General features: G+C 41.6%; 49 protein-coding genes and 1 other RNA gene (1 of these 50 cut by a window edge). 35 read left to right on the top strand and 15 right to left on the bottom strand.

Annotated elements, in window-relative coordinates; genetic code table 11:
* The 7 genes from AB0756_RS17475 to AB0756_RS17445 all read left to right on the top strand — a co-directional run.
* Nucleotides 1–209 carry the 3' end of a chemotaxis protein CheW gene (locus AB0756_RS17475; RefSeq protein ID WP_038088033.1) on the top strand. Its footprint begins 235 nt before the window's first position, so only the last 209 of its 444 coding nucleotides appear in the window; its start codon lies beyond the left edge, outside the window; its stop codon occupies nt 207–209.
* Nucleotides 210–241: 32 nt separating this feature from the next.
* Nucleotides 242–1546 (top strand): methyl-accepting chemotaxis protein, encoded by a 1305-nt coding sequence (locus tag AB0756_RS17470; protein WP_038088036.1) that lies wholly within the window; start codon nt 242–244, stop codon nt 1544–1546.
* Between the two features lie 15 nt (nt 1547–1561).
* The gene (locus AB0756_RS17465; protein ID WP_038088082.1) at nt 1562–2635 is read left to right on the top strand and encodes a protein-glutamate methylesterase/protein-glutamine glutaminase; all 1074 of its coding nucleotides are present in this window, start codon (nt 1562–1564) and stop codon (nt 2633–2635) included.
* Between the two features lie 14 nt (nt 2636–2649).
* Nucleotides 2650–3474: a CheR family methyltransferase gene (locus AB0756_RS17460; protein ID WP_038088039.1), complete on the top strand. Its 825-nt coding sequence runs from the start codon at nt 2650–2652 to the stop codon at nt 3472–3474.
* Nucleotides 3475–3612: 138 nt separating this feature from the next.
* The gene (locus AB0756_RS17455; RefSeq protein ID WP_038088043.1) at nt 3613–3978 is read left to right on the top strand and encodes a response regulator; all 366 of its coding nucleotides are present in this window, start codon (nt 3613–3615) and stop codon (nt 3976–3978) included.
* A 7-nt stretch (nt 3979–3985) separates the two neighbouring features.
* Nucleotides 3986–4591 (top strand): chemotaxis protein CheC, encoded by a 606-nt coding sequence (locus tag AB0756_RS17450; protein ID WP_038088047.1) that lies wholly within the window; start codon nt 3986–3988, stop codon nt 4589–4591.
* 56 nt (nt 4592–4647) lie between these two features.
* On the top strand, nt 4648–6273 hold the full coding sequence (locus AB0756_RS17445) for an ATP-binding response regulator (RefSeq protein ID WP_038088049.1): 1626 nt from the start codon (nt 4648–4650) through the stop codon (nt 6271–6273).
* 177 nt (nt 6274–6450) lie between these two features.
* Here the strand turns inward: AB0756_RS17445 and AB0756_RS17440 are convergent, their stop codons facing one another.
* Nucleotides 6451–8028, bottom strand: coding sequence for an NAD(P)H-quinone oxidoreductase subunit N (locus tag AB0756_RS17440; RefSeq protein ID WP_038088052.1), 1578 nt, complete (start codon nt 8026–8028; stop codon nt 6451–6453).
* A 137-nt stretch (nt 8029–8165) separates the two neighbouring features.
* A complete protein-coding gene (locus AB0756_RS17435; protein ID WP_038088055.1) occupies nt 8166–8408 on the bottom strand; it encodes a hypothetical protein in 243 nt (80 codons plus the stop codon).
* A 336-nt stretch (nt 8409–8744) separates the two neighbouring features.
* Between AB0756_RS17435 and topA the strand changes: the two genes are divergently transcribed.
* The 5 genes from topA (at nt 8745) to AB0756_RS17410 (ending at nt 16416) form a co-directional block, all read left to right on the top strand.
* On the top strand, nt 8745–11417 hold the full coding sequence (topA, locus tag AB0756_RS17430) for a type I DNA topoisomerase (RefSeq protein WP_038088059.1): 2673 nt from the start codon (nt 8745–8747) through the stop codon (nt 11415–11417).
* A gap of 586 nt (nt 11418–12003) precedes the next feature.
* The gene (locus AB0756_RS17425; protein WP_038088062.1) at nt 12004–12141 is read left to right on the top strand and encodes a hypothetical protein; all 138 of its coding nucleotides are present in this window, start codon (nt 12004–12006) and stop codon (nt 12139–12141) included.
* A gap of 12 nt (nt 12142–12153) precedes the next feature.
* A complete protein-coding gene (gene aroQ, locus AB0756_RS17420) occupies nt 12154–12615 on the top strand; it encodes a type II 3-dehydroquinate dehydratase (RefSeq protein WP_050045958.1) in 462 nt (153 codons plus the stop codon).
* A 59-nt stretch (nt 12616–12674) separates the two neighbouring features.
* On the top strand, nt 12675–13616 hold the full coding sequence (locus AB0756_RS17415; RefSeq protein ID WP_050045959.1) for an ADP-ribosylglycohydrolase family protein: 942 nt from the start codon (nt 12675–12677) through the stop codon (nt 13614–13616).
* A 289-nt stretch (nt 13617–13905) separates the two neighbouring features.
* Complete coding sequence (locus AB0756_RS17410) at nt 13906–16416, top strand: HD family phosphohydrolase (RefSeq protein ID WP_038085490.1); 2511 nt, start codon at nt 13906–13908, stop codon at nt 16414–16416.
* Nucleotides 16417–16420: 4 nt separating this feature from the next.
* Here the strand turns inward: AB0756_RS17410 and AB0756_RS17405 are convergent, their stop codons facing one another.
* Nucleotides 16421–17287 carry a tetratricopeptide repeat protein gene (locus AB0756_RS17405; protein WP_237265901.1) on the bottom strand — a complete coding sequence of 289 codons (867 nt, stop codon included), beginning with the start codon at nt 17285–17287 and terminating at the stop codon, nt 16421–16423.
* A gap of 442 nt (nt 17288–17729) precedes the next feature.
* Here AB0756_RS17405 and AB0756_RS17400 point away from each other — a divergent pair, with 442 nt between their 5' ends.
* Both AB0756_RS17400 and AB0756_RS17395 read left to right on the top strand, forming a co-directional pair.
* Nucleotides 17730–18314 (top strand): LOG family protein, encoded by a 585-nt coding sequence (locus AB0756_RS17400; RefSeq protein ID WP_038085495.1) that lies wholly within the window; start codon nt 17730–17732, stop codon nt 18312–18314.
* 73 nt (nt 18315–18387) lie between these two features.
* Nucleotides 18388–19215: an Rpn family recombination-promoting nuclease/putative transposase gene (locus tag AB0756_RS17395; RefSeq protein WP_038085497.1), complete on the top strand. Its 828-nt coding sequence runs from the start codon at nt 18388–18390 to the stop codon at nt 19213–19215.
* Nucleotides 19216–19310: 95 nt separating this feature from the next.
* On the opposite strand, the gene AB0756_RS17390 is transcribed toward AB0756_RS17395, so the two are convergent.
* Both AB0756_RS17390 and ubiE read right to left on the bottom strand, forming a co-directional pair.
* Nucleotides 19311–20549 carry a DUF445 domain-containing protein gene (locus AB0756_RS17390; RefSeq protein WP_038085499.1) on the bottom strand — a complete coding sequence of 413 codons (1239 nt, stop codon included), beginning with the start codon at nt 20547–20549 and terminating at the stop codon, nt 19311–19313.
* An 84-nt stretch (nt 20550–20633) separates the two neighbouring features.
* Entirely contained in the window at nt 20634–21329 is a 696-nt protein-coding gene (gene ubiE, locus AB0756_RS17385; RefSeq protein ID WP_038085501.1) for a bifunctional demethylmenaquinone methyltransferase/2-methoxy-6-polyprenyl-1,4-benzoquinol methylase UbiE, read from the bottom strand.
* Nucleotides 21330–21635: 306 nt separating this feature from the next.
* On the opposite strand from ubiE, the gene serA reads away from it, so the two are divergent.
* Together serA and prmA are read left to right on the top strand one after the other, a co-directional pair.
* Nucleotides 21636–23216, top strand: coding sequence for a phosphoglycerate dehydrogenase (gene serA / locus AB0756_RS17380; protein ID WP_038085503.1), 1581 nt, complete (start codon nt 21636–21638; stop codon nt 23214–23216).
* A 69-nt stretch (nt 23217–23285) separates the two neighbouring features.
* Entirely contained in the window at nt 23286–24206 is a 921-nt protein-coding gene (gene prmA, locus AB0756_RS17375) for a 50S ribosomal protein L11 methyltransferase (protein WP_038085565.1), read from the top strand.
* A gap of 515 nt (nt 24207–24721) precedes the next feature.
* Here prmA and AB0756_RS17370 read toward each other — a convergent pair.
* Nucleotides 24722–25330: a variant leucine-rich repeat-containing protein gene (locus AB0756_RS17370; protein ID WP_038085506.1), complete on the bottom strand. Its 609-nt coding sequence runs from the start codon at nt 25328–25330 to the stop codon at nt 24722–24724.
* An 18-nt stretch (nt 25331–25348) separates the two neighbouring features.
* Nucleotides 25349–27985 carry a hypothetical protein gene (locus tag AB0756_RS17365; RefSeq protein ID WP_038085508.1) on the bottom strand — a complete coding sequence of 879 codons (2637 nt, stop codon included), beginning with the start codon at nt 27983–27985 and terminating at the stop codon, nt 25349–25351.
* Between the two features lie 198 nt (nt 27986–28183).
* Between AB0756_RS17365 and AB0756_RS17360 the strand changes: the two genes are divergently transcribed.
* The 4 genes from AB0756_RS17360 (at nt 28184) to AB0756_RS17345 (ending at nt 33376) form a co-directional block, all read left to right on the top strand.
* Entirely contained in the window at nt 28184–28639 is a 456-nt protein-coding gene (locus AB0756_RS17360) for a hypothetical protein (protein WP_038085566.1), read from the top strand.
* Nucleotides 28640–29602: 963 nt separating this feature from the next.
* A complete protein-coding gene (locus tag AB0756_RS17355; RefSeq protein WP_202048631.1) occupies nt 29603–31666 on the top strand; it encodes an ATP-binding protein in 2064 nt (687 codons plus the stop codon).
* Between the two features lie 5 nt (nt 31667–31671).
* On the top strand, nt 31672–32373 hold the full coding sequence (locus AB0756_RS17350) for a hypothetical protein (RefSeq protein ID WP_038085511.1): 702 nt from the start codon (nt 31672–31674) through the stop codon (nt 32371–32373).
* Nucleotides 32357–33376: a ComEC/Rec2 family competence protein gene (locus AB0756_RS17345; protein ID WP_202048632.1), complete on the top strand. Its 1020-nt coding sequence runs from the start codon at nt 32357–32359 to the stop codon at nt 33374–33376. Before AB0756_RS17350 ends, AB0756_RS17345 begins: the two co-directional genes overlap by 17 nt.
* Before the next feature lie 272 nt (nt 33377–33648).
* Here AB0756_RS17345 and trxA read toward each other — a convergent pair whose 3' ends face one another.
* Nucleotides 33649–33966, bottom strand: coding sequence for a thioredoxin (gene trxA / locus AB0756_RS17340; protein WP_038085514.1), 318 nt, complete (start codon nt 33964–33966; stop codon nt 33649–33651).
* Nucleotides 33967–34111: 145 nt separating this feature from the next.
* Here trxA and fabG point away from each other — a divergent pair, with 145 nt between their 5' ends.
* A complete protein-coding gene (gene fabG, locus AB0756_RS17335) occupies nt 34112–34873 on the top strand; it encodes a 3-oxoacyl-[acyl-carrier-protein] reductase (RefSeq protein ID WP_038085517.1) in 762 nt (253 codons plus the stop codon).
* 127 nt (nt 34874–35000) lie between these two features.
* On the opposite strand, the gene AB0756_RS17330 is transcribed toward fabG, so the two are convergent.
* The gene (locus tag AB0756_RS17330) at nt 35001–36080 is read right to left on the bottom strand and encodes an MraY family glycosyltransferase (RefSeq protein ID WP_038085519.1); all 1080 of its coding nucleotides are present in this window, start codon (nt 36078–36080) and stop codon (nt 35001–35003) included.
* Between the two features lie 319 nt (nt 36081–36399).
* On the opposite strand from AB0756_RS17330, the gene groL reads away from it, so the two are divergent.
* Nucleotides 36400–38064: a chaperonin GroEL gene (gene groL / locus AB0756_RS17325; RefSeq protein WP_038085521.1), complete on the top strand. Its 1665-nt coding sequence runs from the start codon at nt 36400–36402 to the stop codon at nt 38062–38064.
* A 194-nt stretch (nt 38065–38258) separates the two neighbouring features.
* Here groL and AB0756_RS17320 read toward each other — a convergent pair whose 3' ends face one another.
* Complete coding sequence (locus AB0756_RS17320; protein WP_038085524.1) at nt 38259–38933, bottom strand: hypothetical protein; 675 nt, start codon at nt 38931–38933, stop codon at nt 38259–38261.
* Between the two features lie 726 nt (nt 38934–39659).
* On the opposite strand from AB0756_RS17320, the gene AB0756_RS17315 reads away from it, so the two are divergent.
* Nucleotides 39660–41513 (top strand): alpha-amylase family glycosyl hydrolase, encoded by a 1854-nt coding sequence (locus AB0756_RS17315; RefSeq protein ID WP_038085529.1) that lies wholly within the window; start codon nt 39660–39662, stop codon nt 41511–41513.
* Between the two features lie 19 nt (nt 41514–41532).
* On the opposite strand, the gene AB0756_RS17310 is transcribed toward AB0756_RS17315, so the two are convergent.
* Entirely contained in the window at nt 41533–42171 is a 639-nt protein-coding gene (locus tag AB0756_RS17310; RefSeq protein ID WP_038085532.1) for a response regulator, read from the bottom strand.
* A gap of 72 nt (nt 42172–42243) precedes the next feature.
* Complete coding sequence (locus AB0756_RS17305) at nt 42244–43434, bottom strand: sensor histidine kinase (RefSeq protein ID WP_038085536.1); 1191 nt, start codon at nt 43432–43434, stop codon at nt 42244–42246.
* Between the two features lie 397 nt (nt 43435–43831).
* Between AB0756_RS17305 and corA the strand changes: the two genes are divergently transcribed.
* From corA to AB0756_RS17280, 5 genes are all read left to right on the top strand, one after another.
* On the top strand, nt 43832–45049 hold the full coding sequence (corA, locus tag AB0756_RS17300) for a magnesium/cobalt transporter CorA (RefSeq protein ID WP_167844712.1): 1218 nt from the start codon (nt 43832–43834) through the stop codon (nt 45047–45049).
* A 36-nt stretch (nt 45050–45085) separates the two neighbouring features.
* A complete protein-coding gene (locus tag AB0756_RS17295; protein ID WP_038085538.1) occupies nt 45086–45808 on the top strand; it encodes a hypothetical protein in 723 nt (240 codons plus the stop codon).
* 119 nt (nt 45809–45927) lie between these two features.
* An RNA gene (gene rnpB / locus AB0756_RS17290) (RNase P RNA component class A) lies at nt 45928–46375 on the top strand.
* A gap of 48 nt (nt 46376–46423) precedes the next feature.
* A complete protein-coding gene (gene rnc / locus AB0756_RS17285) occupies nt 46424–47143 on the top strand; it encodes a ribonuclease III (RefSeq protein WP_038085540.1) in 720 nt (239 codons plus the stop codon).
* A gap of 170 nt (nt 47144–47313) precedes the next feature.
* Nucleotides 47314–48312, top strand: coding sequence for a Gfo/Idh/MocA family oxidoreductase (locus tag AB0756_RS17280; protein ID WP_202048633.1), 999 nt, complete (start codon nt 47314–47316; stop codon nt 48310–48312).
* Between the two features lie 61 nt (nt 48313–48373).
* On the opposite strand, the gene AB0756_RS17275 is transcribed toward AB0756_RS17280, so the two are convergent.
* Nucleotides 48374–50404, bottom strand: coding sequence for a HAMP domain-containing sensor histidine kinase (locus tag AB0756_RS17275; RefSeq protein ID WP_038085542.1), 2031 nt, complete (start codon nt 50402–50404; stop codon nt 48374–48376).
* A gap of 285 nt (nt 50405–50689) precedes the next feature.
* Here AB0756_RS17275 and AB0756_RS17270 point away from each other — a divergent pair, with 285 nt between their 5' ends.
* From AB0756_RS17270 to AB0756_RS17255, 4 genes are all read left to right on the top strand, one after another.
* The gene (locus tag AB0756_RS17270; RefSeq protein WP_072040762.1) at nt 50690–51379 is read left to right on the top strand and encodes a RibD family protein; all 690 of its coding nucleotides are present in this window, start codon (nt 50690–50692) and stop codon (nt 51377–51379) included.
* Nucleotides 51380–51493: 114 nt separating this feature from the next.
* The gene (locus AB0756_RS17265; protein WP_038085547.1) at nt 51494–52087 is read left to right on the top strand and encodes an acyl carrier protein phosphodiesterase; all 594 of its coding nucleotides are present in this window, start codon (nt 51494–51496) and stop codon (nt 52085–52087) included.
* A gap of 14 nt (nt 52088–52101) precedes the next feature.
* On the top strand, nt 52102–53286 hold the full coding sequence (locus tag AB0756_RS17260) for a GNAT family N-acetyltransferase (RefSeq protein ID WP_038085549.1): 1185 nt from the start codon (nt 52102–52104) through the stop codon (nt 53284–53286).
* Nucleotides 53287–53396: 110 nt separating this feature from the next.
* Entirely contained in the window at nt 53397–53780 is a 384-nt protein-coding gene (locus AB0756_RS17255) for a DUF4346 domain-containing protein (protein ID WP_038085551.1), read from the top strand.
* A 45-nt stretch (nt 53781–53825) separates the two neighbouring features.
* Here AB0756_RS17255 and psb32 read toward each other — a convergent pair whose 3' ends face one another.
* Both psb32 and AB0756_RS17245 read right to left on the bottom strand, forming a co-directional pair.
* Nucleotides 53826–54560: a photosystem II repair protein Psb32 gene (psb32, locus tag AB0756_RS17250; protein ID WP_038085553.1), complete on the bottom strand. Its 735-nt coding sequence runs from the start codon at nt 54558–54560 to the stop codon at nt 53826–53828.
* Nucleotides 54561–54625: 65 nt separating this feature from the next.
* A complete protein-coding gene (locus tag AB0756_RS17245) occupies nt 54626–55123 on the bottom strand; it encodes an NADAR family protein (protein ID WP_038085555.1) in 498 nt (165 codons plus the stop codon).
* A 161-nt stretch (nt 55124–55284) separates the two neighbouring features.
* Between AB0756_RS17245 and AB0756_RS17240 the strand changes: the two genes are divergently transcribed.
* The 3 genes from AB0756_RS17240 to AB0756_RS17230 all read left to right on the top strand — a co-directional run bounded on the left by AB0756_RS17240 (nt 55285) and on the right by AB0756_RS17230 (nt 57602).
* The gene (locus AB0756_RS17240; RefSeq protein WP_038085558.1) at nt 55285–55761 is read left to right on the top strand and encodes a DUF2243 domain-containing protein; all 477 of its coding nucleotides are present in this window, start codon (nt 55285–55287) and stop codon (nt 55759–55761) included.
* Nucleotides 55762–55835: 74 nt separating this feature from the next.
* Nucleotides 55836–56444, top strand: coding sequence for a DUF4129 domain-containing protein (locus AB0756_RS17235; protein ID WP_038085560.1), 609 nt, complete (start codon nt 55836–55838; stop codon nt 56442–56444).
* A gap of 69 nt (nt 56445–56513) precedes the next feature.
* The gene (locus AB0756_RS17230; protein ID WP_038085562.1) at nt 56514–57602 is read left to right on the top strand and encodes a DUF4350 domain-containing protein; all 1089 of its coding nucleotides are present in this window, start codon (nt 56514–56516) and stop codon (nt 57600–57602) included.
* Nucleotides 57603–57671: the final 69 nt, after the last annotated feature.

Raw genomic sequence — 57671 nt, 5'->3', positions numbered from 1 at the left:
TTCAGGGATTTAATATTGTTGTATGTTCGGAGGATGAAGAAGTTAGCTTGCTCGTTGATGAAGTTGGAGATGTCTTGGAATTTACAACAAAAACCTTTCAACCTCCACCCGCAACGCTAAAAGGTAAAATGCGTCAAATGCTAGCAGGAGCTTACCCACTCGAAGAGGGGTTTGTGCTAGTTCTAGACATCAAAAAAATTTTAAATTAACATTTAAAATCAGCATAAAGGAGCGCTTGGTCATGACTACAAATCGGGCTGGCAAAACAGCCAACTCTAAATCGCCTGCGATAAATAGTACGGATTCGGTAGATACCGAACGCAGTGCAACAAATGTACAACTGCAACCGTTACTAAAAGCCATGAAAGCAGCCCGAGACGGTGATTTTAGCGTGCGTTTACCAATCGAGAATAATGGTTTGGGTGAAATTGCGTCGGTTTTTAATGAATGGGTGAGTTTGAATCAAAGTTTTGTCAACCAAGTCGATCGCTTGGCATGCGATATCGGTATAGAAGGGAAGTTTGGTTCTCAGGCTGTTGTCAAAGGATCGAAAGGTTCTTGGAAAGAATCTCTTGACAACTTGAACCGGATGTCGTCACATCTAACAGCGCAGATTGAAAGTATAAATGAAGTCACGCTTGCTGTTGCTCGAGGAAATTTGTCCGAGCAGCTTGAAGAACAGAATACTGGAGAGTTTAAGCAACTTACTGATAATGCCAATCAAATGATTGGCAGCTTGAAATTTTCCATCAGTCAAATGGCAGAGGTTGCAACCGCAGTTGCTTCTTCCTCAGAAGAACTAACCGCAGTCAGTCAGGAAATGACAGAGAACGTCAAACAAACATCAGAACAGGCAACTTCCGCGTCTGCCTCAGCAGAGCAGGTAAATCAAAATACCAGTACAATCGTGACTGCGGTAGAAGAGATGAATGCCAGCATTCGAGAAATTGCTAAAACTGTCGTCCAAGGAGCAAAGGTCGCAACTGATGCCGTAAAAACCGCCACTCGCACAAACCAGACAATTGACAAACTCGGTCAAAGTAGTGTTGAAATTGGCAAAGTCATTAGGGTAATTACTTCGATCGCCCAACAAACAAAGTTACTCGCACTCAATGCTACAATTGAAGCGGCAAGAGCGGGGGATGCAGGTAGGGGTTTTGCTGTCGTCGCCAACGAGGTGAAAGAACTAGCCAAACAAACGGCAAATGCTACCGAAGATATCAGTCAGCGAATTGAAGCAATTCAGACTGATACGAAAAGTGCTGTTGATGCGATCGCGCAAATTACGGACATTATCAACCAGATTAACGACCTGCAAAGCACGATCGCGAGTGCTGTTGAGGAGCAAACAGTTACTACGAATGAAATTGCTCGCAATATTGCCGAAGTTGCCAAAGGAACATCGGATATTGCCAAAAATATTGGAATTGTGGCGCTCAACGCTCAAAGCACGACAGATGGAGCCAGCAATATGTCACAAGCAGCCATAGAGCTAGCTCGTATGGCATCAGATTTACAGAAAGTTGTCAACCAATTTAAGTATTAGTTGGTTTTTATCATTATGCCCAAGATTCGGGTGCTGGTTGTGGATGACTCAGTGGTTGTTCGCTCTCGAGTGAGTAAGATTTTGTCTGGCGATCCAGAACTAGAAGTCGTAGGGATTGCAGCCAATGGTCGTATTGCCCTAGCTAAGATTCCCCATCTCAATCCGGAAGTTGTGCTTTTGGATGTCGAGATGCCAGAGATGAATGGTTTAGAAACCCTTGCTGCAATCCGACAAACTTATCCACATTTAGCGGTGATTATGTTCAGCGCCTCCACACGTACTGGAGCAAGCGCGACACTTGAAGCTCTGTCTTTAGGTGCATCGGATTACGTAACAAAACCAAGTAATTTAGGAAGTGTGGAGGCAACAAACCAATATATCCGTGAGGACTTAATTCCTAAAATCAAAGTACTTGGTGCCAGAACGACGCCCTTACTCGCGCCAATGACAATGACCCATCGAACTGTTCCTCCTGAACGAACTCGGGTAGAGCCAGTTAATATTGTTGCAATTGGGGTTTCTACTGGAGGGCCTAATGCTCTGGCGACACTGCTTGGAGAGCTTCCATCCGATCTACCAGTTCCTATCCTGATCGTGCAACATATGCCGCCGATGTTTACAAAACTATTAGCGGAACGGTTATCCTCTAAGTGTCAAATCCGAGTGGATGAAGCGGTTCCTGGAGTCGTAGTAGAACCCGGACACGTGTGGATCGCACCGGGAAATTTTCACATGGTTGTGCAACGCGACAAAACTGTAGTGCGACTTGCCACCCCTCAGACACCCCCCGAAAATTCCTGTCGCCCTTCGGTTGATGTCCTCTTGCGTTCCGTTGCACAAGTCTATGGTGGTGGCGCGATCGCGGTTATACTAACGGGGATGGGACAAGATGGATTGCACGGCTGCCAATGTATCCGCGAAGCAGGAGGACAGGTGCTTGCACAAGACAAAGCAAGTAGCGTGGTGTGGGGAATGCCCGGTTTCGTTGTCAGTGCAGGGCTTGCCGATGGGGTTGTTCCTCTCGAGCAAATGGCGGCTGAAATCATGCGCCGAATTCGTCTCCATCAAGTTCCTATTTTAGGTACGTAGTAATAAAGTAGGCTATGGCTGTAAGTACCGCTGAATTTGACTATCTTCGTCAATTAGTATATAATCACTCGGCAGTTGTATTATATCCTGATAAAAGCTATTTAGCAGAGCTATATTTGCAGCCAATTGCAGAAGCGGCAGGATTTGCTTCAATTACCAATTTAGTCACTTACCTGCAGGCTCAGCCTTTCAGCAGCCTTCACATCCAAGCGGTAGAGGCACTCGTCACCAACGAAACCTCATTTTTTCGTGATGTTTATCCCTTTGAAGCACTGAACCATTTTGTGTTGCCAGAATTGATCGAAAACCGAGCCATTGAGCGATCGCTAAATATTTGGTGTGCTGCTTGTTCCAACGGGCAGGAACCTTATAGTATTGCCATGCTCATTCGCGAACATTTTCCCATGCTGAGCAATTGGTCTGTGCGGTTAATTGCTAGCGATTTTTCCACCAAGGTACTAGCACGAGCCCGTCAAGGATGTTACAACCAGCTTGAAATCAAGCGCGGGCTACCTCAACTCCTGCGCGAGAAATATTTTTATAAGCTTAACAGTCACTGGCAAATTAAGGAAGAAATCTCTGAGATGGTTGAGTTCCGTCAGATCAATCTCCTGCAATCGTGGTCATCCCTCCCTGAATTAGACATTATATTTTTACGCAATGTTTTAATCTATTTTGATATAGCAACTAAGAAAGCATTACTGAAAAAGATAAAGCAACAATTAAAACCAGACGGATTCCTATTTCTCGGTAGTGGTGAAACGATTATTAACTTGGATAAATCCTTCAACCGCGTTCAATTTGATAAGAGTATTTGTTACCGATTACACAATGTGTAGAGCGGCACAAGTAACGATTCTACACCAGACCTATGCCTAACGGAATAGAACCGCGAACGAGTTGGTATAAGGCTTCTAGCGAGCTAGCTAACATATAATCAATGATAATAATTGAAAAAATCAATAAGGGCAAAGCTGATGGCATTGGTTCTAATTATCGACGATGCAGCGTTTTCTCGCAGAATGATCCGCAAGTTTTTGCAAGGTGATGGCTATGAAATCATTGAAGCAACTAATGGACGTGAAGGATTAGAAATGGTTTACAACCACAAGCCCAACTGCGTATTAGCAGATCTTTTAATGCCAGATATGAATGGATTTGAATTTCTTGAGGCTTTACAAAAAGAAGGATTAAAAATCCCCACAATTATCATCTCAGCTGATATCCAAGAAGGGTCGCGCAATCAAAGTTATAATTTAGGGGCAGTTAACTTTATTAACAAACCGCCCAAAGCAAATGAATTGCGAGAGGCGGTTCAGCAAGTTATTAATGTGAAGGAATAAAGCTCCCATGAATGTGACAGCAGATCAACTAGATGCCTTACAAGAATTGATTAATATTGGCGTTGGTCGGGCAGCTAGTCTACTCAATGAGATGATAGAGGCTCACATTTGTTTGGAAATTCCGTTTGTAAAAGTTTTGACTGCTTCACAAGCCTATCAAGAATTGGCAACACGATTCGAGCATGATAGTTTGGCGGCTGTAAGACTGGGTTTTACTGGCTCGTTTTATGGTACGGCTGGCTTAATTTTTCCAACTGAAAGCGCATCAACATTGGTTGCAGTCCTGACTAATGAAGAACCAGGTTCGGCTGACTTAGATGCCGTCAAAATTGGTACGCTGAGCGAAATTGGCAATATTGTGATTAATGGGGTGATGGGTTCCATCGGCAATGTACTCAGGCAGCACCTGAATTACACGTTGCCTGTTTACTTAGAAGATACGATTGATAATTTATTGTTATCTACAAATGTAAGTAACTCACAAATTATACTTGCACAAGCACGCTTCACAATTAAACAATTAGAAATTATTGGAGATATTATTTTAGTTTTTGAGGTCAGTACATTTGAGGCGTTAATTAATGTGATTGATGGGGAAATTGGAGTAGCTTAAACACAGAAGAAATATTAAATTTTGGAGCAGTAGAATATTAAAATCGGTCTGATGAAATGAGAAAAGAAATTGAGCAAGCACAGGAAAAGTTTAGCCTTTTAGATCGAATTCCTTTGGGAAATTTTATATTGCACTCAGATCGCACAGTGTTATTTTGGAACTGCTGCTTAGAGGAATGGACAAAAATTCCAAGAAGTAAGATTTTAGGAAATTCAATTTATGAATATTTTCCTCATCTAAATCAACCTCGTTACGCCAGTCGCTTGCACCAAATTTTTGAAGGTGGACCTCCTACAATCTTTTCTTCTCAATTGCATAAATATGTCATTCCCGTGCCTGTAGCACAGGATAAATATCGCATTCAACACACAACAGTAACAGCTGTACCTGCATTGTTCGGAGATGATTTTTATGCTCTTTTCTCAATTCAAGATGTCACAGATTTAACGTTTCGAGTTCAGGAATATAGGAACTTGCGAGACCAAGCATTGGCTGTAGCGGAAGAACGCCAACGGGCAAAAGAAGTGGCAGAAACAGCAAACCGCATCAAAGATGAATTTCTCGCCATAGTTTCTCACGAACTTCGTTCTCCTCTGAATCCTATTTTGGGTTGGGCAAAGCTCCTTAAAAAACGTTCGTTGAATGAGGTTGCTAGCTTGCGTGCTATTGAAACCATCGAACGCAATGCCGAGCTACAGGTGCAATTGATTGACGATCTGTTAGATATTTCTCGCATTCTTCGGGGCAAACTCGCACTTAATTTAGAAATCGTGAATCTTACTTCTATTATTGAAGCGGCTTTAGAGACAGTGCGATTGGCAGCAGAAGCAAAATCAATTCAAATGAATTTGAATTTAGACGCAAAAATTGGACGGGTAAAGGGTGATAGCAATCGTCTTCAACAAGTTATTTGGAATCTGCTTTCTAACGCAGTCAAATTCACACCCATTGGTGGCGAGGTAGAAGTCTACTTAGAACAAATTGGTTCTGAGGTACAAATCAGCGTCAGGGATACAGGTCAGGGTATTAGTTCTGAGTTTTTGCCACACGTATTTGAGTATTTCCGTCAAGCCGATAGTAGCATCACCCGCAGGTCAGGTGGACTGGGGCTGGGTTTGGCAATTGTACGCAAGCTTGTCGAGTTACATGGTGGTAGAGTTTGGGCAGAGAGCTTTGGCGAAGGACAAGGCGCGACATTTACAGTTTGTTTACCAGCGCTGCAACAAGGTCAGGAGTTGGTACGGAAAGATAACAACAAGGTTCTTAACAATTCGTATCCCTTCTCAATGCTCTGCAATCCCTTAGAAGGGATACGAGTGTTAGTTGTGGATGATGAGGTTGATACACGCGAGTTTCTAGCCTTTCTATTGGAACAGCAGGGAGCAATTGTCACAACAGCGACATCAGCCCGTGAAGCACTTGCTGAAATAGCAAGGTCAAAACCAGATTTGCTGTTGAGCGATATAGGTATGCCAGAAGTTGATGGTTATTCTTTGATCCAGAAACTGCGATCGCTTAGCGCCAGTCAAGGAGGAAAAATTCCTGCCATCGCCCTCACTGCTTATGCTGGAGAAGCGACACAACAACAAGTTTTAACAGCCGGATTTCAATTGTATCTTGCTAAACCAGCGGATCCTTCTAAATTGGTAACTGCAATTGCAGCACTCGTTCAAAAGTTTTAGTCAATAGAAGCCACTCCGGTTGGGAATGCAGACTGCAAGGCTCCGCCTCCCATGGCAAATTGAGCATAGGAGGCGGAGCCACCGGATCGAGGTGAGGAGTCAGACCTATGATTCGCCAACAGCATCCTCGCAGAAGTTGGGAATCTAGACCGACAACTGACTCAAGCGTCAACTAAATTACGGGTTGAGGCTAATAGAATTTTCCTCTACCAAGGTAGGGACAGTTTCCGCTTTCACAATTGGATGTGTGATTGATTGCAAAATGGGAGTGTTAGCAACCGAATTGTTAGCCACCGTGAAGATGGGATTTGATAAAATTCCAATGACGGAAGTAGCAATTAACGTCGCAATTAGTCCTACCTGTATCGGTCTGTAACCTGGTAGATTCCAACGCACCTCTGGATAATTCTTAACTGCGTCAGACATCTCATGAGGTTCCTTAACTACCATCATTCTGACAACACGAATATAATAGTAGATGGAAACCACAGTAGTGATTAAGCCAAGTAAGACTAAACCGTACTGTCCGGCTTGCCAACCAGCCCAGAACAAGTAGATTTTACCGAAAAATCCGGCGAGTGGTGGGATACCACCAAGTGATAGTAAAGCAATACTCAATCCCAAAGTTAGAAGTGGGTCTTTCTGATACAAACCAGAGTATTCTACGATTTGGTCTGTTCCTGTCCGTAAAGAGAATAGAATTACGCAGATGAAACCGCACAAATTCATGAACAGGTAAACAAACAGGTAAAAAATCATACTGGCATATCCAGCTTCAGTACCCGCTACCAAGCCAATCATGACAAATCCGGCTTGAGCAATGGAAGAATAAGCCAGCATCCGTTTCATACTGGTTTGGGCAAGGGCAACCACATTACCCAAAATCATACTTAAAACGGCGAGGGCGGTAAAGACAAACTTCCATTCTTCGGTCACTAAGGGGAAGGCGCTTGTCAGCAGGCGAATAGCTAGGGCAAATCCAGCAGCTTTAGAACCAACGGATAAGAAAGCAATCACTGGAGTCGGTGCGCCTTCGTAAACGTCTGGTGTCCATTGGTGGAAGGGAGCGGCGGAAATTTTGAAACCAACTCCCGCAATGACAAACACCAAGGAAATGACCAAGCCCAGAGATTGACCAAATCCTGCTGTGGCAATTCCATTGGCGATCGCACTCAATTGTGTTTGTCCGCCGGATAAGCCATACAGTAGTGACACCCCATATAAAAACACTGCTGTGCTGGAAGCGCCAATCAACAGGTATTTGAGTGCTGCTTCATTGGAACGGGGGTCTCGCTTGGTATAACCTGTAAGCAAATAAGAGGATATACTGAGGGTCTCTAGGGAGATGAAAATCATCACTAGCTCGCTAGCCCCTGATAAAAACATTCCGCCAAGGGTAGCGGTTAGCAAAATCGCTATGAACTCGGCTATTGCAGTCCCGCTTTGTTCGACATAGCGAATCGACATCAAAATTGTCACGGCAGCAGACAAAACGATGATACCGCGAAAGACGATACTGAGGTCGTCACTATTAAAAGCACCAAGAAAGGAAATGGGTTCTGTGTTATCCCATTGGAAATACAGGGCGACGACAGAAGTTAACAACCCCGCGATCGCTAGATATCCAATCGAGCGCGAGGATGTTCGCCCTGCAATCAAGTCAACAATCAAAACCCCCAAGAGGGTCAGAATGACAATTCCCTCTGGCAATATGGTTCCAGCATTTAACTGGGAAGCAAGATTAGCAAAATCCATGAGCTATGTAGGTTTTGGTTATGAGACGTTGAGATCCTACTGTGTTCATTCTATTGAATCATTGCTATCGTTGCACCAACAGTTGTCAGCCTTTGTTAATTGGCTATGGATACCATTAAGTTAAATTATGTTTAAGTTTAAACAGATAGATAAAATGTGCTATCTTTCTCGTACAATTTGTGCTTGTTCCCTTTGAAGAAGGTAGCTGTGCTGGAGGCAGAGGAGTCACTGCGGTGGTGAGGCAACACGATCGTTTTGGGGTTTCCCCACGAGCGGATGGCTGAAAGGGTTTCACGGGCTACAGCACCTGGTGTGGCATGAAAAACTTCTACTTTGCCCTCTGGGTTGCCAACAGAAGAATTCCCCGTTCCCTTCTTCATAACTTTTATTCCTTCCAATGGGATACAAATTTGAATAATGGCAATAGGCTTAATGTAGAACCTTGAGGGGGATTTTGAAAACAGCACTCGTCAAAGACGTCGATTATAAGTTAAAGATTAAAATAACTGGAAATTCTAACCCCTGCTAAACCCGCCTCTCCCTTTGGGATCGGCTTTGCCAACAAGCAGGTCTGAAATTTCAACCCAAGCAGACGGTTTGTGTCAGGATTAGATCGCATAATCCCATAGCGTAACGTTAAGTTCTACCGATACGCTCTTCATAATTTCTTTCAATTGATTATTTAGGCGAACAGCTATTCTTTTTTTGTAATTTCCATGTCAACTCTCGTCATCGTCGAATCTCCGACCAAAGCTCGTACCATTCGCAACTACCTCCCTGCCGGTTACCGGGTAGAAGCATCAATGGGACACGTGCGTGACCTACCTCAATCAGCTAGTGATATTCCCGCTAACGTCAAAGGAGAAGCATGGGCTCAACTCGGGGTAAATGTAGACGCCGACTTTGAGCCGCTCTATATTATCCCTAAAGATAAAAAGAAAGTTGTTACTCAACTTAAAGACGCTCTCAAAGAAGTAGATGAACTGATTCTGGCTACAGACGAAGACCGGGAAGGTGAAAGCATTAGTTGGCACTTATACCAGTTGCTCAAGCCAAAGGTTCCCACAAAGCGAATGGTGTTTCACGAGATCACTCAAGACGCCATCAAAAAAGCTTTAAAAAACTGCCGCAATATTAACGAACAAGTCGTTCGCGCCCAAGAAACCCGGCGGATTTTGGACAGGCTAGTGGGTTATACCCTGTCTCCTTTGCTGTGGAAAAAAATTGCTTGGGGACTGTCAGCAGGACGCGTGCAATCTGTAGCCGTGCGGCTTTTGGTGAAAAAAGAACGCCAGCGCCGTGCTTTCCGTCAAGGTTCCTACTGGGATTTGAAAGCAACGTTGACCCCCCCCGCTTCAACTAAAGGAGCAGCATTTGCTTCTCAACTGATTGCATTGAGAGGAGTTAGGGTCGCCAATGGCAGTGACTTTGATGCGGCGACAGGAAGAATTTCTAGCGATCGCAATGTTGTCCTGCTTAACCAAGCTGAAGCCCAAGCCCTTAGAGAACGACTTTTAGAAAAAACTTGGAAAGTTACAGAGGTTGAGGAACGTCCCGTAACGCGCAAACCCTCGCCACCGTTTACCACTTCTACACTGCAGCAAGAAGCTAACCGCAAATACCGTATTTCAGCACGGGATACCATGCGGACTGCTCAAAGTTTGTACGAGCAAGGTTACATCACCTATATGCGTACCGATTCCGTCCATTTGTCAGAGCAAGCCATTGCTGCTGCTCGTCAGTGCGTCGAAACCCGGTACGGTTCGGAATACCTCAGCCCCCAACCCCGACAGTACACGACTAAATCCAAAGGAGCACAAGAAGCACACGAAGCCATTCGTCCGGCTGGTAGCACTTTCCGCACGCCCCAGGAAACAGGTCTAAGCGGTCGGGAGTTACAGTTGTACGACTTGATTTGGAAGCGAACTGTTGCTTCCCAAATGGCAGATTCCCGTCAAACGCAAATCGTGGTGCAGTTGCAAGTCGAAGATGCGGGTTTCCGTTCTTCTGGCAAACGCATTGATTTTCCCGGTTACCTCCGTGCTTACGTTGAAGGTTCTGACGATCCAGAAGCAGCTCTTGAAGATCAGGAAGTTATTCTACCGAATTTAAAAGTAGGAGATAGTCCAAACTGCCAAGAATTAGAAGCCGTTGGTCACGAAACCCAACCACCAGCAAGATATACCGAAGCCACCTTAGTCAAAACTCTGGAAAGCGAAGGGATCGGGCGTCCCAGTACTTATGCCAGCATCATTGGCACAATTATTGATAAAGGGTACGCCCAATTGGTAAGTAATGCGCTTATCCCAACTTTCACTGCTTTTGCCGTAACTGAGTTGCTGGAGAAGTACTTCCCCGATGTCGTCGATCCAAGCTTTACCTCCAAAATGGAGCAAACATTGGATGACATCGCTACGGGTGAAGCACAATGGCTACCTTACCTGCGATCGTTCTACTCCGGAGACAAAGGTTTAGAAACCCAGGTTAAGGAAAAAGAAAACCAAATCGATGCCAATTCAGCCCGGACAGTAGAACTGGAAAATTTAGATGTAAAAGTTCGGATCGGAAAGTACGGTGCTTATATAGAAAAAGAAAATGGAGATGCGGTTGTAACGGCTTCAATTCCCAAAGACCTGACTCCCGCCGACCTCGATCCGCAAAAAGTAGAAACAATCCTGCGACAAAAAATTGTCGGTCCCGACGAAATTGGAACTCATCCAGAAACAGGCGAACCCATTTACCTGAAAATTGGACCTTACGGACCTTACGTTCAGTTGGGTGACAAATCGGAAGAAAACCCCAAACCCAAACAAGCATCCCTACCTAAAGGAGTGACATCCGAAAATATCACCCTTGAAGTCGCAATTGGGTTATTGGCTCTACCTCGGAAATTAGGACCTCATCCAACCACAGGTGCTGAAATCCAAGCCAACCTGGGACGCTTTGGACCTTATGTTGTTCACAACCAAAGTGGAGAAAAGGAATATCGCTCCCTAAAAGCTGGCGATGATGTTTTGACAATAACCCTAGAACGTGCATTGGAATTATTGTCGGAACCGAAAAAAGGACGCAGTTCTTCTGGTAACAAATCGAAAGCAGCTGAAAAGGAATTGGGTCCTCACCCAGAGGATGGCGAACCAGTTAACATCTACAAAGGTCCTTACGGACCATATATCAAGCATGGTAAAACCAACGTGCGAATTCCAGAAGGTCAATCGGTAGAGGATATGTCCCTAGCTTCTGCATTAGAGCTATTGGCATCTAAAGCCTCAACTGGAAAATCTGGAAAATCTACGCGTAAAACAACGAGTAAATCAACAACCTCCAGTTCTAAATCTTCTACCAAATCCTCAACCCCTACTAGCAAAAAAACAAAAAAGGCTAGTTAGTAAATGGTTAGTTGTTAGGTGTTAGTCATGAATTAGGGTGCGGTGACCTTGCGTCTTGAGTGTTTACTGTATGGGCTGATGAAAACCGCCTGTGGGCTGTAGGCATTGGTTGTACCTACCAATCACCAACCCTCCCTTGTATCTCAGGGGCAAAGACGCTATGTGCAAGGCACACGCTCCGCGATGCCTTTGGGCTATTCCCGTAAGGGCTATACGCGATGCCGCAGGCTATGCCCGTAGGGCTGTTCGCCAGTCCCGGTGGTCGCGGGAAACCCGCCTGTGGCGCATTAGCGCCACGCTATGTGCAAGGCACACGCTACGCGTTGCGAAGCTATGCCCGTAAGGGCTATACGCTATCAGGACTCGACTCACCACTAACCACCAACCAATTTTTCTGATAAAATAGCAACACAGCCAAAATTCGGGGCGTCGCGTACACAAAATACAGGTTACATCCTAAGATGGCGCATACCTAATTAGAAGGGTATGGGAGAAACCTATCTATCAGCCAAAAGTGCAAAGATACTCCAGTTTCTCCGTGTAATAATAAACATATTGAATGAGTAGCTTAGGAGCGTTCAGTTCAATGGACTATATAGAAAACCTGCTAGAAAAACTTAGGGAATTGGCACAAAAGTTGATAGAAGCTCTTCTAGGACCGGCTGCTGAGCCAGAACCGGAGTTGATTCCAATTCCAGTAGAAGACCGCTCGCGCCGTAGATAAGAGTAACACAAGGTGCAAGGCTTGTCATCAACCTCCCTGAGTATTCTAGTATTGCACGGACCCAACCTTAATCTTCTCGGACACAGAGAGCCAGGAATTTATGGCTCGCTGACACTAGCCGAAATCAATCGGATTTTGGAAGATGAAGGCGCAAAAGTGCAAGCAAAAATTTATCCAATACAATCAAACCATGAAGGTGCTTTAGTAGACTCTATTCATGAAGCACAGGGGCAACATCATGGAATATTGATTAATGCTGGCGCGTACACCCATACAAGTGTGGCATTACGAGATGCGATCGCTGCTGTTAATTTACCGACAGTAGAAGTGCATTTAAGTAACATCTACCGCAGGGAAGAGTTTCGCCATCACTCGTATATAGCTCCAGTGGTTATTGGACAAATTAGCGGATTTGGTGCGCGAAGCTATACGTTGGGTTTACAAGCGTTAGTGTACCACCTAAGAGAATTATGAATGATGAATTATGAATGCTAAATAATTCATAATTCATCATTCACAATTCATAATTTTTTATGCGTTATTCACTTTTAAATCGCTGCCATGGAGTTTTACTAGGGGCAATAATTGGGGAAAATACAGCTTTTAGGAATAAAGATTTTGGTGAAAACGGACAAGAGGGCTCCAAAGAAGTTTTGCATTGGAGTCAAATAGCAACTTCTTACACGGAAAGTTTGATTGCGTTTTCGCGTCTTGAAATTAACGCTTGCTCGCGGACGCAAGAGCAGGGAAGACACTTAGAAGATAGTTTGTCAATGATTCCCGCCGTTTTACCAGTGGTAATGTTTTTTCATGAAAATTTAATAAAGTTGCGCCAAAACTTGATAGCGATCGCGGAATTTTGGCAGAGCGATCCGATTATAAGAGATGGAATGCTAGCGGTAAGTTACACGATCGCTCAATCTCTAACGGAGAAACTGACCCAAGCTACCCTCATCCCCCAAACAATTTCTTTTTTGGGGGAAACACCAACAAGGTTGCCACAACAATTACTAAAAGTTAAGAATTTATTAGAGAGTGGAGCGGGGTTAGACAGCGCACAAGCTGAGTTAACAAGAGAAGAAAAGCCAGGAAACGCGATCGCTATGGCACTTTACTGTTTTCTCAGTACCCCAGAAGACTTTCGTCTTTCCGTTTTACGAGCAGATAGGTTGGGTCGTTACTCAAAAACAATCGCTACACTAACGGGTGCTTTATCAGGAGCGTATAACAGCACAGCAGGTATTCCCGCAACTTGGCAAATCTCACTCGAGCGTTCAAATTTAGCGCAAAAGTGGCAAATAGCTAGCTCTTATAATATGTTAAGATTGACAAACACACTTATGGCGGTATGGTCAGGAGTGTATGATATTGCTCGTGATTCAAACGAGTTTGGGGAAGAAAAGACTTTAGTAGGGTCGAGCTTCTGGTCGTCCTCACAAGCAATAGCAGCCCCTCGCGTCATTCGGCTGCGCTAGTTCTACTTCCCGTCATTCTTATGCTGTGATGTGCATCCCAACAGAGGCAAACAAATCTTTATAAACAGTAGTATATTTTAATACTATCATAAAAAAGCTGTACCAATGTGAAAAAATGCCACAGGTAGTTAGGTGAAAGTAATCCTAGAAAGGGCTGTACTCTACCTCCAATCCAAAAACCAAAATCGTAATTCCCTGGGAGCCATTGTGACAAATCTGCTTAAAGTGTATTTCCGCTCTGGATGGTCTTGTTTTAACCTAATAGCGTAAGGAACTGCGGTCATAGGAAATGAAAACGCAGCAATTTTTTTTGTCCGTGACCCAAAAATTGATTGAATGGCGACGACAGTACAAAGAGTTACGCCATCAGTCCTACATATTAGACAACAGCGAGACAGACAAACATCAAGCCTCGATCTCGGCGAGTTCAACTCAGAAAACCCTTAAACGACAACGTGGGGTTTATACAGTTGTTCTAAGTTGTTTTAACGGAAAACGTTCCCCTGTTGTTTTTACAATTGCAGTCCTATCCCTAACAGGAGTTTTAGGACAAAAATTATACAATCAACCACAGCTGCAAATTGGGGCTATTGCGCCACAAACCATTAAAGCACCCGAAGAAGCCAGAATCGAAGACAAGCACAAAACAGAAGAACAGCGCAAAGCCGCCAGTACAAGCTCCGTGCCCGTCTTGATGGTAAATCCACAAATTAATGAAGATATTCAGCAAAACCTACAACAAATTTTGAGTGAAGGCAACAGCATTCGCTCATCTCTGGGAAATTTTCCATTTTTTGATACTTTTATTTTATCTGTATCAACCCAGCGTTACGTGCGCTCGTGTTCTCATTGGGAATGGCAAGCCCTACTCATAGCTGTGAATAACAATAAAAAGCACAAGCAAGGGCTATCAAATCAAGAAAATTTTAACCTGGGAAAAGAGGATTTAAAAGCCAACAATTTGTTCCGCAATCCTGACTTTGCCCAAGCCGTGCAGGAATTAGAAACCTACTATTTGTCAACTTCAGAGCAAAACTTATCTTCTCTCATCGCTCAAATTACCAAAGTCCGTCAGGGGTATGTCGAAGCCAATACGAAACTTTCAGACCTGATAGGGGCTAAACCCGAAACAGTTTATGATGCAAAGTCACTTCTCGATATCTCAGATGATGATTGGGCAAAGACACAAGTGGGAATCCAGAAAACAGCACAAAGAATTCTCACCCAAGGTGTACCTCCTGGGCTTCCTCCTTACATTATCAAAGATGCAGTTAGTCTACACGTACAGAGTTTAGTACCCAAGGAAGCTGAACCTTTAGCGCTCGAAGTTTTGTTAGCGGTGCTGAAACCCAACCTTCAAACTGATAAACTACGAACGCAACTGACAGCAGCAAAAGCAGTGGCGGGTGTCAAACCCGTGATGGTGACTGTACGAAAAGGTGAGTTGATTGTTAAGAGGGGAGAAAAAATTACTGCGTTTGATTTTGAAGTTTTAGAGCACTATCGCCTAATTCGTCGGGAAATTAACTGGCAAGGATTGATACAACTTGGCATAATCGTGACTGGGGCAGTTGGCTTTTTTGCTCTTTTAGAACGGCGAAGTCGGTGTAAATTACGGCAAAGCGATCGCCTGCTCATACTACTGCTAACACTCAGTACGCCATTAACGATGACTCTAGGTACGCCACATACAACTTGGAGCGCAGTTGGTTTGTTATTGGGTAGCTTTTACGGACCTAGTTTGGCAATCGCAGTCATAGGATTACTGTCAATATTGCTACCCATTGGTTTAGATGTAAGTAAAGCAACTCTTTTAGCTGGGACAGCCGCAGGGATTTTAGGCAGTTGCATGGCGCAAAAACTCCATTCCCGTGAAGAACTAGCGCTTTTAAGTGTTGCGATCGCACTCACTCAAGGCGGTGTTTATTTAGTTCTCAGACTGCTACTGGGTGCAGCATTGGGTGTTTTTCCTTATTATACAGTTATCCAAAATGCTGTATTGTTTGCCTTATCCAGTTTAGCGTGGAGTATTGTGGCATTGGGGTTAAGCCCGTATTTAGAAAAACTCTTCGATCTGGTAACTTCAATCCGGTTATCAGAATTAGCAAACCCCAACCGTCCTTTGTTAAAAAAACTAGCTACTGAAACTCCAGGGACTTTTCAACACACGCTCTTAGTTGCTACCCTTGCTGAGGCAGCCGCTAAATCTTTGAAATGTAATGTTGAACTTGTGCGAGCGGGTGCATTATATCACGATATCGGGAAAATGCACGACCCTAAGGCATTTATTGAAAATCAAATGGGAGAACCCAACAAACACGATACAGAAATTAAAGACCCTTGGAAAAGTGCAGAAATTATTAAAAAGCACGTTAGCGAAGGTCTAGTGATGGCAAGAAAACACAGTTTACCTTCCTTCATTCAAGCATTTATTCCAGAACATCAGGGAACAACACAAATTGCGTATTTCTATCACCAAGCGCAACAAATGGCACAAGCAGACCCCAGTTTAACAGTCGATGACGCTGATTTTCGTTATGAAGGTCCCATCCCTCAATCAAGGGAAACAGGTATCGTCATGTTAGCAGATTCCTGCGAAGCCGCTTTGCGATCGCTCAAAGAAGTTTCTCCAGAGCAAGCTTTAGTCATGCTTAATAATATACTCCGAGCTAAGTGGCAGGAAAAACAATTAGAAGCATCAGGATTAACACGAGAAGAAATGTCTCAAATCGCGGAAATTTTCGTACAGGTTTGGCAACAATTTCATCACAAGCGAATTGCTTATCCTAAGTCAAAATAATTAGTTATGCTTGGATTTCTGCGCTCGCGTCCATTACTTTTTGATGAAATGTCATATTTTGATGCTGCATAGAAATTTCAGCCGCTTTTTGTAGATTCTGAATAGCCTCTTCCCGATTTCCCAGGCGATGTTGAGCTAAACCTCGCCCATAAAAACCATGCTCGTCTTTTTCATAAAAAATATTATTTGCACCTGTAGCTTCAAGTTGTATTGCCTCCTGAAATTCATCAAAAGCGCCTTGCTCATCTCCTAATTCATAACAAGCATTTCCTCTAAAATAGTAAGCAGTACTCAAATTAGGATTTAAATCTAATCCTTGGGTTAAATTCTTAATAGCTTGGGAATAATTGCCCAGTAAATATTGCTGAACACCTAGATTGTAGTAAGCATAAATAGATGGTTCTAAGCGAGCGATTTGAGTAAAATCTTCAATTGCTTTTTGATAGTTACCATCATAAGAATGAGCTATGGCTCGTCCATACAAAGCTCGAGTATAGTTGGGATATAAGTGAATTGAACGATTGCAATCTTCAAGAGCACTTTCATGTTCGCCAATCATGGCACGAGCAAACCCTCTTTCAGCATAAGCTTGGAAGTATTGCGGAGATATTTGAATAGCCTGGTTAAAATCTTCTACTGCACCTTGATAATCCTCAGTCATTAACCGAGATATTCCCCGGTTGAAATAAACTGTGGCATCTTGCGAATATAATTGAATCGCTTGACTGTAACTGTCTATAGCAGTTAAATAGTCACCCAAACTATAGCATATATAGCCAGACACATAGTAACCAGAAGCAAGTACGAGGTTAAACATGGAAGTGAAGTTGTAAGGTTTTGGTAGTTTGTGACAGTAAAGAACTAGAGCCATCTTAAATAAGTTGTAGGAAAATTTATTTCCCAGCTAACGCCGTCTCCGTTACTTATTGGAGATTGTAGGGGAGCTACAACAATTTCAACTTCTCATAAATCGTTCAGGAAGGCTACACATTTATTTCTTTTATAAACTAATTGGAGAGTTCTGCAAGTTAAGTTTTCATGAATAAAAAATTATTTGTTTGCGTAAAATTACGAGTATTTTAAATTAAAAAAAATTGAAATAAAAGTTTTTCATAAAAGCTCAGCTTGGTTTGTAAGAGATACTAAGAGCTAATATGAAGTGAGTGCTATAAAGTCAAAACAAACCTTACCCCAAGCCCCTACAAAGAGAGGTGCTTTAAATTACCCTATAAAAATTGATGCTTTTAGAGCAATGAAGGGAGCAGAGTGCCTTGTGATATGATTTTTTCGATGTAGAAGAGGTAAGGCAAATAGTGAAATATATTTGTGTATTTTGTGCTTCTAGTATGGGAGCGCAACCAGCTTACAAACAAGCTGCTCAACAGTTAGGTGAATTGTTAGCAAAGCGACAGCTAAGTTTAGTTTACGGAGGTGCTAAAGTAGGACTAATGGGTGCGATCGCTGATGCCACTCTTGCAGCAGGAGGAGAAGTCATCGGTGTTATTCCAGACTTTATGGTCGCCAAAGAAATTGCTCATGATGGAATTACACAGCTCCATATTGTCAATTCCATGCACGAACGTAAAACCATGATGTCGCAGATTGCCGATGCTTTTGTGGCACTTCCTGGAGGGATGGGAACTCTCGAAGAGTTTAGTGAAATCTTAACGTGGGCGCAATTGGGATTGCACAAAAAGCCTTGTGGCGTACTCAATATAAATGGTTATTACGATTCTTTGCTAGCATTTTTTGATAAAGCAGTCACAGAAGAATTGTTAAGATCTGTCCACCGTTCTCTAGTTTTGGAAGCATCAGATCCAGAAAAATTACTGGATTTATTGGCAAATTATCAACCTCAAAATGTGGATAAGTGGATTGAAAAAAATGTCAAACCTTAATGCCAAGAAATTTACTTTGACAAAAGATTTATAAAGAAGTAGTGCTCGGCATTTAAGGTGGTAACATGTTGAAATGTTTGATAACGTTTGCAAATTTCTAGCGGAAAATTTCTCAACTGACTTTGCCTCTTGGTTAATTGGAGAACCAGTCCCTTTAACCGAGTTAAGTCCAAGCGAACTATCTCTTGAACCAATTCGTGCCGATGCACTGATTCTATTGGAGTCACCAGAGGTTGTACTTCATTTAGAGTTCCAGACTAAACCCGATATAGAGATACCATTTCGCATGATAGACTATCGAGTGCGAGTCTATCGTCGCTTTCCTCAAAAGGGAATGCATCAAGTGGTAATTTACTTAAAACAGACGGATTCAGAAGAGGTTTATAAAAATACGTTTTCTATTCCTGGTACTCGCCATGAATTTAATGTGATTCGCCTTTGGGAACAACCAAAAGAGGTATTGTCACCGTATGTAGGTTTATTGCCATTGACCGTGTTGTGTAAAGCTGACGATCGCGAACGAACGCTGAGGGAGGTAGCACAAGAAATAGATGGTATTAACGATCGACGCCAACAAAGCAACGTAGCTGCGGCAACAGCAATCTTAGCCGGTTTAGTATTAAATAAGGACTTGATTAAAAGAGTTTTGAAAAAGGACATTATGAAAGAATCGGTTATTTATCAAGATATCTGGGATGAAGCTAAAACTAAAGGTCGCGAAGAAGGTCGCGAAGAAGGTCGCGAAGAAGGTCGCGAAGAAGGTCGCGAAGAAGGTCGCGAAGAGGGGATTCGGAAAGTAGCTGTTAATTTACTGAAAAATGGCATCACACCTGAAGATGTGGTCAAGTTTACGGGGTTATCTCTCGAACAGGTACAGTCTTTAAGAGCACAATTAGATTAATCTTAAGACGGTGTTGAACCTCGGTGCATGCGTTCCCAGGCTTTCCCTGGGAACTAGAATTAACTCTAATTTCAGAAATTTAACAATTGTCAAATTTAGACAGATTGACTAAACAGTAAAAGTACTGTTTGAAATAAACCTACAACAAAGCCTAAAATACCGCCTAAATTAACAATTGCTTGCAATTCATTTTTGACAATTCCTTCAATTGCTGCTTCTAAATCAGCAGGAGAAGTCGATTTGACTCGGTCAACGATCACTTGATCGATTGACAAAATAGGGATTGTTTGAGCCACTATAGCTTCTAAATCGCGTTCCAAATACCTCTCTAAAATCAGAGCGAGTTCCTTACTGACAACTTCTAAGGAAGCGTTCACAACAGGAGAAGTGCCAAGGCGGTTAACGAGCAACATAGCTATATGCTCCCAGTCCACGGAGCCACTTAATCCTTGGAGTAAATCACTCCCCTTTGTTTGTAAATACTGGCGGACACTATCGCGTGTCGTTTTTCGCAATTGGCGTACCGTACCAACTGGTAAGTTTTGTAACGATAAGTCTTGTAAAAATTTCTTAAGGCGATCGCGCACCTGTAGTTCTCTAATCAACTCCTGCAAGCGAGCATTGGTAGCATCTTTTTCATCCAAGCAGTAAGTCCGCAAGCGGCTGAGAGTATTCCTCAAGCCAAATAGATTTGCGACTACCCAATAGGTACCGCTGGTCTTTTCCCGAAAGCTTTCATCAATGGCTTGGATAGTACGATCTGTCAAAAAATCAATTACCGCTTGTCGCAAGACATCTGGAGGAATAACCACTTGTAGCAGCCAATCAGCCAGACGAGTTGCTTGTTCGTCAGTTAATTGAAATTCCAGTAATATCAGGTCAAAAATTTGATTAATCTGGGCTTCCAAAAAATCTTCTCGCCTTGCTAGTACCTTAAGCAGGCGCGGTAAAGACTCCCCTAATAAATCCCGCAATATTCCGGACAAAATCTTAGCTGTTTTCTGCTCGCGATCGGATTTAATCTGGTCGAGTGCCAAACGCAGCAACCAAAGAATTCCTCCTTGTACGCGTTCGGGCTGCAACAATCGTCGCGCCAGATTTTGCAATTCCTCTGGAGTCAGCAGCGACCCCATGATCGTGTTGGAAATATTCTTAGCAAGCCGTTCTTGGTTGCGGGGAATTAGTCCTGGGGTAAATGGAACTCTTCGCCCACCGATATAGATTGCGCGGTAGGGACGAAACAGCATTTTGATGGCTATGTCGTTAGTAAAATAGCCAATAATTCCACCTGCTACAGGGGGAGAAACATAAAGCCAAAGATGAGACCAATCCATTAGGTTATTAATTCTCAGTTAGCAGTTAGCAGTTAGTAGTGACTAGCTAACAACCACTAACCACTAACTACTAACCACCAATCACTAACTTTTCATAAGCACTAGCACTCCCATCATACCGTTCATAAGAGAGTAGTGTGTGACAGTGGTAAAACCAACTTGACGACCAATCTCTACTTGTTCCGATCCTGTGGGAAATCGGTCAAGGCTGGGACTAATATAAGCGTATTCGTCCTTGACACCCATATAGCTCGCTATGGGAACCACGAGATTGTCCAAATACCATTGCTGAAAAGCACGCATTTGAGGATTGTTGGGACGGTGAAAGTCCAAAATTGCCGCTCTAGAACCTTTTTTCAGGACGCGATGTAATTCTTTTAAGCTCTGTGGAATATTTGTTACATTTCTTAAACCATAACCCATTGTTGCGGCGTCAAAGCAGTTATCGTCAAATGGTAAATTTAAAACATCAGCTTCTACCCAAGTGATGGGAGAGCGAGGAGACTGACTTTGAGCCCGAGATTTTGCCACTTCTAGTAACTCTGGAGAAAAGTCCACTCCAAAAACCCGCCCCGTGCTTCCCGTTCGCCTTGCTAGCACAAAAGATAAATCTCCGCTTCCACAGCACAGATCGAGACTTGTATCGCCCGGTTTAGCGCCGCTCCATTTCACCGTCATATCTTTCCAAATGCGATGCTGTCCCAAACTCAACCAGTCATTGAGGCGATCGTAAACGGGAGCAATACGGTTAAAAATATTACGAATGTCATTGTTGGTCATTTGTCAATGCTCAAAAGTTTAGCTCTAAGAAATTTTCATAAATTTATAGGTTTTGGATATAGGTTTTCGCACTATTGATGGTTTATAGTACCGAGTGAGTGGCGAAAAAGTCAGTCATGTGTCAATGCAGGAAGCCGTGCTGCATGGTTATGAGGATAATTGACCTTCTAGTACTATCATGCTTGAGGTTATGCATCGCATTAGCTCCTGCATTTTACAGCAATCATTCCTGCAAAAGTACTAGCATTTCAGTCTAAACTGAAAGTCCGTCTTCAAGGAATACCTATAGCTTTACAATAAGCAATCATGTCTAAGGTTCTTGTCTCCGATCCAATCGATCAAGTTGGGGTTGATATCTTATCCCAAGTTGCCACAGTAGATGTTAAAACAGGGTTAAAACCAGAGGAACTCATAGAAATCATTGGTGAGTATGATGCACTTATGATTCGCTCTGGAACCCGTGTCACCCAAGAAATTATTGAAGCCGGCACCCAGTTAAAAATTATTGGTCGCGCTGGCGTTGGTGTTGATAATGTTGATGTCCCTGCAGCTACGCGCAAAGGAATTGTGGTTGTCAATTCCCCTGAGGGAAATACAATTGCTGCTGCGGAACACGCACTGGCAATGATGTTGTCCTTGTCACGCCACATTCCCGATGCCAATGCATCGGTAAAAAGCGGGGAGTGGGATCGCAAAACTTTTGTTGGTGCTGAAGTTTACAAGAAAACTTTAGGTATTGTAGGCTTGGGCAAAATTGGCTCCCATGTTGCGGCTGTTGCCAAAGCAATGGGAATGAAACTGCTAGCTTATGACCCCTTCATCTCTACAGAAAGGGCAGAACAAATCGGGTGTCAATTGGTAGAGCTAGATTTGTTATTGCAGCAAGCAGATTACATCACCCTGCACATCCCGAAAACACCAGAAACTACGCATTTAATCAACACTGAAAGATTGTCAAAGATGAAACCCAGCGCCCGTATTATTAACTGCGCTCGTGGCGGCATCATTGATGAAGAGGCTTTAGCGGTTGCCATTAAAGAGGGGAAAATTTCTGGTGCTGCATTGGATGTTTTTGAGAAAGAACCCATAGGGGAATCATCCTTAAAGGCATTGGGTAAAGAAGTTGTTCTCACCCCACATTTGGGAGCTTCTACAACAGAAGCACAAGTGAATGTGGCGATAGACGTTGCCGAACAAATTCGAGATGTATTGTTAGGGTTACCCGCACGTTCGGCAGTCAATATCCCCGGACTCAATCCCGATGTCATAGAAGAACTCAAACCCTACATGCAGCTAGCAGAAACCCTGGGCAACCTGGTGGGACAGTTAGCAGGCGGACGGGTGGAATTGCTCAATATCCGACTCCAAGGAGAACTTGCAACAAACAGGAGTCAGCCCCTAGTTGTGGCATCCTTAAAAGGATTGCTTTACAAAGCACTGCGGGAACGGGTAAATTACGTAAATGCCAGTATTGAGGCAAAAGAGCGGGGAATCCGCGTGATTGAAACGCGAGATGCGGCAGTACAAGATTATGCCGGCTCTTTGCATTTAGAAGCGACTGGTTCTCTGGGTACTCATGCTGTGACTGGTGCTTTGTTAGGTGATGGAGAAATCAGACTGACCAACTTGGATGGTTTCCCAATTAACGTCCCCCCCAGTCAGCATATGTTGTTTACCCTGCACCGAGATATGCCAGGGATTATTGGCAAACTGGGTTCCCTATTGGGCAGTTTTAATGTCAATATTGCCAGTATGCAAGTAGGTCGCAAAATCGTTCGCGGTGATGCTGTCATGGTTCTCAGCCTTGATGACCCCCTACCCGATGGGATTTTGTCTGAAATTACCAAAGTCCCAGGAATTCGGGATGCGTATACGGTAACACTTTAAAAAGGATAAAGGATGAAGGATGAAGGGAATGTTTTTTATCCTTTATCCTTTACACTTGATACTTTAAATATGGCAAACACTTGGTGGGAAGTACAAATTCAATGCGAACCTGCGCTAGAAGAGTCTATCTTTTGGCGTTTGGAAAATTTTGGCTGTCGTGGAACGGCTAGTGAAAAGAAAGGGAGCAGTTTTTTAGTACGCAGTTATTTGCCGCAGTTTCAAGCGCATCTTTTGGATTTGGCAGCGCTGTCACTGTGGTTGCGACAAGATGCTCTGTGTATGGAACTTCCCATACCTGTGGTGCGGTGGGAGTTAATTGATGAGCAGGATTGGGCAAGTAGTTGGAAGCAATATTGGCAACCACAGGAAATTGGCGATCGCATTTTAATCAATCCTGCATGGTTGCCAGTACCGGAAAATTCCGAACGTTTGATTATTCTTTTAGATCCCGGTGTAGCATTTGGTACGGGAAATCATGCTACAACTCAGTTGTGTTTGGAATCTTTAGAAATGCGACTGAGCAGCGTACCTGAATCTTTTACAAGTCAAGAGCGGGCAAACGAAGATGTGGTAATTGCGGATGTGGGTTGTGGTTCTGGTATCCTTTCTATAGGAGCGCTATTACTGGGAGCAAAGAAAGCCTACGCAGTGGATACCGATCCTTTAGCAGTCAGATCGACTATAGAAAATCGTGCCATGAATGGTGTCAACCCAGAAAGTTTAATCGTAGCGGAAGGAAGTGTAGACGTTTTAACAAAACTAGTTCCGCAGCCTGTGGATGGTATCGTTTGCAATATTTTGGCAGACGTTATTATTAGTTTGGCACCAGAGTTTAGTGCGATCGTCAAACCCAGTACTTGGGGAATTTTCAGTGGAATTTTACTCGAGCAATCTAAAGCTGTTGCTGATGCTTTAGAGAAACACGGTTGGGTTGTAGCTACTCTTTGGAAGCGCAAAGAATGGTGTTGCTTAAACGTGCGACGATCTTAAGATTGTAATTAATGCTTAGAGATGATTTATAAAGTAGGTTGGGTTGAGGAACGAAACCCAACATTAAATCGAATTGTTGATAGGTTGACAAGAAAAAACACGACTGTGTGACAATTGGGGAAAATCTTTTTATTCCGTTTGTAGTAGGGCTTTAGCGCGTACATCGCAACTACAAACTAGCGGGAATATTCCAATTTTAGAAAAAACACCAAGCGATTGAAATCGCAGCTATACAAACCAAGTCCACCTACGTGGACTTAGTATGAAGTCCGCGCAGGCGGTGAGACCAGTGCTGGTTTCCCCCACCCTGGCAACTGGCGTATTGCGGGCATAGCTTCGCGATGCGAAGCGTCTCCGTAAGGAGATACCCGAAGGGACTTAAATTGTATAGCCCCAGAATTCTATTCGGAGGGCAATGTGCCAAATTGGGATGCTCCCCAAACTAGCAATGGTTATCTTTGGCAACTGACTTATCACCAAAACTTACAAGACAAGAGTTGAAAATTCTAAATTTTCTATAAATATTCTTTAATCAAACTGTTTTTAGCCGCAGCACTAACAGAAGGATTATTATCATTGGCTAAGTTCTTAAGAGTAGCAATGGGAGTAGAGGAATTATTTGCTACAGCAAAACGCACTTTTTCATTTCTATCTTTCGCTAATGTCTCTAAAGCATCAGTGGGAGTATTTTTGTTTTGAGCGGTTATCAATCGAACGTTATCCATTATATCTCGTGCTAACTTCTGTAAAGTGCTTTCAGAAGTTTGAGTATTAGCTGCAACAAAAAAACTTTTAGCTAAAGCAATTTTGATGCTTTCATCTGGTTGATGAATTGCCCATTCAAGAAAAAAGAGCGGTAGCTCATGATTTAGAAAAACTAAGTTATTTGATTGATAAAGTTCTGTTAAAAAGTTAGGATTTTCAAGCAATAACAGTGGTATGGCAGGATTATTTAAAACCTCTACTGGTAGAAAGTAGAATAATTGCAACAGTAAATCTGGCGGTGTATTGGGATTCTGGGCTACAGCCGAGCGAATAGTTGTATTGCCTTTTGCTGCTAATTCGCGCAAGCGTTCTGCTGGAGTATTTTGGTCTGATGCTTCTTCTTCAGGAGTTAATTGCATTGCAGCTAAAATGTAACTTTAAGATAATAAAAACGCTTTAGCAGCAGCGCGAACAACGCGGTTACTATCTTCAGTAAGATACTGGCGGATGCGGGGAGGCGTGTTAGGATTTTGAGCGATCGCATACCGTTCGAGCCAGCAAGAAGAGCGAAAGTTCTTTGCTAAAAACGAGCTAGGAGCGAGTGGGTTCAGGAAAACAATCAAGCGAGTAAAAGAGAAAGATTTGGAAGATTGGGCATAACCTTGTAAAAATTTCCCTACACTTTTGGAACCTCGTTGAATGAGAGTTTTAACGGCTGCTTGATGTACCTCGTTCCATTTCTTTTTACGGGCTAGTTGTTCGATAATGCTATCGGGAGTTTGGGGGTTCTGTGCAACAGCACGCAAAACTTCTTGAGTTTTGTCTTTGGCTAGCTGCTGTATCAACTCGATAGGCGTGTTCGGGTTTTGAGCAACACCAGCACGAACAATACTCGATCTATCTTTTGCTAACTGCTGTAAAAGGGGTGTAGAAGCGTTAGGGTGAAGGGCGAGGTTTTCGCGGATAAGTAACCATCGGCTTGTGGCTAGATTGGTAAGGATGTCTGATGGTGTTTCTGGGTTCTGCACGGTTTGCCACTGCTGTAAAATATTCCCTGGCTTATTACTATTTTGAGAAAAGTTTTGCTGGTAGCCCGCTATAGCTGCAAGTCTTGTATCTTTTTCCGTATCTTCTAGCAATTTTTCCAAAAGATTGACAGGAGTGTTAGGGTGTTTTGCAACTAGTGCGCGAAGTTGAGACTTAGGGTGTTTTGCCAGTTGCTTGAGAACATTTACAGGAGTGTTGGGATGTCGGGCAAGCGCTACTTTTATAGCACTATTATCAAGTGTGGCTGATTGTTCCAGAATGCTGCTGGGAAGATCGGAGTCTTGAATAATACGCTGGTAGAGATGAGCTAGGGCTTCTTTCTGAACTGCCGGATCGCGATCGTTAACGAGTTGTAGTAATATTGCAGCAGGAGTATTGGGATGCTGTGCTAACCATTGCCGATGTACGCCCTTTGCAAGATCTTCTAAAACAGGAGCAGGTGTACTTGGGTGACGGGCTATTATGAAGAGAACTCTGTCATCTTTTGTGTTTGCCAAGTTTTGTAAAATCTTACTAAGAAGCTCCGAATGCTCGGATGTTTGTTTAACTCTAAGAAGCACGGCATCTTTTACTTGTCCGCTCGTGTCTTTTGCTAAAATCTCTAAGGTAGAGAGCGGTGTATTCGGGTTGGATGCTACAGTTAGACGGACATTCCAGCACGGATCTTTTGCTAGCTTGGAAAGAGCTTTAACTGGGGTATCGGGATGACGCGCTACAGATTCTCGAACACCAGTGTTAGTATCCAACGCTAGTTTGTCCAAAACACGAGCAGACATATCTTGAGCAAGGGATAAATTCTTTAAAATTGTCTGATGGCTATTTTGCTCGTTCCAATTGGGTATGGTTAACTTGGGTAAGTCAAGACGGGTTTGCCAATCTTTCTTCAGTGCGAGTTCTTGTAATATGTTTTTTGGTGTATTGGGATGAATGGCAACCCCTTTGCGAATTTGCATCCACTGACTTGTAGCAAGTTTTTCGAGAGTATCTGCTGAAGTCAAAGGATTTTTAATTGCTGCTTGTTGCAGTTGAAACTCTTGCAGGAGTGCCAAAGGTATTTTAGGGTTACAAGCAACTGCTTCTCGAACAAGAGATTCATGATGTCCTACCAGTTCTTCCAGTACACTGATAGGAGTATTGGGATTTTCAGCTAAAGAAATCAGATCTTCGTTTCTCAAATAATTTTTATCCCCAAGGTCAGAATTTTTTGCTATCCGATGCAAAATGTCTTCGGGAGTACCAAGCTCAGAATTTTTTGCTATCTCAAGCAAAATGTGTTCGGGAGTATCGGAATCACCAACTAAAATCAGCCAAGTGTCTGGATGCAAAGCAGAAAGTAAATACTCCGGGATTGCTCCTATTTTCCATAACACTGCCTCTTCCTCGGTTCCATCGCTCAAGGAAGAAGTTTGCATTGCTGTTAAAGCTGCTTCCTCCCATCCCTCGCTCATCTCACCTGCCCAATTAACATGAAGCAAAGCCGCTTCAGCTACACTAGAAAGATAGCTTCCATTAACAGCGTTTTCTTCGTCAGCTTTATATTTTTCAATCAGTTTTTCCAAAACACTTTTGGGTGTTTTGGCATTCGCAACCACAGCCAACAATGCTTCCCAATCGGAATAATTTGAATTATCTACGAATGTAACTAAATACTCTTCTGGTATTGCCTTTGCCTTGAGCAGACTGCATAAAGTTTCTGTTGGTATCTCTTTTAGTAAGTTCGGATTTTCCAGCATGAGCAACGAAAACACTGGATTACTCAAAACTTCTTCAGGAAATTCCTCTCCTAATTTCCACAAAACTTGAGTGGGCGTGTTGGGATTGCTAGCAACGCATTGAAGGGTTTTTTTATCAGAACTTGACCCTAATTCCAACAAAAGTTGGGAGTCGGTATTTGGATTCTTTGCTACTAACCGCGCTAGTTCGGTATTCAACTTGGCTAATTCCAGCAATCGTGCAGCCGATGTGTTTTCACTGACTGCTTCTTGTTGAAGAACAGATTTTTCCAGAGAGTCGCGATCTTGATGCATAATAAAGTGATTGCAGGCAAATGATATTCCGTTTTAAGTATTAATTATCACTTTTTATGCTGATTTTCACTTGTATTTCCACTTAAAATGCAGCATTGGTTATTGGTTACCAGTCAAGAGTTACGCGATTGTTGTACGATCGCTTCTAATCTTGCGTGAATTCCTGCACCCATTAATAGAATTGATAGCAAAGACAATATGACAAAAGTGAATTGGTTAATTGAACGAAATATCTTTGATTTTGAAGAACAATTTTTAGAGGAATTGATAAGACAAGGATACACCTACAAAGAAACAAAATATCTTCAATTTCATCCTAAAGAAGCTTATAAATACTTTACCGAAAATGATTGTATTTTATTTAGAGGAACACTCAATTTAGGTCGAGATATCTTAAAGACTTCTTGGATTCCCGGAGCTTACATGGACGAAAAAAATCTTCGTTGTTCTACTTACTACACTTACTTTGGTCAATATTTACTCAACAACAAGTATTTCATGCTCTCCCTAGGAGAGTTGATCCGAAGGAGAGAAGAAATTCTTGATTACTTTAACTCTAATGGTGACTTATTTATCAGACCTGACAGTAACATGAAGCCATTTCATGCTGGAGTTTTTAACCTTCAAATCTTAAGTACTATGCTAAAAATATAGGTAATACAGTTAAGATAGCCGGACCTGTAATAGGGGCTGTTTTAGTTGGTGTTAACATTTTTGAAAAGATAGAAGAAGACAAAAAAGCTCAAGAATTATCCGATGCACGCCTCCAAATTACTAGCCAGTTTCAGGCAATAGCCAAAGACCTTGAAACTCAGGTTGAAGAACAAATTCAGCAGGTAAAAGAACATCTATATGGAGAGATTGAGAATAAAATTGTAGATATTCGTCAGAAGGAAGAAGAAGAAATTAGTTTCTCAAACAAATGGGTAGGAGAAATTGTAACATTGCGTCAAGATTTTTTTCAAATTCTTCAAGACATCAAACATTCTAACAGTGAAAGCTTTTAAATTTCTTCTGTACCTCTTTTTAACTTCTGTTTTTGTTCTTCAACATCGAATTGCCTTTCAGATGATTGTGTTGCGCGTCTAGCCAGTTGGAATTGGGCATAGCTTAAATTTACATCCTTAACACTAGGTTGGGGGATCTGCAACGCCTGGAATTCCCAAAATACCATTGAGTTGCGTAAGTTATGTTACGAAAAATCCTTATGGATAAACGAAAATAATTACACTAGCATTTATGCTTAGAAAAGTTCGCGTTTAACGTTGTCCAAGAGAATAAGGGATTGAACCAGTTCTTCTATTTGGAAATTAATCTATGATGGCATCATCACAGAGAAGGAGGAAGAAGTACTCGACTAGCGAGAGATCGCTACTTTTACCTAAAATGGGTAAAGGATATCTGAGGTGGGCGTAGCGATCGCTGAAAGATAGAGTTTTGTTTGTTAGGCTTGAGCAGAAGATTTAAAATTTTAATTAATAATCTCTATGCGTCACTCCAATATATCAACTCTTTATCCTTGTTCACAATTAGTCTGAGACAAGACAAAAGTTTATCAATAAATAACAGCGAATTAAATTCATCTAGTACAATTTATTGATATTTATAGCTAAATCAATGATGCATTTTAAGTTTTCACCAAAAATTCTACAAAGGCTGGGAGAAGAACTCGTTCCGAATCCAGACCAAGGAATCATCGAATTGGTTAAGAACTCTTATGATGCTGATGCTACTGAATGCACAGTAGAACTTATCAAAACTAGCGCTATAGGTGGCTCGATTATTATTTCAGATAACGGTTTTGGTATGGATAAAGATGCCATTAGTGAGGGATGGCTGGTGCTAGGTCGCTCGAAAAAAGCTATCCGTGAAGTTACTCAATTAGGTCGCTTACCTGTAGGTAATAAAGGATTAGGTAGGTTAGCGGCTCTACAGATGGGTTCTCAGGTACTTTTGAAAACTAGACCTAAAGATGAACCAGGAGTTGAATATTCTCTAACGATTAATTGGAATGATTTTCAGGAAGCTGATGTCGTAGAAGATGTTTCATTTGATGTCCTAAAAAGTAGTACAGATAAAAAGTATGGGACTGACATTATAGTTAGAAATCTTAAAAATATATTCACTAAGCGTGACATCCAAAGACTAGCTAGAGAGCTTTTATTGTTAGCAGAGCCGTTTGATAATCAGGCTGGTTTCCGTATTCAACTTATTGCTCCAGAATTTTCTGAGATTGAACAACAAGTTAATAATACTTACTTTAGTGATGCTGAATATCATTTGAAAGCTTATATAAATGAAGACGGGATTGCTGAAGCAAGTCTGTTAGACTGGCAGGGAAACGTAATTTTTCGTGCATTGCATAGCGAGCTTTCTCAAAAAACTTCTGAAGCTCCTTACAAAACACCTCCAACAGAGTTTGAATTGTGGGTATTCTTGCTAAATCCTCAAAGTTTTTCAGCGAGAAAAACTTCTGTCTCTGTCAAGCAAGTTAGAGAATGGCTTGCTCAAGCAGGGAATGTTCATCTATACCATCAAGGGCTGCGGGTAAAACCTTATGGCGATCCAGATGATGATTGGTTGAACTTAAATTATTCACGAGCGAGGAATCCAGAGGTACGTCCTTCAACAAAAACGGTTATTGGTAGAGTGATTGTTAATGACCCTAGCGATATGTTAATTCAGAAAACCGATCGGCTTGGTTTCATTGAAAATGAAGCTTTTTTAGAGTTAAAACGTTTCGCAATTGATGTGTTAGAGTGGATGGCTAAAGAAAGACTTAAAGTTACTGAAACGCAAAGAGAAAGAGTTAAGAAACAAATTCCTCGTGATATTACAGAAGCTAAAGCAAAAATTGAAGAAGTTATTGAAGCAAAAGTTCCTCAAGAATCTCGCCCTATAGTCCTAAAAGCTGTTGAGCAATATGAAGTTATAACAGAACGTGAAACCAAGATATTACGTGAAGACCTTCAGCTTTATCGCAGTCTTGCTACAGCAGGAACAACTGCAGCAGTTTTCGCTCATGAATCTGGCAAACCAGTGACTTTAATTGAAAAAATAGCTAAGAGAATAGAAAAAAAGGGTAAAGAAATTTTGGGAGAAAAATATCAAACTTACTTAGGAGATCCGGTTGAGATTCTTTATAAAGTAAGTCAATCATTACTACGCTTTTCTAATTTTCCACTGCATCTGTTGAAACGAGAAAAACGCCGTGCAGGTGTTGTCTATATTCACAATGTAATTGACGATATGATTGCACTTTTTGAACCTTTTTTTGATGAAGGCAAAATTGAAATTATCAAAGAGACAATTAATACAAATCCTTGTATTTATGGAAGCACTGCTTTGTTAGAAGCAATTATTACAAATCTTTTAACAAACGCTATAAATGCTTTTAACGTTACGGGTGGACGTATAGAAGGACGAAAAATAGTTATTAGAACTGAAATTGAAGGCAGTCATTTAAAAATTAAAGTTTTGGATAATGGTTCGGGAATTCATAACATAAAATTAGACGAAATTTGGCTGCCTGGTAAAACAACTAGAGAAGGTGGTACAGGTTTGGGATTGACAATTGTTAGAGATTCTGTAACCGATCTGGGAGGAATGGTACAAGCAATTCCAAAAGGTGAATTAGGTGGAGCAGAATTTATTGTAGAATTAACACTTGTTGGAGAGTAAATTTTATGATTGTAACACAAGCTTTACATGAAAAAATAATAGCTATAGTTGATGATGACACCACACAGGCTAAAGCAACAGTATGGGAAATAGAGGACGCAGGTTATAAACCATTTTTATTAGATAATGGAAATTTTCACAATGTCAATGACTTGGTATCTCTTATTAGAGAAAATGCTCAAGGTGCCGTGTGCGATCACCGATTGAGTAATTCGGGATTTGCTAATTTTTATGGAGCAGAATTAGTTGCGGCTTTATATGACATAAAATTTCCATCAATATTGATAACACAATACACAGAGATGGATACATCTTTTTCGATTAGAAAATGGAGACATAAAATCCCAGTACTACTTAGTCGAAAAGAAGCCAATGCTTCAAGGATTGCTAAGGGAATAGAAGATTGTACCTCAGAACTTTCTGGGAAAGTACCAAGTACCAGAAAACCTCGTAGAACGATAGTTAGGATTGCTAATATTGATGAAGAATCTAATGAACCTGTTGTAGATGCATTTGTTCCTAGTTGGAATCCCTATACGGCTGTTCGTTTTCCAGCTTCTCTGATTCCAGAGAATATTAGAGTTGCATTAAAACCAGATATGCGTTTATTTGCTTATGTAAACACAGGAGCAGAAAAACCTGATGATCTGTATTTTGAAAAATTTGAATTAGCACCTGAACCAGATGAAGATGATGGACTCACCTGAACTAATTATTTTAGATGTTGGACATGGAAATTGTGCGTTAATCAGAGATGCAAATGATGTAATTGTTATTGACTGTCCCCCAGGGGGTACGTTGGTAGAAACTCTTGAGCATCTATCTATTACAGAAATTTTACATATCCTCATTTCCCATTCTGATGCAGATCATATTGGAGGGATAATTGACTTACTCTCAAATAAAGATATCAAAGTTCACAACGTACATATAAACCCTGATGCAATTAAGAACAGTGCAATTTGGAAGGATGTACGTTATTCTTTACAAGATGCTCGCAAACGAGGAACTAAAGTTTCATCAGAATTAACAACAACAAAAACGGGGATTTTGAACATTGGTTCAGTCAATATAGAAGTCCTTGCACCCACACCTGAATTAAATTTAAGTGGTGCTGGAGGAACTGATTTACAAGGACGGCGATTAACTTCTAACTCAATATCAGCCGTTATCGGCATAGTTCACGATTCTCACAGAGTGGCCATACTAGCAGCGGATATTGATAGTGTAGGATTTGACAATTTGATTCAAGATCAAAAGACTTTGAGCGCTGACATCCTTGTTTTTCCTCATCATGGTGGAAGACCAGGACGTGGAAATGCTAAAAAATTTGCCGAGCAAATTTGTACTTTTATCAAACCAAAGTTCATCATATTCTCCATCGATCGCAATCGTTTTAATAATCCCCGTATAGAAATAGTAGAAGGTATTATTTCTTCAGTTCCAAATGTTCATATTTTATGCACTCAACTATCTCAACAATGTGCGGCTAGTCTTCCTAGTTCAAAGCCCACACATTTAAATAAACTTCCTGCTAGAGGGCTTAGCGGTAATAGCTGTTGTGGAGGAACTGTTACTATTAAAATAGATGGTCGCAGGACAACTTATGCTGAGATGACTTTACATAAAGAATTTATTGTTAATCAAGTAACTAGCCCAATATGTCGCAAGTTGTCATCTATAGTTAAACAGGATAATACAACTATTTAATTAAAATATCCGTATGTGAAAGCTCCGAAAATGATTATGGTTTCGAGCTTTTTTATTTAAAGCTGTTGAAATTGCTGAAAAAATTGAGACGGCTCCCTTGTCGTTAGAAGATTACCTATGGGCTTAGGGTGGGCAATGCCCACCCTACAAGAAATTTTGCAATCAACATGGAAAAACAGGAGGTGATTGAGTACAATTTGTGACACCTTTCTTCACCCCCCATTTTATTTAAACTTAACAAGTAGTACGCGTCATCCAAGTGGATGAAGTCGTTAAATTAACGTATTCAAATGTTGTATCAATTGTGGTGCTTGTACGACACCTTCAATCCGATCCACGGGCTGACCTTGTTTAAACACCATCAGTGTTGGTAAAGCTTCAATCCGATACTCTGTTGCCAGCTGGGGATATTTTTCAGTATCAATTTTGACAACTCTAATCCGCCCTTGGAGTTGGGCGTTGACTTGCTCTAGAATCGGGCTCATCATGTGACAAGGACCGCACCAGTCAGCGTAAAAATCCACTAAGACAGGAACATCAGAGCCAGATAGCATCTCTTCAAAGCTGTTGAATTGCTTTTTGGTAGTCATGTAATACCCACCAATTTTTTATAGTTTGATTTTTCAATGGTAATCTCTGCTAGCAGTTATCCGCCGAGTCTCAACGATTGTTTTTATTCTTGCACTCAGATAGCCCTATTATGTATAGCGCGACAACAATGAAAGGGAATACTCAATGGACTTATTGCCGGAGAATTTGCAAAATTTACGCGGACAAGTCGCTGTTGTGACTGGTGCTTCACGAGGAATTGGACGTGCGATCGCACTCGAATTGGCAAAACTGGGCGCGAACGTAGTCGTCAACTACGCCAGTTCCAGCAGTGCGGCTGACGAAGTTGTCAAGACAATTACCGATGCTGGAGGTCAGGCGATCGCATTACAAGCAGACGCAAGCAAAGCCGACCAAGTAGAAGCCTTAGTCAACACGGTCATGGAGAAACTCAGCCGAGTTGACATTTTAGTCAACAATGCAGGTATAACTCGCGACACGTTACTTTTACGCATGAAGCCAGAAGATTGGCAAGCCGTCATCGATCTCAACCTCACGGGAGTTTTTCTCTGTACTCGTGCTGTCAGTAAAATTATGCTCAAGCAACGTTCGGGGCGAATCATTAACATTACCTCCGTTGCAGGGCAAATGGGCAATCCCGGACAAGCCAATTACAGTGCAGCAAAAGCAGGAGTTATTGGCTTTACCAAAACAGTCGCTAAAGAATTTGCTTCTCGCGGTATCACCGTCAACGCAGTTGCTCCGGGCTTTATATCCACTGACATGACAAGCGACCTAAAATCTGAAGAAATTCTAAAATTTATTCCCTTAAGCCGTTACGGTCAACCAGAAGAAGTTGCGGGGATGGTACGCTTTTTAGCTGCCGATCCAGCAGCAGCATATATTACCGGACAAGTCTTTAACGTCGATGGCGGAATGGTAATGTAAAAAAAATTATGAATTATGAATTATGAATGCTGAATGATAAGTATACAATTCATATTTCATAAATTATGAATGCTGAATGATAAGTATAAAATTCATAATTCATAATTCATACTTCATAATTCATACTTCAAGCCGTTCGTATTCTTTGCAAAACCACGAAGCCCAAGAGAGAGACTATGCCAACGGTAGTGGCAAGCATCTGTAGTAAACTCATATTTTGCAATCTCATCGCCAACAAATTGCAAATCAAAGCAATTGTCCAAAGAGTAAGCGCTGCATGACGTTGAGATAGACCCCATGCAAGCAAGCGGTGATGTAGGTGGTCTTTACCAGGAGTGCTAAGAGGATTTTTACCTGCCATCAAGCGTCTGATAAACACTTGAGTCGTGTCTAGCACTGGTAGGAGTAGAAATAAAACTGGAGCTACTAAAGAGACAGCTGTGGGGGCTTGTAAGTTCCCTAAAATACCAGTAGCTGCTAGTACGTAACCGAAAAAGTATGCTCCAGCATCACCCATAATAATTCGTGAGGGGTGGAAATTATGACGTAAAAAACCTAGTGCTGCACCTCCGAGTGCTGCCAAAACTAATGTTGCTGCAGCACGGTTGGGAACTTGGGCGGAAACAGCGAGTAGACTCATGGCAGAGATAAAACTGACTCCTCCTGCCAAACCATCCATGCCGTCCATCAAGTTAATGGCATTGGTGATTCCTACCACCCACAGTACTGTTAGTAATATCGATAGTATATAGTCAAATGGAGTGCCAAAGGAAACATTCATGGTGATCCGATTGGCAACCAATAACAGAGCTGTCAGTATTTGAATTAATAAGCGAAAAAGAGGAGGTAAACCGAACTGGTCGTCGATAAAACCCACAAGTACTAAGATCGAACCACCTAGTAAAATAGTGAGTACCTGAGCCAGCACTCTTTCAAGTTCAATAGGTCGTAAGAGACTCGCGAGTACCACCGCAGCAATCACGCCCGCATAAATAGCCAAACCCCCTGCATTGGGTAGAGGTTCGCGGTTAAGTCGTCGTGCATTTGGTTGGTCAGCCCATCCAACTTTCAAGGCAAACTTACGAACTGAGGGAATCATGCGCCAAGTGACTGCATAAGCTAAGAGAAATGTAAAAACTACTGCCAACCAGCCGGAACCACTGGGGTCAGCAATACCTAGGTAACGAAGGGCGTTGTATATATTCATGTTTTGCCATTGAGTTTGCCTGCTTGTCTTTAAGCTTCAGTTTTACCTTGTCCTCGTTGTCAATTGCTACTTTCTTATATCATTGGGGATTGGGGCTTGAGGATGGGAAATTTTGGATGCGTGGATGCGTGGATTGGGGTTGGTTGTCTCCCTTGTCCTCCTTGTCTCCCTTGTCCCCTTGTCCCAATCCCCAATCTCCACCCAAGCACCTACATATTAATCAATTTTTTCCCAACAATCCGCAGTCTTTGCCGGAAAAATTAGCACTCTTGTCTTCTGAGTGCTAAATTGTAAAACAGGACGTGCTAGAGAACTAAACATGGCGAAAATTGTTTCATTCAATGAGGACTCTCGGCGGGCGTTAGAACGAGGAATCAACGCTCTAGCTGATGCCGTGAAAATTACTTTGGGACCAAAGGGTCGTAACGTTCTGTTAGAGAAAAAATTCGGTGCGCCTCAAATTGTTAATGATGGTATCACCGTTGCTAAAGAAATTGAACTGGAAGACCCCCTGGAAAACACGGGTGCAAGACTTGTCCAGGAAGCAGCATCAAAAACAAAAGATGTTGCTGGAGATGGGACTACCACTGCAACTGTATTGGCGCAGGCGATAGTCAAGGAAGGTTTGAAGAACGTTGCTGCGGGTAGTAATCCTATTGCCCTAAAGCGGGGAATCGACAAAACTGTCGATATTTTGGTACAAGAAATTGCCGCCGTGGCAAAACCAGTGGAAGGGGCTGCGATCGCACAAGTGGCTTCAGTTTCGGCTGGTAACGACGATGAAGTCGGTAGCATGCTAGCTGAGGCGATGGAAAAAGTCACCAAAGATGGTGTAATCACTGTAGAAGAATCTAAGTCTCTGACAACTGAACTAGAAGTTGTTGAAGGGATGCAGATAGACAGAGGTTACATATCTCCCTACTTCATCACTAACAACGAGCGGATGACAGTAGAATTTGAAAATGCCCGCATCCTCATTACTGATAAAAAAATCAGCACAATTCAGGATTTAGTTCCTGTTTTGGAAAAAGTGGCTCGTTTGGGTCAACCTTTGTTGGTGATTGCTGAAGATGTAGAAGGGGAAGCTTTAGCAACTTTGGTGGTCAACAAAGCACGAGGAGTGCTGACTGTTTGCGCTATCAAAGCTCCTGGGTTTGGCGATCGCCGTAAAGCCATGTTACAAGATATTGCCATTCTCACCAACGGACAGTTGATTTCCGAAGAAATCGGTTTAAGCTTAGACGCTGCTTCTTTGGAAATGCTGGGAACTGCTCGTAGAATCACAATTGATAAAGAAAACACAACTATCGTTGCTGCGGGTGACAACACCAAAGCAGACGTACAAAAGAGAATTGGTCAAATTCGCAAACAACTCGAAGACACCGATTCAGAATACGATAAAGAAAAATTGCAAGAGCGCATCGCCAAACTTGCTGGTGGTGTTGCGGTTATTAAAGTAGGTGCAGCAACAGAAACCGAACTCAAAGACCGCAAACTCAGAATTGAAGACGCTCTTAACGCTACCAAAGCGGCTGTAGAAGAAGGTATAGTTCCCGGTGGTGGAACAACCCTCATTCACCTGTCCAAGAAAGTAGCAGAGTTTAAAGAAAGCCTCAGTGGCGAAGAAAAGATTGCGGCTGATATTGTAGCGCGATCGCTCGAAGCACCCCTGCGCCAAATTGCAGACAACGCAGGCGTTGAAGGCTCCGTTGTTGTTGAAAGAGTGCGGGAAACCGATTTCAATATTGGCTACAACGCTGCTACTGGTGAATTTGAAGACTTAATTGCTGCGGGAATTATTGACCCTGCAAAAGTAGTACGTTCAGCGTTGCAAAATGCTGCGTCTATTGCAGGAATGGTCTTAACTACCGAAGCACTCGTTGTTGAAAAACCCGAGAAGAAACCACCAGCTGGTGCGCCTGACATGGGCGGTATGGGTGGTATGGGTGGTATGGGTGGCATGGGTGGCATGGGCATGATGTAATCCTTTTCACACCATACTACAGGGTGGGCAATGCCCACCTTTTTTTATGTGCTTTATCTCCACAACCGCTTTTACACTCGGCATTGCTGTTTGTAACTACAACCTGCATCACACTCAGTTGTCCCAAACAACTCAAGTACTTTTAGCTGCTTGTGACGTTGTACGTACTTCCATAATGCAAGGGCAAATATTCTTCAGTATCGTTCTTGTAACATAGCTTTGGCAGAAGCACGAACAATGCGGTTAACATCTTGGGCTAGTAGTTCTAACCAATCTTTAGGAGTGTTGATATTTTTGGTCACAGCATACCGTTCTAACCAATGAAACGAAAGTGCTTTTTCCTCTAAAATTTCTTGAGGAATTTTTGGGTGTAATAATGCTATCACAGACCATGGAAAATCATGATTTTTGGTATATTTTGTCAGTACAATAGGTAACCCCTCAGGTTTTAATTGTAAATACTTTATTTTATTATCTTGAAGTAAGACCTGCTCCAAAACGCTCTTTGGTAAGTTAGGATTTTCAATAACTGCTTCACGCACAGAATAGTTTTCATCTTGTGCTAGTTGTTCCAAAATATGAACGGGTGTTTTAGGGTGTAACGCAATTTTTATACGAATCAATGTGGCTGAAGGCATTTGCTCTATTAGATTCAAATTTTCCAGCAACAGTAGGAGAAGGACAGGATTGCTTAACACTTGTTCTGGAAATTGTATCCCCAGTTCTAACAAGACTTCTATTGGCGTATTAGGATTGGTAGCAACTCTCTCACGGATATCTCGGTCTTCACTCAACCCCAACTTCCGCAGTAAATTGGGATCGGTACTTGGATTTCTGGCATCTATTCTTGCTATTTCTATACTATTCATAGAAGGATATATAATTGCTTGGGAGGCGTGGATTCATCTGCTGCTTGTTGCTTCAGAAGTGAGGCCATAGTTTGTAGAAAGTTATTTCGCTTTTGAGATCTCGGATTTTGACTTGCTTGAACTTAACTTACCCAATTTTTTAGCCTAATATATCTTTTCCTTTCAAAAACTTCCTACTAAAGATAGATTTTTTAAATCGGAATTGCGATAAACTTCCTGTAGAAATTTAATTTTTTCTTTATAGATAATTTTGGAAGACTGACATAGTTTGCAAACATATCTTTGTTTGGAACAACTCTAAAGTTTCCCTTGTATGTTGCACTTTTTAGGGCTTATCCAAGCCCTTATTGTTAAAAGGTTTGGAGAGATCTATACGTCTATAAGCCTAGAAAATAGGCTGAGTTTGTGTAAGCCCCGTTTTTGTTGAAATTGGTTTTACCATAAAAGAAATTTCCTATAATTTTCCAGAATATCTAGAAGTGAATAAGTTGGTTTGGCTGACATATATTAATAAATGAGTTGGCAAAAATCCCGAGTGTAACGAAATACACAATAAAAAACTTTCGTTTGTAGTTGCGCTGTCTGTGCCTACGGCATGCCTAGCGGCGAGCGTATGCATCGCCACTACGAAATAGCAATGCTTACTTATGTGCCAGAGTCATTGATTTTCTTGAAAAGATTAGCCCTGTATATACATCAGCAAATTATTTATAAGGACGCGATTCTATGGTTTCCACCACGCAACCAACTTCAAATTTCACAGAGACTCCTGTAAGCAGCAAACAACCAGGAATGGGTAGTACTGTTTACGATCGCGGTACGGCTTTTAGAGTGTGGGCACCATTTGCCAATAAAGTTCATGTTGCCCTATACGAACGAGAAAATCAGGATAACACTCAGCCGCAAAAACTTATAGAACTAGCTTCTGAAAATAATGGTTATTGGTCAGGTGATGCGGAAGGTATTAAACAAGGACAGCTCTATAGATATCGCATCGTTAATCGAGATTCAGAACAAGTCCTTTGGAAAATAGATCCTTATGCTAAAGATGTAACGAGTTCAGTTGGTAAAGGAATTGTCAGTCGTTCGGATTTTGAGTGGACTGATGATAATTTTCAAATGCCTGATTTCAACTCGCTGATTATCTATGAGTTGCACTTGGGTACGTTTAACGACACGCCTCATGGAGAACCAGGAGATTTAACAAAGGCGATTGAGAGATTGCCTTATTTGCGGGATCTGGGAATTAACTGCATTAACTTGATGCCCACGAGTGAATTTGCAGCCAATTTTTCCTGGGGATATAATACCGCTTTTCCATTTGCTCTGGAATCTGCCTACGGTCACTTAGATGACTTTAAAAATTTTGTAAATACAGCTCACAATTATGGTGTTGGCATCATTCTTGACTGCGTGTACAACCATTTTGGCCCCAGCGATTTACAAGATGGTTTGTGGCGCTTCGATGGTTGGAGTTTAGATAACTGGGGTGGTGTCTATTTCTACAACGATGGACGTGCCATAACGCCTTGGGGAAATACCAAACCAGATTATGGCAGACCGGAAGTGCGTCAGTTCCTCCGGGATAATGCCATGTTTTGGTTGGGAGAATGTCACTGTGATGGGTTGAGGATAGATAGCACCTGTAACATATGGGGATTTGATAATGGGAAAGGGTGGAATAATGATGGCTTTAATCTGTTGCGTTGGATTAGCGATGAGATAAACTACTTTTTCAAATATCCCAGACACAAGATTTTGATAGCTGAAGACTGGCATAACGACGGGTGGTTAACTAAGCCAACTCCTGAAGGGGGCGCAGGAATGAGTGCTGAATGGCACTGGTTTATTCACAAAGTCCGACACGAATTGGAAAATCCCTTAGATGAGTATCGGAACATGAATGAGATTGCCAGTGCGCTTTACGGTCGTTTCAATGGCGATGCTTTTAAGCGAGTGGTTTATACAGAATCTCATGATGAAACGGCAAATGGAAAAACTCGAGTTAACAGGCAAATAGACCCCAATAACCCCGAATCATGGGTTGCTAAAAAGCGGTCAACGTTGGGGGCTGCCATTGTTCTCACCGCACCTGGAATTCCCATGATTTGGCAAGGTCAAGAGTTTCTCGAAGTGGATCATTTTCGCGATGACGATCCTTTAGACTGGAATAGACTGCAGCGCTTTGCTGGTATTCACGACCTCTACCAACGCCTTTGTCTATTGCGGCGCAATTGGGATAACAATACTCGCGGTTTGAGAGGACAGCATATAAACTGCCATGTAGTTGATAACTTGAATAAGGTAACTGCTTACCATCGTTGGGATCGAGGTGGTGCTGGTGATGACGTTATTGTCATTTTAAATTTCTCCAACCGCTATTGGGATTCTTACCGAGTGGGTTTACCTCGCTTGGGTACTTGGTGGTGTCGCTTCTCAAGCGATTGGAATGGGTATAGTGGCGATTTCAGTAATTTTGGCGGACACGCTGTGAGTGGCGAGTTTTCTCCCAAAGATGGAATGGCATACAGCGCTGGTTTTGCGATCGCTCCTTACAGTGCTCTCATTTATTCTCAATGAGATATTTCATGCACTTGGTTTAAATTATTAAATTTTCCTTTGCCCACAAAGCAGCTTGCGTGCGATCTCTCAAACCCAAACGTCCCAGAATTTGAGTTACGTAATTCTTCACCGTTCCTTCTGTAAGAAATAGCGTTTTGGCAATTTCCTTGTTGCTTTTGCCTTGAGCAATTAAAGTCAAAACTTCTAATTCGCGATCGCTTAAACGATACTGTACTGTATTTTGCTTGTTAGCTGTTGGGGGGCGTAACTGGGCAAAGACTTTTGAAGCAATTGTAGGACCTAGTTGACAATGTCCTTGATGAAGTGTACGAATTGCTGCAGCCAGCTGGGCTGAGGGGGTACTTTTTAGAAGATAACCGAGTGCGCCTGCTTGTAGCGATTCCCAAATATATTCATCTTCATCAAACGTTGTCAGCACGAGAATTCTTATCCAAGGAAAACGCTGGTGAATTTCGCGAGTCGCAACCACACCATCACAGATGGGCATTCTTACGTCCATAAGAATAACATCTGGTTGTAAACTTTCACTAAGAGCAATAGCCTCATTTCCGTGACTCGCTTGTCCAATAATTTTCAAATCCTCTTCTAAAGACAGTAAAGACGCTAATCCTTGGCGAAAAAGTGGTTGATCGTCTACAAGCAACACTCGAATCATCTTGGAAAAGGGATAAACGATGGATGAAAAATTATCCTTTAATATTTATACTCGATAGTTTATTCTTCATCTTTAGATTGGAATCACTACCTGAATCTGAGTTCCGGAATTGAGAGCGCTGTTGATTTTAATTTCTCCGCCCAAAATGTGAACTCGCTCTCTCATTCCTCTCAGCCCAAACCCAGAGTGTGGTGCGCTGACTTCAAATCCCTGTCCGTTATCCGTCAGTTCTATAATAATCCCACTTGATGTTTGATAACCTTTGAGACTGACAAAACTTGCTGAGGCGTGTTTTTGAATGTTAGTAAAACCTTCTTGAACTATACAGTAGAGTTGATGGCTGATTTGAACGGGTATTTGTGGAAGTTTTACATCTAGATGAATAACAAATGATTGATTTCTGCCGACATTTTCTACTAAAGTACTCAATGATTCATTCAAATTAAAGTTAGACTGTCTCATTGTTTGTACTGACCGTCTCACTTCGCTTAAACACTGATTTGCTAATTGTTTTGCAATATCCAAAGATTTTGCAGATTGAATGGGATCGCGTTGATAAAGTTTTTGAGCTAGTTCTAACTGCACATCCAAAGTTGTCAGAGAATGCCCTAAAGAATCATGAATTTCACGAGCAATGCGTGTTCTTTCCAAAGTAGCAGCTAAGGTTTCTACTTGTTTGGTTAAAATTTCTGCTTTTTGCCTGCTTTTTTGCTCTGCAATAACTACAAAGGAAAATAACAGCACAAAAGTACTTGCTGCTAAATATCCACCTGTATCATTGATAATTTCTTTAGTAATGCTGAATTTAGTATCATATAATTCAGATATTTGTTGAGCCAGGTGGGAACGTTTAAACTTGAGTTTTTGGGGTAAACTCCAAACTAAGAGGGAGTTCCAAATAATTCCTGAGAGGATTACAATTATAACAATAAATTTACGTTCTATTAAGAAGCAACTTTTTGCAATTATAAGATAGAGTAAAATTTCAAAATTGACATCGACCGATCTGGGAAGCATGACCGATAATATCTCTAAAAAAATATAAATTTTCTTTTGCCACATGGGACGATTGAGTGGAAAGAAAAAACTTAAAACAGTCAGTGCAGTCAGACAAGCAAATGAGGTAAATGTTGGTATTGGCAGTGATAAATAACTATTTTCTCGCCGATTTACTATTATAAGAACTAGATATACACCTAAAAGAGTCCATTCTATATACTGTAGAGTGCGACGAATAGATGAAGTGTTTGTAATGGAATTCATTCTTGTTCCTTGTATTTGGGGCTATTACTATACTCGCGGTTGCGGGATGAGCACAGCTCGCTGTGTTTACTTGGAGCAAGACGGACAAAAGATTGTTTCAGGTGTTCTTGGTAATGTCCTATCCCAACAATAACTGGTAATACTTGTTGGGTTTTGCCGTTTTTTCCTCCCCTACAAGGTGCTTGTCTCTCGCGACAATTTTCGAGAGCCCTTGCAGTATTAGGAGAGGGGTTTGGGTACATATTTCTCGGAAATTACTGAATGAAACGCCAATGTAAGTTTTTTTAATATTTGCAAAGATTTATAAAGCAAGTTGTCCGCTCGCAACAAGCTGTTTTTTCATACTAGTGACGAGTTAAAAATATTCATGCCAAAGAAAGTGGGTCGATCTTCTAAAATGGCAAAAAAAGTTCATCAATCTCCTAAAATGGCAGGTAAAGTTCGCCAACGGCCTACAACGGCAAGAAAGAATCGCCCTTCCTCTCAAGAGGTCAGTCCATCTCCCATAGAGAGATACTATCACCAACCGGGAACTATACCCGGATTTCTCTATATTCCTCATGGTTCTCCACCGCCAAAAATATCTTTAATTGACTATAAAGCTATTGATATTGTTCGTAAGGAAACAGTAACTCCAGAAGAGTGTGCTGTTTATTTAGATACAGAATCTGTTTCCTGGGTGGAGGTACAAGGTCTTGGAGATGAAGATGTTTTGCGGCGATTGGGTAAGGTTTTTGGTTTGCATCCTCTGGTGTTAGAAGATATAGTCAATGTGGTAGAGCGTCCAAAAATAGAGGAATATGAAGCTCAACTAGTCATTATTTGCCGAATGGTTGTGCCAAAAACCACAGAAGAAGGCTTTCACAGCGAGCAAGTCAGTCTGGTGTTGGGGGAAAATTACCTACTTTCGGTACAAGAAGAACCAGAATATGATTGCTTGGATGGGGTGAGAACAAGAATTTGCCAAAATAAAGGTATTATCCGCAAGCGTAGGGCAGATTATCTAGCCTATACTGTCCTAGATGCAATCGTAGACGGTTTTTTTCCGGTTTTAGAACGTTTTGGCGATCGCATTGAAGAGTTAGAAAACGAAGTCATTGAAAATCCCACTCAACAAACACTGCAAAAAATTTATGAAATCAGGAGAGAATTATTGCAACTACGCCGTTATATATGGCCGCAACGGGATGCCATCAATTCACTGATTAGGGATGGCAATGAATTAATTCGGGACGAAGTGCGAATGTATCTACGAGACTGTTACGATCACACGATACAAGTCATTGATACGATCGAGACTTACCGGGAACTGACATCTGGGTTAATGGATGTTTATCTTTCGGCTGTCAGTAACAGGATGAATGAGGTAATGAAATTTTTGACGGTTATGTCATCAATTTTTATTCCACTCACCTTTATTGCCGGAATTTATGGTATGAACTTTAATACAGAAAAATCCCCTTACAATATGCCCGAACTTAATTGGCACTGGGGCTACTTTCTTTGTCTGGGTGTTATGGGAGCGATCGCAATTACTATGGTTGTCATTTTCTGGCAGAAAGGCTGGTTCCAGAACTTCTCAAAAGTTAATAGTGATTTTGACAAGCGAGTTTAACATTCAAGCAGAAGTATAGGAGGCTATATAGAAAATATGAGAGATGGTGACTCAAATTTACTGATCTTAACACTTTACGTCATTGGCATTACTTATACTTTCAACCAAATGGTTGACTCTATTGATGACCAAATAAAACTGGAGTTCAACAAAGCAAAGGTAGATGAACAACTAAAAGAACAAGAACTTAAAGACGCAATTGGAGTCTCTTTCTCCCTGAAACCAATGTATTCCATAAAAGATCCAAAAGACTTATCTATTAATATTGAAAATAAATCTGAGGATATCATCGTATACGTAGACTGGGACAACTGTACTTTTATGGAATTTGATGGAGTTTCACGGCGTGTAATGCGCGAAACTCCAGTAGACAAACCAGCTATAATTCGTGACTTAGCAGTTCCCCAGGTGACGAGTGCAATTGTTCCAAAAACAACCTTAAAGGAAAAAATCTCATCAGAAAGTGTTTTCGAGCTAGATATGGAAACGAGAATCTATAAAGCACGAGATGAAGCATCAATAGCCAATGTCCTAAAATGGAAATCCAGCCCTATTCGGGCACAGAAAAAAGAATTCCGCAAGTTCATGGACAGAAAACGCAACTTTGAATTTTCCCTGAATTTGGTACTAAGACTGGCTAGTAAATATGTAGGTCTTGCGCCAGGTAGGGATTTCCCTCCCGTATGCGTTGTCAACTGTCCCTTTACAGTCAGAAAGCTTCCTTGGACTTATGCGCTCCCTTGGAATAAGAGAAGGTAAAAAATAAGACAATCTGTCAGAAAACTGGTACTAGAGCAAAAAAATTACGAATTTTATGCTTAATGTCGTCGAACGTTCATACTTTCTCAGTCAACCAAGATTACACTGGTTATAAGGAGAGAGTAGGCGCAGGCGGTTGCAGGTTAGCTTGAAGAAAGCTAGCTTGAGGAAAGTCCGGGCTCCCGAAAGACCAGACTTGCTGGGTAACGCCCAGTGCGAGCGATCGTGAGGATAGTGCCACAGAAAAATACCGCCTTCTGAATGATGAATGATGAATGATGAAAAGTTTTCAGAATTCAGAATTCAGAATTCTGAATTCAGTTGGTAAGGGTGCAAAGGTGCGGTAAGAGCGCACCAGCACGACTGAGAGGTCGTGGCTCGGTAAACCCCGGTTGGGAGCAAGGTAAGGGAACTACGGTTGGTCTTTTACCAGTTCCGTAAAAAAGAGCCGCTAGAGGCGTCTGGTAACAGGCGTCCCAGATAGATAACTGCCCTTAAAATGTAAGAATGTTTGGCAAAATATTTTTACATTAGAGAACAGAACCCGGCTTATGTCCGACTCTCTCCTTATTAATAATTAGTTACTAGTGACCAATGACCAGCGATCAGTGACCAATGAGTCTTGCTTATCCACGCCGTCAAAGGCAGCTTGAAAGTTTAGTACGAAAATTAGGTCTGCCAACAGCAGCACCTATAAAGTGGCAATTGCTGGATTTAGCATTGACTCATCCCACAGTCTCTGAGTCAGCTAACTACGAACAGCTTGAGTTTGTCGGCGATGCTGTTGTCCGTTTGGTCGCAGCAGTTGTCTTGTGGGAAAGTTACCCAGATTGCTCGGTTGGAGATTTTGCAGCAATCCGTTCGGTATTAGTGAGCGATCGCATTCTTGCCCAACTAGCAAGAGAATATGGTTTGGAGCTATACTTGCTAGTCGCAGGAAGTGCTACAGCAGACAAAATTGGTCAAGAATCTCGACTTGCAGACGCTTTTGAAGCAGTTTTAGGAGCATTGTATCTAAGTACTCAAAGTCTTGAACTGATCCGTCCCTGGCTAGACCCTCATTTCAAACAACTGACTACAGAAATCCGTCTCGATCCCGCAAGGCTAAACTACAAAGCTGCTCTACAAGAATGGACGCAAGCTCAGTATAAAGTACTACCAGAATATCGAGTGGTTGAAAAAACTCAACCACAACACATTCAAGAACGTTTTCTTGCAGAAGTATGGCTGCACGGACAAAAGCTTGGAGAAGGGAAAGGGCGTTCAATAAAAGCAGCAGAACAAGCAGCAGCAAAAGTTGCTTTTCTCTCACTGAACACTCAAGAACAATCTTGATTGGTTAGTGGTTTGTGGTGAAGACGAGCAAGATTAAGTATAAAAAGTTTAGCAAAAAATATATTGACACTTGACTCTTGAGAGCTGAGCATTGATTCAATAACTCATAATCGCTAACCACATACGGACGCAGTATCTTGCGCCCCTACTAACTACTATCTATCAATGAAATGATTAAAATTGCTGTCGTCGGTATTGGACGTTGGGGAGTACATCTGTTGCGGAATTTTCTCGAACATCCGCAAGCTGAAGTCAAAGCAGTCGTAGATCCAAGCTCTGAAAGGTTGGCAGAGATAAAACAGCAGTACCACTTAGATGACACGGTACTACTTACGACTGAGTGGCAAGCACTACAGCAAATGGAAGATTTAGAAGCAGTGGCGATCGCTACACCTGCAAGTACTCATTACTCCCTGATTTCTGATGCTTTGCGTTGGGGTTACCACGTTTTAGCAGAAAAACCTCTCACTCTTAACCCTAATGAATGCCAAGAACTTTGCCAACTCGCAGAGCAGCAAAAACGACAGTTGATGGTTGACCACACCTACTTATTTCATCCAGCTGTTGAAAGAGGAAAAGCTGTCGTTCAAGCAGGTCAATTGGGTGACTTACGTTACGGATATGCTGCCCGTACACATTTAGGGCCAGTTCGTCAAGATGTTGATACATTGTGGGATTTAGCCATTCACGATATTGCTATCTTTAATACATGGCTGAATCAAGTACCGATAAAAGTTGAGGCTAAGGGTAAAGTTTGGTTGCAACCAGGGCTATCAGATTTAGTGTGGGTGACGCTGACATACCCAAATGACTTTCAAGTTTATATCCACTTATGCTGGCTAAATTCTGACAAACAACGACGGCTGGGAATTGCAGGCAGTCGTGGCAGTCTCATTTTTGATGAAATGTCCCCTACATCAGGGCTAACCTTGCTACATGGAGAATTTGAACAACGAGAAAACAAATTTATTCCTACCAATCAAAAACAAGAAGTCTTAGAAATAGAAAAAGCAGAACCCTTAAAGGCTGTGTGCAATAGCTTTATTCATTGTATTCTCAATAATCTTCCCTCAGAAACTTCATCTGGTTGGGTTGGTACGGAATTAGTACAAATTCTTTCTGCTTTAACAGAATCTCTCAACCAAGATGGGAAATGTGTTTCTGTATAAGGAATAAAATTTGGTAAACCTTTCATATATTACAGACCATTAATAACTAACGACTAACGCATTAGGATTTTATATTTTGCATTCTCAATTTAGAATTTTTAATTTCTTTATTTAAATTGGAGGGTAAGAAGCTCCCTTTAGGAGTTGTATCTCCTACTTGCGTTGTTGTTACTTGTTTATTTTGTGAAGATATATTCTTATTGTTTGAACCTTCTTGGTCTTCAGAGCCGCTTAATAAAGAAACATCAATTAAAGGCAAAGTTATTGTCACTGTTGTTCCCGAATTATTACCCTGACTTTCAAGGGTAATAGTACCTCCCATAAGTTCCATTAAGTTGCGCGATATTGCCAGACCCAATCCCGTACCTCCAAATTTACGAGCATTGGCATCATCTACCATAACAAAGGGACGAAAAAGTTTTGACTGTTGTGTGGGATCGATCCCTATACCTGTATCTTTAACTTTTATAATAACCTCAGCTTTGTCATCACGATTTTGAATATCTGTAGAAATTGTAATGCTTCCTTCTTCGGTGAACTTGGTAGCATTGCCAATAACATTAATAAGTACTTGTTTTAGCTTTGGTGAATCAGCATTAACGGGTAGAATTTCTTCTAACTGTGGGATATTTAATTGCAGACCTTTTTTTTGCACGCTAACAGATTGTATGTTGATAACATCTTTTAAAATTTGTGTTAAATCTACAGGTTTCAGAACAACTGATAGCTTGCCTGCTTCTATTTTAGAAATATCAAGAATATCGTTAATAATGCCTAACAAGTGAATTGCTGTATCATCAGCACGCTTGAGAAATTCTAGTTCTTCTTCTCTGTCATCACACATACCTTCTCTTACTATACGAACGCAATTGATAATGATGTTAAGTGGATTTCTTAATTCATGGGATGTTGCTGCTAGGAATTGCGTTTTTACCTGATTGGCATCTTTGGCTTCTTTCCATGCTAATTCCAACTCTTTTGCCCAAATTTTAAGGCGACTCAACATTTGATGCAGGGCTTGGGCTAATTGGTTAAATTCACGAATTTGGAAATTATCAGGTACTGGTTGTGTAGATTCGTTGAGGTGAAGATTTAAAGCATAGTCTCTTAGTTTTTCTACAGGTTGTGCTAAATAACGAGCTACATACAATGAAGCTAATACACTTGCTCCAACCAAACCAAATGTTAAAACGACAAGAATAATTTTTATGTCTTGAAGCCCGTAAAGAGCATCATCCAAACTAGTGACTGATATGATAACCCATTTTTTATTTTGTCCTTCTGTAACGACGGGGCTTGGGATTGCTGTATATCCTGCTAGTAACTCTTCCCCTTCATTTTCAAAAAACAAATGTAGGAAATCTTGCTTTCCTACCAAAGCGTTTTTAACAATGCTTTTCAATCTTGCAGCATCGGCATGTTGTTCTATATTCGTTCCAACTCGGGATGCTATTGGATGTGCTAGGATAGTCCCATCATCAGAAATAATGACAGTAGAACCGGTTAACAATCCCAGTTTATTATTAATTTTTTGTTGCATTATGACTGATTTAAATCTCAAGACATAACGCATATTTTCTTCACTATCATACACGGGTGCAGATAGCATGAGTTGCAGATTATTTCGTATATCTTTTTGACCCGTTGTTCCGACTTTTGGTGGTAATATAGTTTCGACGTTAAAGCCTTCACTGGCAAAAGGAAATTTTACCTCTCCAAACGATTTAAGACCACAAGTACTAGCTAAGATATCATTACTTTGGGGATCGATTAATTGAATGCAATCAATTTGTTTGGGTAGTTGTTTTGCAATTTTGGTTAGAAATTTCTGCACTTCTATAGGTAAACCCGCTCGCACAGTCGTTGTTTGACTTGCGTTGATTAAATTGATTTTTAAAGCAGCACTCGCTTCTATAAGCTTCTCGCCCTTAATAATGGCACTTTCTGTTAAATTTTGCCGCGCTGTTTCCAGCAGACTAGAGCGGGCCTTTTTATAAGCTACAATCTCCCCTATCAATAAAACTGGAACTGACAGTAGCAAAATCTTTGATACTAAAATTCTCCGAAAAGATGATTGACGGGGTTTAGCCATCGGCGTCTCTCTTGATTATGTGCCAATCACAGCAGCAACTCAAAAAAGTTGCTATTGTTCTTGAGTTACAAAATTTCCTATTTTACGATCCTATTTAAAATATAAAAAAGTTCAATAGGAAAAAGAAATGAAGTATACAAACTCTCATAAAAATGCTTGTTCGTGCAACTATCGTTTACGCGCAAATCATCATGATGAAATTTGAGAATAGAAAGTTTCCGGCATTGTATTGTTAAAAGTAACAGGTTTCTTTGAAAACATAAAAACAATCAATCCAATTAAACTGTGCAAGACCGTCCACATACCATAGTAATCTTAGCAATGAGCGCAGATGGCAAAATATCAGATGTCACGCGATCGCCTGCTCGCTTTGGTTCAAAAACTGATAAAGCCCACCTCGAAGAACAAATTGCTTTGGCTGATGCTGTCATATTTGGTGCTGGTACTCTCCGCGCCTACGGTACAACAATCACCGTATCACACCCACAACTGCTGCAACAACGAGCTCGTGCGGAAAAGCCGCCCCAGCCGATACAAATAGTAATTACAGCTTCTGGGCACCTAAATCCGGAAATGCGCTTTTTTAGGCAAAAAATTAGCCGTTGGTTACTAACCACATCAGCAGGATCGCTTTTTTGGAAAGAACGTTCGGATTTTGAGCAAATACTAGTTTTTGAAAAAACAACAGGAGAAATCGACATGGAAGCTGGTTTAAAACATTTGAACAATTTAGGCATAAAACGTTTGGCTGTTTTGGGTGGTGGCGAGTTAGTCTCCTCGATGCTAGATACAGATTTAATCGATGAATTTTGGCTCACTATCTGTCCGTTGATTTTAGGTGGTACAACCGCACCTACACCAGTGGAAGGAAAGGGGTTTTTCCCCGAGCTAGCGCCGAGCTTGCAATTATTAGAAGTTCGCACCATCGAACAAGAGGTTTTTCTGCACTATTTTTTCAAGAGGTCAAAAGAATAGTGTTAAAATTTAATACAATTACTTTTTTAGGTATTTTAACCTCTACCAAAATTTCGGCGTCGTTTTTCCTCTATAGAAAGACAGCGTTATCACTTCCAAACCTACAAGCTTTTTATGAACTGGCTAGCCCACTTGTTTTTGTCAGAAAAGAACGTTGAAAGTCGCTTGGGAAACCTCCTTGCTGATTTAGTTAAAGGTTCAGCTCGCCAGAATTTGAGCTTAGGTATCCGGCGAGGTATAGAATGCCATAATTTTATTGATAAATTTACCGATTGTCACTCCATCGTTCAATGCAGCAAAAGCAGAATTTGTCAAGAATATAAACGATTTGCTGGAATACTGGTAGATGTCTTTTACGATTACTTTCTTGCCAAAAACTGGTTTGTGTACTCAAACATACCGCTTGATGAGTTTACAACTCAAATATATGAGTCATTTCAGGCTTACCCAGGGCAACTACCCATACCCGTAAGAGAGATTTTAAATCGGATGGCTGTTGAGGACTGGTTGGGGTCTTATCGCAATTTAGCTGGTGTAGAAAAGACCATTGGGAGGATATCTTACAGACTGTCAACGCGGTTGTCTAAGCCCTTCACTTTAAACCTAGCTGTCAGCGAATTGATCGCACACGAGCGGGATCTGGACAATGATTTTCAAGAATTTTTCCCAGAATTACTCGCTCACACCCAAAATTGGCATCTTGCTTAGTATTTACTGTAAAAATGTTGGAACAAATAAAGCCTCGTTATTCAGTTGCTTGGAACAACAAAATTGCTGAAGTACCCAAAGATGCATGGGATGCTCTGGCTTTACCACTCAAAACCCCGTTTTTAGAGTGGGAGTGGCTGAATAATCTTGAAACCTCCCAAAGTGCTACTGCTAATACTGGCTGGTTGCCAAATCACTTAACTGTATGGCGTGACAAAATACTTATAGCAGCTGCGCCTTTGTACATTAAAGGGCACAGCTATGGCGAATTTGTCTTCGATCATCAGTGGGCTGACTTAGCACAACGTATTGGTGTAGAATATTACCCAAAAATGCTGGGAATGTCGCCCTTTACACCTGCTGAAGGTTATCGATTTTTAATTGCGCCAGGAGAAGATGAGCATGACATTACAGCAATGATGGTACGTGAAATTGACGGCTTCTGTACCAAACACCGTATTTCTGGCTGTCATTTTCTCTATGTCGATCCGCAATGGCGTCCCATCCTCGAAAGTCAAGGTTTTACCCCTTGGCTGCATCACAGCTACATTTGGCAAAATTCTGGGTTTAATACTTTTGACGATTACTTGTCAGTTTTCAATGCCAATCAACGTCGCAATATTAAGCGCGAACGTAAAGCGGTGGAAAAAGCTGGTTTGAAATTGCAGCCTTTGTTTGGTGATGAAATTCCAAAATCCTTATTTCCCCTCATGTACCAGTTCTACGCAGATACTTGTGATAAATTTGGTTGGTGGGGTAGCAAGTACTTGACAAAGCGGTTTTTTGAACAACTGCACACTCATTACCGCCATCGGGTTGTGTTTTTTGCCGCCTACAACGAACAAGATAACCGTCAGCCAATAGGAATGTCTTTTTGCTTGGTTAAAGATGACCAAATGTATGGACGCTATTGGGGTTCTTTTCAAGAAATTGACTGTTTGCATTTTGATGCTTGCTACTACGCGCCAATAGAATGGGCGATCGCAAACGGCGTTCAATTATTTGACCCCGGTGCAGGTGGACGGCATAAAAAACGTCGGGGTTTTCCAGCTACCGTCAATCATAGCTTACACCGCTTTTACAATAATCGTTTGTCACAGATTCTGCGTCCCTATATCAATCAAGTTAACGAACTCGAACAGCAGGAGATTGAGGGAATTAATGCGGAGTTGCCATTTAGTCAAAAGGATGAAAAATGAAGGATAAAGGAGAACGACACCTGCTAAAAGTACAACATAATATCTAAACTTAAGAAGGGGTTAAGTAAAGGTAAAAACTCCCATTTTTGAACGTTAATTTTAAGGTGAATATGGATTTGACTGTTTCAAATTTAGCGTTAATTGATGAAAAGCTTTCTCAACGTCATATTGACCTTGACCCCGGTGGATATTTTATTATTTACGTGAATCGGGAAGAAGGTTTAATTTGTGCCAAGCATTATACAAATGTGATTGACGATCGCGGCTTAGCGGTCGATCCTGAAACAGGACAAGTGATTCCCGCACGGGGAAAAGTAGAACGGACCCACAGTATAGTATTCAGTGGCAGAACAGCAAAAGAACTCTGCGTTAGAATCTTTGAGGAAACTCAACCCTGTCCGGTCACTCAGCTAGACCATGCTGCTTACTTAGGTCGGGAATTCATCCGCGCTGAGATTGCTTTGGTGACAGGGCAAGACTATGTTCAGGATTAAACAGTTAGTGGTTAGTGGTTACCACTAACCACTAACCACTAACCACTAACCATTAGATGATGGCTGATTGATCTGGTAAATGTAGTATGTTGCCATTGGAATAATGGTTGCAGCAATGAGAAGCCCTATCACCCAAGCAGTTGCATTACCTTGATCGGTATCTTCTGCTTTTGTGAAGGTGCCTTCCACCTGTACTTTCTCAGCTATTTGGGGTGGTCCCGGATCGGGTTCCCCCGATAAGACGGCAACTATGCGATCGCTTGCATCTAAAAACGCCTGATTGTACTTGTTGCCGTCGCGTAATGGTGCTGTTAGGGTTTCAGAAGCTACACTTTTAGCAATGTCATCTGACAACAAAGATTTTACTTTGTCACCAGTCACAATTGAGACACCGTTGGTTAAGGTATCAATCATCAAGAGAGTTTGATTTGCCGATTGCTCTTTTGTGGGAAACCATCTTTGAAAGAGTTGTTTTGTAAAGCTTTCCGGTGTTTCACCATAGTCAAGACGGCGAACTGTAACAAATCTCACTTCATTTCCAGTTTTATTTGCCAAGTTTTCAAAAGCAGTGCTAATTTTGCCTTCGTTAGAACGGCTAAGAACTTCACCGCGATCGATAACCCAAGTACTACCTGGTGTGATATCCGGTATTTGATCTACACCTGTAGCCAGAGCAGGTACAGCAAACATGGAAGAAGCAAGAATTACCATCACAAGCGACAGAATGAGTAATTTGATATTTTTTGTCAAATTACTGACTGGATTGAGGATCTGTTTCATGAGATTTGCCAAAACATGGAATAATTGCACCAAGATTAATATATACCTACGGTACAATCTCTGGTTCAATTAGAAACTTGAAATCTCAGAGATTCAGAAACCCTTGAGGACAAGGATGGTAAAGTACGAAGCTCTTCACGCACGCTCATCAGAATTTTGCCAAGGTAATTTTGACCTGTATTTTTGGCTCCACATCCCCAAAAATAATCGGTGGGAGAATTTTCTACAATCGATTGGTCACCCGTGGTCAAAAGAATTTCTCTAATATCAGCATGAGTTAAAAACTTTTTGAGAACCGCTTCTCTCATAACTTGAGTTTTGACTGCCTCCCAGTCAGGACGAACCTGGCGAGTACAATCGCGACCTAACGCCGCCGCTTGTTCTGGCGTTTCGGCAACATAGATAAGAGGTATCACTACCGCATCTGGTGTTCCGACAAACTTTTGAGCTTGATAATAGTGCTCAACTGTAGACCAGCAAACACCATCGATTCGGATGGAGTGAAACGAAAAATTAGAAAAACAGCCGTAAGGCTGCCAAACCTTGTAAAAATAAATGGTCATATGAAAATTGCTTTTTTATGCCTCTATTTTCTTCCCTAACTGTAGATACTAGCAAGAACTGAGTAAATTTCAATTCTTCCGCAGTAAGTGTCTTTGGGTAGAGGATTGAGCTGGGAAGACAGATTTATCCTGAGGAGACAGTAAATGATGTGAGGTGGAGGATGGAAGACAAAAGCGGAAAAAGAGATCGTCGCACACCATTGCTTGTTGCTGGAATTTTTCTAGGTATAGGTCTAAGTGGGTTCTTTGATGGCATAGTCCTGCATCAAATTCTCCAATGGCATCATATGTTAAGCAGCATTCGACCTCCAACCACAGTCTCTAACATAGATATAAACACGCTTTGGGATGGCTTGTTCCATGCTTTTGACTGGATAATGACTGCGATCGGAGTTATTTTGCTCTGGAGGGCGGGACGACACAATGATGTTCCTTGGTCATCAAACCTTTACTTTGGCTCTATCTTCATTGGCGCTGGATTGTTCAACTTGGTTGAAGGTGTCATTGACCATCATATTCTCGGCATTCACCACGTGAAACCCGGACCCCACGAGTTAATTTGGGATTTAGGATTTTTGGCATCCGGTGCGCTGCTTGTCGCTCTTGGGTGGGTCATGATACAAAGGACAGAAAGTTAGTCACTAGTTGTTAGTTGTTGGCTGTTAGTAGGGGCGCAATACCTAACGCCCGTACACCCTCCCCATATTTTTCTATGTCCTTAGATTCTTTTGAAAAAACAAGTTGGAATTGGCAGATCTCTCAATTGCAACAACAAGTTGGAGAATGGATAGAATATCAGTTTTCTGGTTTCCAATTTAAACCAGATCTGCCTAGTGGATGGCAAATAAGCCCTTGGCTGTTTGACGTACTCAATTTTATATTTTGGCTGTTACTCAGTTTCTTCTTACTATGGGTTAGTTGGCGGTTGTGGCAAGAACTCAACCCCTATCTTTATTCTTGGTTAGCAAGAATCAGTCATTCAAGTCGTTCTAGTAGTAAAGGCAAAGAAAGCGAACAATCGGTAGCGATATGGTTGGCGCGAGCGCAAGAGTTTTACCGTCAGGGAGATTTTAGAGAAGCCTGTCGTTGTTTGTACTTTGCTATGTTACAACATTTACACGATCGCGGCGTTCTTCCCCACAAGCCCAGTCGTACAGACGGAGAGTATTTACAATTGCTACAAATGTCTGTCACCCCCGTACAACCATATGAAACTTTAATTACCACTCACGAGCAATTATGTTTTAGCAATGCGGATATCAGCTCTGAGAATTACGAGCATTGCCAACAAGCTTGTGAAGAGCTAATTGCTAATAGCTAATTGCTAATTGTCCTCTTAGCATTAGCCATTAGCCATTAGCCATTAACCATTAGCTATTAGCCAATATATATGAAACGCTCAAACCGTCTTGTTTGGATTGGGGCATTGGTATTATGTGTACTTGTATTACTAACTGTTATATCAGCGCCAACTACCAGTAAACATCATAGTGGTTCCACTTACAGCCTCTATCCCGAAGGATATGGGGCTTGGTATGCTTATATGGAAAGTCGGGGAACTCGCATTCAACGCTGGCAAAAACCTTTTGAGGATCTCAAGCTCGAGAAACGCCCAATCACTTTTGTCCAAATAAACGGTTACCAAAGACAACTTTCTTCATACGATTATGAGCGAGAATGGGTAGAAAAGGGGAATCGCTTAATCATTGTGGGAGTGAGCGAACCCGTAACAGCTGCAAAGTTCACCACAATGCAAGAATCTCCTGCAGGTCAAGTCAAGATTGATACACGGCGGCGGCACCCGCTTCGGAAAGGAGAAAAAGTGAGTTTGGGCGATCGCTTTGGTGCAATTGTGTGGGAAGAAAAATACGGTAAAGGAACAGCGATTTTTGTGATTCCTTCCTACTTAGGTGCTAATGCTTACCAAGAGAATCAAGCGAATTTTCAATATTTAGCAGATTTAGTCACTCAGAAAGATAATTTATTATTTGTAGACGAGTATATTCACGGTTATAAAGAACCCAGTGTTAGGAAACAAGAAGGCAAAGGGGATATATGGAGTTATTTAGCACAAACTCCCCTAATGCCAGCTTTTGTCCAAGGAGGTGTACTGCTAGTAGTACTGATTTGGGGACAAAACCGACGCTTTGGCAAACCAGTCTCCTTAGAGACGCCTGTTGTTGATAACAGCGAAGCTTATATTCAAGCGTTAGCAGGAGTTTTACAAAAAGCTGAATCGAGGGACTTTGTAGTGGAGATGGTTGGTAAAGAAGAACAACTGCAACTCCAAAAATCTTTGGGTTTGGGACAGCAGTTACTCGATCGTCCAAGTTTAGTCAATACTTGGGTACAACAGACAGGGGTTGCTGCTACAGAATTAGATGAAGTGTTAAACTTACAATCGCAAAAACGTCGATTGAGTGAAAAAGAACTGATAAGTTGGCTGGAAAAATGGAGAATAATAAGGCAGAAGATATAGCAATTCTAAATCATTTGTAAAAATTATCAACACTGTAGGGTGGGCAATATCCACCAAGAGGGTATTGCT

The organism is Tolypothrix campylonemoides VB511288_2, from assembly GCF_045999855.1.
Classification (GTDB): Bacteria; Cyanobacteriota; Cyanobacteriia; order Cyanobacteriales; family Nostocaceae; genus Scytonema; species Scytonema bouteillei_A.
Note: the sequence above shows the minus strand (reverse complement) of the source record. Positions and strands in the feature narration are given on the sequence as shown.

Coding starts and splice junctions, on each gene's coding strand:
- AB0756_RS17365 (WP_038085508.1), bottom strand. CDS start 27,985: ATGCATCAAGATCGCGACTCTCTGGAAAAATCTGTTCTTCAACAAGAA.
- AB0756_RS17315 (WP_038085529.1), top strand. CDS start 39,660: ATGGTTTCCACCACGCAACCAACTTCAAATTTCACAGAGACTCCTGTA.
- AB0756_RS17310 (WP_038085532.1), bottom strand. CDS start 42,171: ATGATTCGAGTGTTGCTTGTAGACGATCAACCACTTTTTCGCCAAGGA.
- AB0756_RS17305 (WP_038085536.1), bottom strand. CDS start 43,434: ATGAATTCCATTACAAACACTTCATCTATTCGTCGCACTCTACAGTAT.
- AB0756_RS17435 (WP_038088055.1), bottom strand. CDS start 8,408: ATGAAGAAGGGAACGGGGAATTCTTCTGTTGGCAACCCAGAGGGCAAA.
- AB0756_RS17390 (WP_038085499.1), bottom strand. CDS start 20,549: ATGGATTGGTCTCATCTTTGGCTTTATGTTTCTCCCCCTGTAGCAGGT.
- corA (WP_167844712.1), top strand. CDS start 43,832: ATGGCAAAAAAAGTTCATCAATCTCCTAAAATGGCAGGTAAAGTTCGC.
- AB0756_RS17465 (WP_038088082.1), top strand. CDS start 1,562: ATGCCCAAGATTCGGGTGCTGGTTGTGGATGACTCAGTGGTTGTTCGC.
- AB0756_RS17345 (WP_202048632.1), top strand. CDS start 32,357: ATGATGGACTCACCTGAACTAATTATTTTAGATGTTGGACATGGAAAT.
- AB0756_RS17260 (WP_038085549.1), top strand. CDS start 52,102: ATGTTGGAACAAATAAAGCCTCGTTATTCAGTTGCTTGGAACAACAAA.
- AB0756_RS17350 (WP_038085511.1), top strand. CDS start 31,672: ATGATTGTAACACAAGCTTTACATGAAAAAATAATAGCTATAGTTGAT.
- AB0756_RS17295 (WP_038085538.1), top strand. CDS start 45,086: ATGAGAGATGGTGACTCAAATTTACTGATCTTAACACTTTACGTCATT.
- AB0756_RS17235 (WP_038085560.1), top strand. CDS start 55,836: ATGTCCTTAGATTCTTTTGAAAAAACAAGTTGGAATTGGCAGATCTCT.
- AB0756_RS17255 (WP_038085551.1), top strand. CDS start 53,397: ATGGATTTGACTGTTTCAAATTTAGCGTTAATTGATGAAAAGCTTTCT.
- AB0756_RS17425 (WP_038088062.1), top strand. CDS start 12,004: ATGGACTATATAGAAAACCTGCTAGAAAAACTTAGGGAATTGGCACAA.
- AB0756_RS17445 (WP_038088049.1), top strand. CDS start 4,648: ATGAGAAAAGAAATTGAGCAAGCACAGGAAAAGTTTAGCCTTTTAGAT.
- AB0756_RS17265 (WP_038085547.1), top strand. CDS start 51,494: ATGAACTGGCTAGCCCACTTGTTTTTGTCAGAAAAGAACGTTGAAAGT.
- serA (WP_038085503.1), top strand. CDS start 21,636: ATGTCTAAGGTTCTTGTCTCCGATCCAATCGATCAAGTTGGGGTTGAT.
- AB0756_RS17370 (WP_038085506.1), bottom strand. CDS start 25,330: ATGCAATTAACTCCTGAAGAAGAAGCATCAGACCAAAATACTCCAGCA.
- AB0756_RS17460 (WP_038088039.1), top strand. CDS start 2,650: ATGGCTGTAAGTACCGCTGAATTTGACTATCTTCGTCAATTAGTATAT.
- AB0756_RS17280 (WP_202048633.1), top strand. CDS start 47,314: ATGATTAAAATTGCTGTCGTCGGTATTGGACGTTGGGGAGTACATCTG.
- topA (WP_038088059.1), top strand. CDS start 8,745: ATGTCAACTCTCGTCATCGTCGAATCTCCGACCAAAGCTCGTACCATT.
- groL (WP_038085521.1), top strand. CDS start 36,400: ATGGCGAAAATTGTTTCATTCAATGAGGACTCTCGGCGGGCGTTAGAA.
- psb32 (WP_038085553.1), bottom strand. CDS start 54,560: ATGAAACAGATCCTCAATCCAGTCAGTAATTTGACAAAAAATATCAAA.
- AB0756_RS17360 (WP_038085566.1), top strand. CDS start 28,184: ATGACAAAAGTGAATTGGTTAATTGAACGAAATATCTTTGATTTTGAA.
- AB0756_RS17405 (WP_237265901.1), bottom strand. CDS start 17,287: ATGGCTCTAGTTCTTTACTGTCACAAACTACCAAAACCTTACAACTTC.
- AB0756_RS17320 (WP_038085524.1), bottom strand. CDS start 38,933: ATGAATAGTATAGAAATAGCAAGAATAGATGCCAGAAATCCAAGTACC.
- AB0756_RS17470 (WP_038088036.1), top strand. CDS start 242: ATGACTACAAATCGGGCTGGCAAAACAGCCAACTCTAAATCGCCTGCG.
- AB0756_RS17245 (WP_038085555.1), bottom strand. CDS start 55,123: ATGACCATTTATTTTTACAAGGTTTGGCAGCCTTACGGCTGTTTTTCT.
- fabG (WP_038085517.1), top strand. CDS start 34,112: ATGGACTTATTGCCGGAGAATTTGCAAAATTTACGCGGACAAGTCGCT.
- AB0756_RS17440 (WP_038088052.1), bottom strand. CDS start 8,028: ATGGATTTTGCTAATCTTGCTTCCCAGTTAAATGCTGGAACCATATTG.
- AB0756_RS17330 (WP_038085519.1), bottom strand. CDS start 36,080: ATGAATATATACAACGCCCTTCGTTACCTAGGTATTGCTGACCCCAGT.
- prmA (WP_038085565.1), top strand. CDS start 23,286: ATGGCAAACACTTGGTGGGAAGTACAAATTCAATGCGAACCTGCGCTA.
- AB0756_RS17415 (WP_050045959.1), top strand. CDS start 12,675: ATGCGTTATTCACTTTTAAATCGCTGCCATGGAGTTTTACTAGGGGCA.
- AB0756_RS17355 (WP_202048631.1), top strand. CDS start 29,603: ATGATGCATTTTAAGTTTTCACCAAAAATTCTACAAAGGCTGGGAGAA.
- AB0756_RS17455 (WP_038088043.1), top strand. CDS start 3,613: ATGGCATTGGTTCTAATTATCGACGATGCAGCGTTTTCTCGCAGAATG.
- AB0756_RS17410 (WP_038085490.1), top strand. CDS start 13,906: ATGAAAACGCAGCAATTTTTTTTGTCCGTGACCCAAAAATTGATTGAA.
- AB0756_RS17275 (WP_038085542.1), bottom strand. CDS start 50,404: ATGGCTAAACCCCGTCAATCATCTTTTCGGAGAATTTTAGTATCAAAG.
- trxA (WP_038085514.1), bottom strand. CDS start 33,966: ATGACTACCAAAAAGCAATTCAACAGCTTTGAAGAGATGCTATCTGGC.
- AB0756_RS17395 (WP_038085497.1), top strand. CDS start 18,388: ATGTTTGATAACGTTTGCAAATTTCTAGCGGAAAATTTCTCAACTGAC.
- ubiE (WP_038085501.1), bottom strand. CDS start 21,329: ATGACCAACAATGACATTCGTAATATTTTTAACCGTATTGCTCCCGTT.
- AB0756_RS17230 (WP_038085562.1), top strand. CDS start 56,514: ATGAAACGCTCAAACCGTCTTGTTTGGATTGGGGCATTGGTATTATGT.
- rnc (WP_038085540.1), top strand. CDS start 46,424: ATGAGTCTTGCTTATCCACGCCGTCAAAGGCAGCTTGAAAGTTTAGTA.
- AB0756_RS17450 (WP_038088047.1), top strand. CDS start 3,986: ATGAATGTGACAGCAGATCAACTAGATGCCTTACAAGAATTGATTAAT.
- AB0756_RS17240 (WP_038085558.1), top strand. CDS start 55,285: ATGGAAGACAAAAGCGGAAAAAGAGATCGTCGCACACCATTGCTTGTT.